The sequence below is a fragment of the Streptomyces sp. CBMA123 genome, from assembly GCF_014596465.1.
Lineage (GTDB): Bacteria > Actinomycetota > Actinomycetes > Streptomycetales > Streptomycetaceae > Kitasatospora.
In genome coordinates this window covers 57672-114930 of the sequence record NZ_MECK01000445.1, presented here as the reverse complement: position 1 = coordinate 114930, position 57259 = coordinate 57672, and the positions used below count along the sequence as shown (strand labels likewise).

49 protein-coding genes and 5 pseudogenes (1 of these 54 running past the window's edge) are annotated in these 57259 nt (G+C 70.8%); 25 read left to right on the top strand and 29 right to left on the bottom strand.

What is annotated here, in order from left to right:
• Positions 1-173: 173 nt before the first annotated feature.
• Both BG452_RS33520 and BG452_RS33515 read right to left on the bottom strand, forming a co-directional pair.
• Entirely contained in the window at positions 174-572 is a 399-nt protein-coding gene (locus tag BG452_RS33520; protein WP_188308109.1) for a hypothetical protein, read from the bottom strand.
• Positions 494-847 carry an NAD(P)H-dependent oxidoreductase gene (locus BG452_RS33515; protein WP_188308108.1) on the bottom strand — a complete coding sequence of 118 codons (354 nt, stop codon included), beginning with the start codon at positions 845-847 and terminating at the stop codon, positions 494-496. The genes BG452_RS33520 and BG452_RS33515 overlap by 79 nt, the downstream gene beginning before the upstream one ends.
• 175 nt (positions 848-1022) lie before the next feature.
• Between BG452_RS33515 and BG452_RS33510 the strand changes: the two genes are divergently transcribed.
• Positions 1023-1217: a hypothetical protein gene (locus BG452_RS33510; RefSeq protein ID WP_188308107.1), complete on the top strand. Its 195-nt coding sequence runs from the start codon at positions 1023-1025 to the stop codon at positions 1215-1217.
• A 236-nt stretch (positions 1218-1453) separates the two neighbouring features.
• On the opposite strand, the pseudogene BG452_RS33500 reads toward BG452_RS33510, so the two are convergent.
• Both BG452_RS33500 and BG452_RS33495 read right to left on the bottom strand, forming a co-directional pair.
• A pseudogene (locus tag BG452_RS33500) lies at positions 1454-1775 on the bottom strand (transposase); the annotation flags it as partial.
• A gap of 110 nt (positions 1776-1885) precedes the next feature.
• Complete coding sequence (locus BG452_RS33495; RefSeq protein ID WP_317621349.1) at positions 1886-2611, bottom strand: hypothetical protein; 726 nt, start codon at positions 2609-2611, stop codon at positions 1886-1888.
• A 162-nt stretch (positions 2612-2773) separates the two neighbouring features.
• On the opposite strand from BG452_RS33495, the gene BG452_RS46300 reads away from it, so the two are divergent.
• The 5 genes from BG452_RS46300 (at position 2774) to BG452_RS33470 (ending at position 8963) form a co-directional block, all read left to right on the top strand.
• The gene (locus BG452_RS46300) at positions 2774-4708 is read left to right on the top strand and encodes a DUF4157 domain-containing protein (RefSeq protein ID WP_411293061.1); all 1935 of its coding nucleotides are present in this window, start codon (positions 2774-2776) and stop codon (positions 4706-4708) included.
• 31 nt (positions 4709-4739) lie between these two features.
• The gene (locus BG452_RS33485) at positions 4740-5348 is read left to right on the top strand and encodes a hypothetical protein (RefSeq protein ID WP_188308105.1); all 609 of its coding nucleotides are present in this window, start codon (positions 4740-4742) and stop codon (positions 5346-5348) included.
• A gap of 555 nt (positions 5349-5903) precedes the next feature.
• Positions 5904-7019 (top strand): glycoside hydrolase family 15 protein, encoded by a 1116-nt coding sequence (locus BG452_RS46295; protein ID WP_317621354.1) that lies wholly within the window; start codon positions 5904-5906, stop codon positions 7017-7019.
• 72 nt (positions 7020-7091) lie between these two features.
• Complete coding sequence (locus tag BG452_RS33475; protein ID WP_188308104.1) at positions 7092-7793, top strand: hypothetical protein; 702 nt, start codon at positions 7092-7094, stop codon at positions 7791-7793.
• A 3-nt stretch (positions 7794-7796) separates the two neighbouring features.
• Entirely contained in the window at positions 7797-8963 is a 1167-nt protein-coding gene (locus BG452_RS33470; RefSeq protein WP_317621348.1) for a protein-L-isoaspartate O-methyltransferase, read from the top strand.
• Between the two features lie 55 nt (positions 8964-9018).
• On the opposite strand, the gene BG452_RS33465 is transcribed toward BG452_RS33470, so the two are convergent.
• Positions 9019-9165 carry a hypothetical protein gene (locus tag BG452_RS33465; RefSeq protein WP_188308103.1) on the bottom strand — a complete coding sequence of 49 codons (147 nt, stop codon included), beginning with the start codon at positions 9163-9165 and terminating at the stop codon, positions 9019-9021.
• A gap of 417 nt (positions 9166-9582) precedes the next feature.
• Here BG452_RS33465 and BG452_RS33460 point away from each other — a divergent pair, with 417 nt between their 5' ends.
• Together BG452_RS33460 and BG452_RS33455 are read left to right on the top strand one after the other, a co-directional pair.
• Entirely contained in the window at positions 9583-10314 is a 732-nt protein-coding gene (locus tag BG452_RS33460) for a hypothetical protein (RefSeq protein WP_188308102.1), read from the top strand.
• A gap of 326 nt (positions 10315-10640) precedes the next feature.
• A complete protein-coding gene (locus tag BG452_RS33455) occupies positions 10641-10892 on the top strand; it encodes a hypothetical protein (protein ID WP_188308101.1) in 252 nt (83 codons plus the stop codon).
• A gap of 161 nt (positions 10893-11053) precedes the next feature.
• On the opposite strand, the gene BG452_RS47345 is transcribed toward BG452_RS33455, so the two are convergent.
• Both BG452_RS47345 and BG452_RS33445 read right to left on the bottom strand, forming a co-directional pair.
• Positions 11054-14785 (bottom strand): NACHT and WD repeat domain-containing protein, encoded by a 3732-nt coding sequence (locus BG452_RS47345; protein ID WP_188308100.1) that lies wholly within the window; start codon positions 14783-14785, stop codon positions 11054-11056.
• Positions 14782-15207: a hypothetical protein gene (locus tag BG452_RS33445; protein WP_188308099.1), complete on the bottom strand. Its 426-nt coding sequence runs from the start codon at positions 15205-15207 to the stop codon at positions 14782-14784. Before BG452_RS33445 ends, BG452_RS47345 begins: the two co-directional genes overlap by 4 nt.
• Before the next feature lie 292 nt (positions 15208-15499).
• Between BG452_RS33445 and BG452_RS33440 the strand changes: the two genes are divergently transcribed.
• Positions 15500-16126, top strand: coding sequence for a restriction endonuclease (locus BG452_RS33440; RefSeq protein ID WP_223243115.1), 627 nt, complete (start codon positions 15500-15502; stop codon positions 16124-16126).
• A gap of 279 nt (positions 16127-16405) precedes the next feature.
• Here the strand turns inward: BG452_RS33440 and BG452_RS48235 are convergent.
• A pseudogene (locus BG452_RS48235) lies at positions 16406-16603 on the bottom strand (helicase associated domain-containing protein); the annotation flags it as partial.
• A gap of 654 nt (positions 16604-17257) precedes the next feature.
• On the opposite strand from BG452_RS48235, the gene BG452_RS33435 reads away from it, so the two are divergent.
• Together BG452_RS33435 and BG452_RS33430 are read left to right on the top strand one after the other, a co-directional pair.
• Entirely contained in the window at positions 17258-17452 is a 195-nt protein-coding gene (locus BG452_RS33435) for a hypothetical protein (protein ID WP_188308097.1), read from the top strand.
• Between the two features lie 29 nt (positions 17453-17481).
• Positions 17482-18354 (top strand): nucleoside hydrolase, encoded by an 873-nt coding sequence (locus BG452_RS33430; RefSeq protein WP_223243093.1) that lies wholly within the window; start codon positions 17482-17484, stop codon positions 18352-18354.
• Between the two features lie 268 nt (positions 18355-18622).
• Here the strand turns inward: BG452_RS33430 and BG452_RS33425 are convergent, their stop codons facing one another.
• Complete coding sequence (locus BG452_RS33425; RefSeq protein WP_188308096.1) at positions 18623-19393, bottom strand: hypothetical protein; 771 nt, start codon at positions 19391-19393, stop codon at positions 18623-18625.
• Between the two features lie 748 nt (positions 19394-20141).
• On the opposite strand from BG452_RS33425, the gene BG452_RS33420 reads away from it, so the two are divergent.
• Both BG452_RS33420 and BG452_RS47340 read left to right on the top strand, forming a co-directional pair.
• Positions 20142-20996, top strand: coding sequence for a ribosome-inactivating family protein (locus tag BG452_RS33420; protein WP_188308095.1), 855 nt, complete (start codon positions 20142-20144; stop codon positions 20994-20996).
• Positions 20997-21699: 703 nt separating this feature from the next.
• Entirely contained in the window at positions 21700-21828 is a 129-nt protein-coding gene (locus BG452_RS47340; RefSeq protein ID WP_262986083.1) for a hypothetical protein, read from the top strand.
• A 729-nt stretch (positions 21829-22557) separates the two neighbouring features.
• Here the strand turns inward: BG452_RS47340 and BG452_RS33415 are convergent.
• Positions 22558-22779 carry a hypothetical protein gene (locus BG452_RS33415; RefSeq protein ID WP_188308094.1) on the bottom strand — a complete coding sequence of 74 codons (222 nt, stop codon included), beginning with the start codon at positions 22777-22779 and terminating at the stop codon, positions 22558-22560.
• A 184-nt stretch (positions 22780-22963) separates the two neighbouring features.
• On the opposite strand from BG452_RS33415, the gene BG452_RS33410 reads away from it, so the two are divergent.
• Both BG452_RS33410 and BG452_RS33405 read left to right on the top strand, forming a co-directional pair.
• Positions 22964-23191 (top strand): hypothetical protein, encoded by a 228-nt coding sequence (locus BG452_RS33410; protein WP_188308093.1) that lies wholly within the window; start codon positions 22964-22966, stop codon positions 23189-23191.
• Positions 23192-23251: 60 nt separating this feature from the next.
• A complete protein-coding gene (locus BG452_RS33405; protein ID WP_223243092.1) occupies positions 23252-23590 on the top strand; it encodes a hypothetical protein in 339 nt (112 codons plus the stop codon).
• On the opposite strand, the gene BG452_RS33400 is transcribed toward BG452_RS33405, so the two are convergent.
• Complete coding sequence (locus BG452_RS33400; protein WP_188308092.1) at positions 23580-24587, bottom strand: zinc-dependent alcohol dehydrogenase family protein; 1008 nt, start codon at positions 24585-24587, stop codon at positions 23580-23582. The two genes, BG452_RS33405 and BG452_RS33400, sit on opposite strands and share 11 nt — an antisense overlap.
• A gap of 32 nt (positions 24588-24619) precedes the next feature.
• A complete protein-coding gene (locus BG452_RS33395; protein WP_188308091.1) occupies positions 24620-24979 on the bottom strand; it encodes a nuclear transport factor 2 family protein in 360 nt (119 codons plus the stop codon).
• 85 nt (positions 24980-25064) lie between these two features.
• On the opposite strand from BG452_RS33395, the gene BG452_RS33390 reads away from it, so the two are divergent.
• Complete coding sequence (locus BG452_RS33390; RefSeq protein ID WP_188308090.1) at positions 25065-25637, top strand: TetR/AcrR family transcriptional regulator; 573 nt, start codon at positions 25065-25067, stop codon at positions 25635-25637.
• A gap of 79 nt (positions 25638-25716) precedes the next feature.
• Positions 25717-26469 (top strand): hypothetical protein, encoded by a 753-nt coding sequence (locus tag BG452_RS33385; protein ID WP_188308089.1) that lies wholly within the window; start codon positions 25717-25719, stop codon positions 26467-26469.
• 1207 nt (positions 26470-27676) lie between these two features.
• On the opposite strand, the gene BG452_RS33380 is transcribed toward BG452_RS33385, so the two are convergent.
• The 5 genes from BG452_RS33380 to BG452_RS33360 form a co-directional block, all read right to left on the bottom strand.
• Positions 27677-28393 carry a hypothetical protein gene (locus BG452_RS33380; protein WP_188308088.1) on the bottom strand — a complete coding sequence of 239 codons (717 nt, stop codon included), beginning with the start codon at positions 28391-28393 and terminating at the stop codon, positions 27677-27679.
• 1293 nt (positions 28394-29686) lie between these two features.
• On the bottom strand, positions 29687-30472 hold the full coding sequence (locus BG452_RS33375; RefSeq protein WP_188308087.1) for a hypothetical protein: 786 nt from the start codon (positions 30470-30472) through the stop codon (positions 29687-29689).
• A gap of 528 nt (positions 30473-31000) precedes the next feature.
• A complete protein-coding gene (locus BG452_RS33370; RefSeq protein WP_188308086.1) occupies positions 31001-31471 on the bottom strand; it encodes a VOC family protein in 471 nt (156 codons plus the stop codon).
• Positions 31472-32800: 1329 nt separating this feature from the next.
• Positions 32801-34273, bottom strand: a complete 1473-nt coding sequence (locus tag BG452_RS33365) for a hypothetical protein (protein WP_188308085.1) — start codon at positions 34271-34273, stop codon at positions 32801-32803.
• Between the two features lie 167 nt (positions 34274-34440).
• Positions 34441-34719: an ATP-binding protein gene (locus tag BG452_RS33360; protein ID WP_188308084.1), complete on the bottom strand. Its 279-nt coding sequence runs from the start codon at positions 34717-34719 to the stop codon at positions 34441-34443.
• A 188-nt stretch (positions 34720-34907) separates the two neighbouring features.
• On the opposite strand from BG452_RS33360, the gene BG452_RS33355 reads away from it, so the two are divergent.
• Positions 34908-35342, top strand: a complete 435-nt coding sequence (locus tag BG452_RS33355; RefSeq protein ID WP_188308083.1) for a DUF6228 family protein — start codon at positions 34908-34910, stop codon at positions 35340-35342.
• 191 nt (positions 35343-35533) lie between these two features.
• On the opposite strand, the gene BG452_RS33350 is transcribed toward BG452_RS33355, so the two are convergent.
• Complete coding sequence (locus BG452_RS33350) at positions 35534-36298, bottom strand: replication-relaxation family protein (RefSeq protein ID WP_188308082.1); 765 nt, start codon at positions 36296-36298, stop codon at positions 35534-35536.
• A gap of 968 nt (positions 36299-37266) precedes the next feature.
• Between BG452_RS33350 and BG452_RS33345 the strand changes: the two genes are divergently transcribed.
• Positions 37267-37623 carry a beta/gamma crystallin domain-containing protein gene (locus tag BG452_RS33345; protein ID WP_188308081.1) on the top strand — a complete coding sequence of 119 codons (357 nt, stop codon included), beginning with the start codon at positions 37267-37269 and terminating at the stop codon, positions 37621-37623.
• Between the two features lie 1015 nt (positions 37624-38638).
• Here BG452_RS33345 and BG452_RS33340 read toward each other — a convergent pair.
• The 3 genes from BG452_RS33340 to BG452_RS33330 all read right to left on the bottom strand — a co-directional run bounded on the left by BG452_RS33340 (position 38639) and on the right by BG452_RS33330 (position 42794).
• Positions 38639-40366 carry a thiamine pyrophosphate-dependent enzyme gene (locus tag BG452_RS33340; protein ID WP_188308080.1) on the bottom strand — a complete coding sequence of 576 codons (1728 nt, stop codon included), beginning with the start codon at positions 40364-40366 and terminating at the stop codon, positions 38639-38641.
• Positions 40367-40386: 20 nt separating this feature from the next.
• Entirely contained in the window at positions 40387-42006 is a 1620-nt protein-coding gene (locus tag BG452_RS33335; RefSeq protein ID WP_188308079.1) for an FMN-binding glutamate synthase family protein, read from the bottom strand.
• A gap of 83 nt (positions 42007-42089) precedes the next feature.
• Positions 42090-42794: a metal-dependent hydrolase gene (locus tag BG452_RS33330; protein ID WP_188308078.1), complete on the bottom strand. Its 705-nt coding sequence runs from the start codon at positions 42792-42794 to the stop codon at positions 42090-42092.
• 90 nt (positions 42795-42884) lie between these two features.
• Between BG452_RS33330 and BG452_RS33325 the strand changes: the two are divergent.
• Positions 42885-43364, top strand: a pseudogene (locus BG452_RS33325) (IS5 family transposase); the annotation flags it as partial.
• A gap of 102 nt (positions 43365-43466) precedes the next feature.
• On the opposite strand, the gene BG452_RS33320 reads toward BG452_RS33325, so the two are convergent.
• The gene (locus tag BG452_RS33320; protein ID WP_188308077.1) at positions 43467-44723 is read right to left on the bottom strand and encodes an alpha/beta hydrolase; all 1257 of its coding nucleotides are present in this window, start codon (positions 44721-44723) and stop codon (positions 43467-43469) included.
• Positions 44724-44869: 146 nt separating this feature from the next.
• Here BG452_RS33320 and BG452_RS33315 point away from each other — a divergent pair, with 146 nt between their 5' ends.
• Both BG452_RS33315 and BG452_RS33310 read left to right on the top strand, forming a co-directional pair.
• On the top strand, positions 44870-45328 hold the full coding sequence (locus BG452_RS33315; RefSeq protein WP_188308076.1) for a MarR family winged helix-turn-helix transcriptional regulator: 459 nt from the start codon (positions 44870-44872) through the stop codon (positions 45326-45328).
• A 517-nt stretch (positions 45329-45845) separates the two neighbouring features.
• On the top strand, positions 45846-46454 hold the full coding sequence (locus BG452_RS33310) for a hypothetical protein (protein ID WP_188308075.1): 609 nt from the start codon (positions 45846-45848) through the stop codon (positions 46452-46454).
• A gap of 254 nt (positions 46455-46708) precedes the next feature.
• On the opposite strand, the gene BG452_RS33305 is transcribed toward BG452_RS33310, so the two are convergent.
• From BG452_RS33305 to BG452_RS47865, 3 genes and pseudogenes are all read right to left on the bottom strand, one after another.
• A complete protein-coding gene (locus BG452_RS33305) occupies positions 46709-47383 on the bottom strand; it encodes an aminoglycoside phosphotransferase family protein (RefSeq protein WP_317621347.1) in 675 nt (224 codons plus the stop codon).
• A gap of 1495 nt (positions 47384-48878) precedes the next feature.
• Positions 48879-49655, bottom strand: coding sequence for a hypothetical protein (locus tag BG452_RS47870; RefSeq protein ID WP_317621355.1), 777 nt, complete (start codon positions 49653-49655; stop codon positions 48879-48881).
• Positions 49656-49979: 324 nt separating this feature from the next.
• Positions 49980-50171 (bottom strand): annotated as a pseudogene (locus tag BG452_RS47865) (helix-turn-helix domain-containing protein); the annotation flags it as partial.
• A 338-nt stretch (positions 50172-50509) separates the two neighbouring features.
• On the opposite strand from BG452_RS47865, the gene BG452_RS33295 reads away from it, so the two are divergent.
• Both BG452_RS33295 and BG452_RS33290 read left to right on the top strand, forming a co-directional pair.
• A complete protein-coding gene (locus BG452_RS33295; protein ID WP_317621346.1) occupies positions 50510-51757 on the top strand; it encodes an Ig-like domain-containing protein in 1248 nt (415 codons plus the stop codon).
• Between the two features lie 728 nt (positions 51758-52485).
• The gene (locus tag BG452_RS33290) at positions 52486-53025 is read left to right on the top strand and encodes a hypothetical protein (protein ID WP_188308074.1); all 540 of its coding nucleotides are present in this window, start codon (positions 52486-52488) and stop codon (positions 53023-53025) included.
• A gap of 34 nt (positions 53026-53059) precedes the next feature.
• On the opposite strand, the gene BG452_RS33285 is transcribed toward BG452_RS33290, so the two are convergent.
• The 4 genes and pseudogenes from BG452_RS33285 to BG452_RS46270 form a co-directional block, all read right to left on the bottom strand.
• Positions 53060-53797 (bottom strand): alpha/beta fold hydrolase, encoded by a 738-nt coding sequence (locus BG452_RS33285; RefSeq protein WP_188308073.1) that lies wholly within the window; start codon positions 53795-53797, stop codon positions 53060-53062.
• 69 nt (positions 53798-53866) lie between these two features.
• On the bottom strand, positions 53867-55009 hold the full coding sequence (locus BG452_RS33280) for an FAD-dependent oxidoreductase (protein WP_188308072.1): 1143 nt from the start codon (positions 55007-55009) through the stop codon (positions 53867-53869).
• 237 nt (positions 55010-55246) lie between these two features.
• On the bottom strand, positions 55247-55942 hold the full coding sequence (locus tag BG452_RS33275; RefSeq protein WP_188308071.1) for a TetR/AcrR family transcriptional regulator: 696 nt from the start codon (positions 55940-55942) through the stop codon (positions 55247-55249).
• Between the two features lie 50 nt (positions 55943-55992).
• A pseudogene (locus tag BG452_RS46270) lies at positions 55993-56148 on the bottom strand (replicative DNA helicase); the annotation flags it as partial.
• Positions 56149-56632: 484 nt separating this feature from the next.
• On the opposite strand from BG452_RS46270, the gene BG452_RS33265 reads away from it, so the two are divergent.
• On the top strand, positions 56633-57259 hold the 5' portion of the coding sequence (locus tag BG452_RS33265; RefSeq protein ID WP_188308070.1) for a hypothetical protein. The gene runs 90 nt beyond the window's last position; only the first 627 of its 717 coding nucleotides appear in the window; it begins with the start codon at positions 56633-56635; its stop codon lies beyond the right edge, outside the window.

The window sequence follows — 57259 nt, the reverse complement described above, 5'->3', positions numbered from 1 at the left end:
CGATTGCCAGGGTCAGCAGTCCTTCGCTGGCGGCGATCGCGGCGAGGGCGCTGACCGAGGTGGTCTTCACTGAGCCTGGACTCGTTGACGGCCACGATGATGCGCGTCACCCGGCCGGTGTTTGGCGGGATCGGGAGGAAGGTGTCGGGGGTGGTCATCACGTCTCCAGATCTTTACGCCGTAAAGGCGGGGTCGTCTTCCAACAGGCGCAGCTCCGTAGCGGTCGCCTCGTAGGCGGCGTGCTCGATCAGCCATCCGAGGTAGGGCCGGTCCGCGGCGGCCGGGGTGCCGGTCATCCGCAGCTCGCACCCGGCGAGAGCGAGCGCAAGAACGGCCTGGCGGGGGTTGGCGGCGGCCGCCGAGGCGAACGAGGACTCGGCGTCGCCGTTCACGGCGGCGAGCCACTGCCCGGCGAGTTGCTCGGCCGCGTCGTTGCTGGCCGGGTTCCTGAGAGCGGAGAGGACGACGACGGTGTCGTCGGCGGGGGTTCCGGTCAGCGCGGCCTGGCACGCGGCGCGGCGTGCGTCGGCGGCCGGGCCCAGCCGGTGAGGACGGCTGGCGGCATGCCCCACCAGTTGGGGTGGATCAGGACGAGGGCGTCGAGGCCAGCCACTTCGGCCCGGTGCAGGGCGAGTTGCGGGTCGGCGGACTCGTCCGCGGCCGCGACCGTGCCGGTCTCCTCGGCGGTGAGCAACGGTGGGAAGCCCTCTGCGTACAGGTCGTGGGCCCGGACATCACAGCCGCGTCCGAGCAGTTCGGCCACCACGGCGTCGTACAGCGCGCGGTTGAGGCTCCCCGGCCGCGGGTGCGCCAGGTAGACCCCGATCCGGGTGGCGGTGTCGCCCATGTCCTCGTCCCCCTTCGTTCGATTACGTGGCGATGTTACTCACTCGACTTTCGATTTTCGTTGATCGCTGTTGGGGTCGCTCGGGCGGGTGATGTGGCGTCATCTGGCCGCACAGACAGGGGATAGCAGAGAAGCATCGGCGGTGCTTACGTCTCCTCCGGGGAGGGACCCGCCGATGCTTCCGGATCCGACCGTACCTGCTTCGCTGCTCGCCGTGTTGCAGTTGCTGCGGGGCTGCTTCACCACACCGACGTTCACGACCTTTGCCGCCCTGGTCACGGGGCTGATCGCGCAGACCAGGAAGTGCACGGTTACCGGGATGCTCGCCGGCGCCGGGTTGTCCTGCCAAGGCATGGGGGTCTACGGCTGAGCGGGGTCGATGGCGAAGCGTTCGGGGTGGGCGGCGCGGGTGTAGGCGACGGCGGTGCTGGCTGAGACGGCGAACAGGTGCATGAGGTGGACCGGATCGCCGGTGTGGCGGGCCTCGTCGAGGATGCGGTCGCGGCGCAGGTGCCGGCATGAGACGCCGGCGGCGACCAGGCGCTCGACCAGGTCCCGCAGCCGGGCGGCGCTGACGGCGGCGAGGTCGTCGCCGGGCCGCAGTCACGGCGAGACGTCCACCGCCAGCACCAGGCGGCCGTCGGCGGCGCGGGGCAGCGGCAGGCCGGCCAACTCGGCCCGCAGCCGCTCGACGTCCAGGCGGCCCCTGTTCAGCGCGCCGTAGAGGGCACCTTGCCCACGCCGGTGTTCGGGAGCCAGCGCCAGGCCGACCAGGGTCTTCACCGGGCCGTCGGTGCACGGCACTGCGTCGGTGAGCTCGAACAGCGCGTCACACGGACCGGTCAGGCAGTCGTAGAAGGCACCTCGGAAGCGTGACAGTTCCGCGAACGGCTCGCACTGCAACGCCCTGTTCCACCACGCTCACCAGCACGGCCTTCGCGTCGGGTCCTGAACCTCGTGGAGGTCCAGAATCATGCGGGGGTCGGTCCGCTGTCCTGGAAATCCTCATGTGGGTGACCTGCGCTCGCCGTCGGACCACTACTGCGGCAGGCAAGGGTCCTGGGCCGTCGGCTTTCTCCGATCGCCCTCGGGGGTGAAGATCAACGATGCGCGGAACGAGCCGCCACCGAAACGCACTGCGAGGAGCAGCGGTTGCTCATGCTTGGGCGGCCACGGTTCGGCTCCCGGTTCATTGCCGTTCCACAAGTGGAAGACCACCATCGGGTGCTGCGGATTCTCCGACAAGTAGCCGAGTGTCTTCCCGTACAGAGGGTTGTTCCCTCCGAACAGCACAGACGAAGGGCCGAACTCCACCGTCACGTCGGTCCAGGTGCGGTCAACTGCGGCCCACCCCCGGACTCGGCCTGTGAGGGCCTCGTACTCCTCAGCTGTGAGAACCCGATCGGGCTTGAGCCAGCCGCGTCGCTGCGCGAACTCCGCGTATACCGAGGCGACTTCGCAGCAGTCAGCCTGCGCGGGGAAGACATCCTGGAACGCCCCGCTGGGACCGATGGGAGTCCAGAGCCCCTGCTCTTCCCAAACCTGCTTCAGCTCGCTCCACGCCTCGGGCTGGCGCTCGATGAACAGCAGGTGGTCAAGCAGGATCCGGAGAGCCATCTCGCCCCCGTACATCCCGGGTCGGCGCAGGGCGAGGTTGAGCTGATCAATGAGGTGATCATGGATCTCCTCAGCAGTGGCAAGCGGAGCAGGAAGCGTCACCCACACAGTCTTCCGTAGGAAGATCACCTCGATCACCTGTTCCACCGACGAAGACGAGTGGATAAATCACAAGCTTGCGGGGTGCCCGTACGGGTGCCCGGCGGGGCACCTGGGTCTGCTCTGCGGGCTCTGGCGTGCCGGGCGTCGAACGCGTATGCAGGAAGGGTCGCTGTTCCACTGCGGGAAGAAGCCCCCTTGCATGCCCCCTTGCACGCCCGAGAAGACACCAGGGCCCAGGCCTCCGGACGCACCGGTACGCCGGTCCGCACGCCGCGCACCGGCGGCCGGGGCCTGGGGCCGGACCTGATGGCGCTGCAGGCGACCGTCGGGAACCGAGCCGTCGTCCAGATGCTCCGTCAGGCGGCGGGCCCGGCCGGGCGGGCCGGCGCGGCGGTGCAGCGCTCGGCCGTCCACGACGTCCTGAGCACGCCCGGCCGGCCGCTGGAGGCCGCCGTCCGGTCCGAGATGGAGGGCCGGATGGGCGCCGACTTCACGGCCGTGCGGGTCCACGACGACAGCGCCGCCCAGGCCTCCGCCGCCGAGGTCGGCGCCCGCGCTTACACATCCGGGAACCACGTCGTCATCGGGGCGGGCGGCGGCGACCGGCACACCCTGGCCCACGAGCTCACCCACGTCCTCCAGCAGCGCCGGGGCCCTGTCGCGGGTGCCGACAACGGGGCCGGGCTGCGGGTCTCCGACCCGTCCGACCGCTTCGAGCATGAGGCCGAGGCCAACGCCGTTCGGGTGATGCGCGAGCCCGTGCAGCGCCGCCCGCTGGACACGGAGCCGAGCACCGGGACCCCGTCCGGCTCCGCCGCCGTGCCGGTGGTGCAGCGATGGGCGCAGACGGACAAACAGGGGGCGACCATGTACGGCGACGATCCCCAGTTCGTCGCGGACGGCAACCGTGCCGGCACGGTCACAGTCACCGGCCTGCACGGTACGCCGCTGGAGGACGGCCACAACCAGCCCACGACAGCCGGCAACCCGATCGGCTGGATGGCACTGGTCAAGGACGGTCTGCAGTTGGGCGGGAAGATGCCAGCGAACGCGCACTACAACGCCGTGCGCATGCACTTGTGGAACGGTCGGCTCGGCGGACCGGGAACCAACCCGCTCAACCTCGCGCCGGGACCCGCCCAGGTCAACTCGGCGATGTCCGCGCAGGCGGAAACCCCGGTCAAGGACCTGGTGGAGTACGGCTACACGGTCGACCTGACCACTCAGGTCAGCTACGAGCGCGGGCCCGGCAACCCGCTCGACCTCGCGACCGTCGTCCCCAGCAAGATCGCCATGCAGTGGGTCGGTCGGCACGCCGGCCAACCCGACCAACACGGCAGTTGGGCGGCCCAGATCCCGCTGCCGGTCGCCGCACTCACCCCGCAGGAGCAGCAGGGCTACCAGCAGATGCCGGACACGCCCCAACAGGCCCAGCACCTGGTGACGAGCCTGGCGGGGCGGACCGACCAGTACCGCGGCGAGGTGCTGGCGGTCGTCCGCCCCGGGCTCGAACGGGCGATCATGATTGCCTATCCACACCTCTACGCCATTCGGACGCCGCAGGACAAGGCGGCGTTCCTGGCCATGCTGCCGCACGCCGACCGGATCGCCTTCCTGGACCACGTGCTGGGAGCCGACGCCCGCCTGTGGCTCGAGCACTGCCTGGTGCCGCTGATCGGCGCGGGACACACGCAAGCAGCCCAGGACGCCTTCGTCGACAAGCCGCTCCTGCAATGGGACATGATCCTGGCCTGTCCGCCGGGGGACCGGCACCAGCTCCTGGCCGGGCTCGGCACTCCCGCGATGGAGCTGGTGCCCAGTCGGCCGCTGCTGTTCTCCTACTACCCGGCGAACGATCAGGTCGCACTGTGCGGCCAGATGCACCAGGCGGGAATCCTCGACGCGTTCCTCGCCCAGCTCAGCGCGACGGATTCGCTGCACCAGATCCCCGGCCGGTTCCAGGTACTTGGTAACTGGGCGACGGTCATGGGCCCCCAGGGCAACCCCGTGGACTTCGTCAACAACCTGCAGAACCTCCACCCGGGCTACAAGACGGAGTTCGCCAACCAGTACGCAGCACACGCGCAGTCAGCCAGCTACAAGGCGAACCGGCCCACCCGACAAGCAAGCAAACTGAACTGACCCCATCCCACCGAGGCAATCGACGGACGACATGTACAAAGACCTGATCGAGGCGCGCATCCGCGAACTGGACAGCACCGCGGGATTCGCCCTGACCCGCACCGAGATCCGCGACCCCGTGCCACGAGGCGTCCTCGACACGGCGCTGCGCAGCGCCGGCGGGCACCTGCCGGCGGGTGCCGCGGAGTTTTACGAGGAGCTCAACGGCTTCACGCTGCAGTGGACCTACACCGCACCAGGCGCCTGCGACGCCACCGGTGACGAGGGGTCTATCCGCCTACTCCCCCTTGACGAGGTCTTCTCCGACTGGCAGGGAGCGATCTGGTTCGACGACTTCGAGGGCGGGGACCGGTTCAGGGCCGTGAAGCCCTTCGACCTGTACATCCCGGAGGCATGCGCGGCCTTCCTCCAGGAACCCGGGGAACCGGCCCAGGACACGGTCCACTACCACTACATCGGCGAATCGCTATCGCCGCTACCGCTCTCGTTCCCCGAGTACCTCGCCCAGGCGCTGAACACCGCCGGCTATCTCGGCTGGCAGAGCGCGCTGACTCCCCGACAGGGCGCGCCGATCCCCGTCGTGGACCGCATGCGAGAGATCGTCCCGGGGTTCGTCGACCGGCTCTACACCGCGCAGTGAGGAGCACGGAGCAACCGTCAGCACTCCAGCAGGACTCCGACGTTTCGCCTGATCAGATGCTGCGCGTGGTGTGTATGGCGGCCTGATGTCCTGTCGGGACGGCCTCCAACGAGGCGAGCAGCGAGGTGGACTGCAGCCTTCGCCTCGGCCGGGACCTCCTCTCGAGTGGGCCCTGCTTGCTGTGGCGGCTGGCCTGGCATCTGTGAGGCGAGCAGACCGCTGGCGGGTGAGGGTGCCCGTCGAACCGCTCGGTGGGCCGGTCGGCCAGCGCTTGGCGCGGGGTCCGGGCACAGGGCGGGGTCCGCGGGATGCTCGGCCCACACCACCAGTACGGCCTGGTCAGCGGTCGGGTGGCGCGGGGTCGCCTCCAACAGGTCAGCCGGCTGGCGGCGACCGGTCCATGCTCAACGAGCATGGCCGGGACTGAAAGCCCGCGCCAAAGCCGCTGATGCTTCCCTGTAGAGGTCGACCGGGGCTCCCTGTGACGCGTTGCTGCTCGCGCTGGCCGAGCAGCTGGAGCAGCGCTGGCGCGAGGCCGGCGAGAGGATCTGGGAGGTGCGCGGCCCGCGCCGCCACTTCACTCATTCCCGCGTCCTGGCCTGGGTGTTCTTCGATCGCACCGCCACCCTCCTTTCTCGCCGGCGCACCGTCGCCAAGTCCGTGGTGCAGCACCTGCGGCAAGTGCGCGACGAAATCCACGCCGACGTCTGCGCCAACGGACTCGACTCCCAGCGCGGGGTGTTCACCCAGTACTACGGCGGCCGGGACCTGGACGCGGCGCTCCTGCTCATCCCCGCTCTCGGGTTCCTGCCGGGCGACGACAAGCGGGTGATCGCCACCGTCGAGGCCGTCCAGCGCGAACTGTTCACCCCCGAGGGGCTGGTCCACCGCTACCCCACCCACGACCGGGACGACATGAACGTCGACGGCCTGCGCGGACACGAGGGCGCCTTCCTGCCCTGCTCGTTCTGGCTCGCCGACGCCCTCACCGCGATCGGCCGTACCGATGAGGCCGCGAACTCCTCGACCGGCTCCTCCTGTTGCCCAACGACCTGGGACTGCTCGCCGAGGAGTACGCACCGACAAAAGACCGCCAACTCGGCAACTTCCCATAGGGCTTCAGCGAGCTGGCCCTCGCGGACTCCTGCCTGGCCCAGGCCGCGCCCACCGCGCTGCCCACCCAGCGCACCGGCCCCACTGGCGACGACGTCACCGATCGGATGCCACCAGCACTCGCAGGTGCGGAGGCGTAGTGGCGGACAGCACGGTGACCAACACCATCGGCGGCGGGCGCGCCTGGGCCGCCGACCATGGTCGTCCTCCAGCTCGCCCTCGGGCACCTGGGGCTTCCCTTCAGCTGATACCACTCCGCGGCGCCGGCGTACTGGATGCGGACGTCGACCGCCGGATCGCCGCTCGCAGCGGATCGTCAGGTCCCCGGTGACGACGCCGACCTCAACCGTCATCGCGCCGCCCGGGCCGGCAGTCGGCTCGTCCTCGCACATCACGGGCTCGATCGTGGGCATCTCAGTTCGCTTAACGGCGGCGGAGACTGCCTGCAGCTGCGGGCGTTGCGGGGGTGGGCGGCACGGCCTGCCCGCCGCCGCCGGAGGTCGAAGTGGCGCAGGCACCGAGCAGCGAGATCATCGCCATGCTCCCGCTTCCTCGTGAGCGCGTTGGCGCGCCTTCCGACACGCCCGCTGCAGCCCCTCCGCCGGGCACGGGATCCTGACCGCCCACACCATGCACTTGGCCGGCGAGGTCCGCGACCCCCGCAGCGAGGTCGGGAACCTCCCCGACGATGACGTCCCCCTGCCGGAGCGGGAACTCTCCACGGCCGAACAGCTGATCGAGATACTCGCCGTCGACTGGGACCCGGACCAGTGGCACGGCACCTACAGCGAGGAGGTCCGCGACCTCGTCCAGGCCAAGGCCGAGGGCCGGCAGATCGTGGTCAGCCAGGGCCCGCCCGCCGAGGCCACCAACGTCGTCGACCTCATGGCGATCCTCGAACGCAGCCTGGACCAGGCCCGCCGCCCCGCCACGAGCGAATCCGCCGACGCAAAGCCGGAGAGCAAGCAGCGCAAGAGGACCGTGGGCACCCAAGGGCGGGCCGCCACCTCAACAACCGGCGTGCGTGTCCAGCCGATCGCAGGTACCCCAGCCGCCACACCATGGACACGAACTCCGAGAAGATTCCGGGCCGGGAGGGGAGCGCGGAATCGTGCCAGCGTGGTGCGCACCCCCGCACGCCCTCTACCGTCCGGCCTGGGCGCGCGGGAGGATGGGCGGCCGACCACGTTCAGTACACGCGGGAAGGGGACGCACATGGGCGACCACTCCAAGCAAGCACCGGATCCTGCGAAGGGAAGCCCGCCCCCGAACAACGCCGACGGCAAGGTGGAGAAGCCCTCCGCCGGCACGGGCAAGCACAAGAAGGACTGACGGGTGAGCGACGACGGCGGCGACCTGGCCGCCCACCGCAGGGCGCTGGACGCGGGGATGGAGCAGTACGGGCAGTGGCCGGCCGATTCGCCGTGGCTGCGCGAGGCCTTCGCCGCGCTGCCCCGTGACCAGTTCGCACCGGATCGGCTGTGGCGCTGGGATGGCTGGGCGTACGCGCCGCTCGACCGCGCCGTGGACCCGGCCGGCTGGGCCGCCGAGGTGTACAGCGGCGTCAGCTCCCCGGCCATCACTCAGCTCGCCGGTGGTGTCCCGTCGTCATCGCTGTCCGCTCCCGGGGTGGTGGCGGACATGCTGGACAGCCTGCGGCTGGAACCCGGGCATCGGGTCTGGGACGTCGGCACCGGGCAGGGGTGGACGGCGGCCCTGTCCGCCTGGCGGGCCGGTCCGGGCAGGGTGGTCTCCACCGAGGTGGACGAAGGCCTCGCCGGGTTCGCCCGCGGCCGCCTCGCCGCGGCCGGGCTGGATGCCGAGGTGGTGACCGGCAACGCGAGCGGCGGCGGGGCGCCAGGCGGCGGGCAGGTCGACCGCCTGCACGTCACCTACGCTGTCGAGACGGTGCCGTGGGCGTGGGTGGAGTCGGTGCGGCCGGGTGGACGGATCGTCTACCCATGGGGCCTGCTCGGGTACGTCGCGCTCACCGTCACCGAGGACGGCAGGAGTGCGACAGGCTGGGTGCACGGGCTCGCCCAGTTCATGGGCGACCGGCACGCCCCCGCCCAGCCGAGCAGTGGGCCCGCCGCCCACGCGGCGGTGCGTGCGGACGCCGACCCCGAGGTTCAGCGGGTGCTGGACCGGAATCCGGCGGCGCTGGAGGACTGGGGCCTGCGGTTCGCGGTGCGGGTCGCGGTGCCCGGCGCCGCCGTGTTCACCGAGAATGGCCCGGACGGGCCTGTCGTCCTGGTCCACGACGGCGCGCACTCCTGGGCGGAGGTCCGCACCGGGGCGGACGGCCGGCCGGTGCTGCTGCAGGGCGGGCCGCGCCGGATCGGCGACGAGGTGATGATCGCCTGGGCGCAGTGGGAGGGCCTGGGACGGCCCGACCTGTTCGACTACGGCATCACCGTCACCTCCGATGCTCAGTGGGCGTGGCAGGGCAGCCCAGACGGTCCGCGCTGGCCAATCGCGCAACCGGCACCTGCCCGGTCGTGACCGACCCGGGCTGGCGCGGCACAAACCCGCCGTCCCAGCCCTGCAGTACCCGCGGTCAGCCCACTCGCTCGCTGACGGAGCCAGTGATCCGGTCGGGTTCGTGACGCATGGCCTCGGCGGAGTTCTGGCCCGCCCACGGAGCGAGGGTCAGGTTCAGCTCCCGGGCGTCCCCGACGTGGTGCTCGGGCCTCAGGTAGTGCACGTAGGGCAGTGCGAGCTGAACGGTGCGCCCGGCAGTGTCCGTGCTGTCCGGGCCTGCAGCGACGGCGGACAGATCGCCATCGCGGCCATCCCGGCCGGGTGTTCGTGCAGCTGCGCACGGGCGACACCGTCGCCCGTGTCGATCAGCCAGGAACGCGCAGAGGGCCCGGTCACGCTCCGGGCCGCACGGAGGGGGCACGGGGTGGATCAGGACGAGGACGAGGCCCAGGCACTTCTCCTTCGGGTACGGGGAGCACTTCGCCGGGCTCCTTGGTGGAGTGTCCTGCTGGTGGCTGCGACGGGGTGCGCGGTGCTGCGGGTAACCGGCCCGTGGCGCGGCTGGGAGCCGGGCCTATGGGCCACCGTCATGTCAACGGTGGTGGTGGCGGGCCGACAGTCGAGCGCCGGGCGTGCATCCATGACCACCGCGGTCCTCATGGATGCCCCGCGGTGGAGGGCCTTCGCCGAGTCGGATTCCGCCCTTGCGGGCTTCTCCGCCGCTCAACGCCACAGCACGATGCGCGCGGCCGCCGCCCGGGTGCGCGAGTTCACCGATCTGCACGGGTTCGACCACGAGAGCATCGGTATCCCGTACTCGTCGGCGTCCGGGTACGGGGAGGCCTGTGTGCTCCAGCACGTTCGCGACCGACACGTCTCGATCGGCCTCACCTGGCTGCACCGGGATGCCGAGCACCTGGCGACCGTGCTGGAACACGAGCTGGCTCACCTGCGGCGCGGGCATGGCCCGCGCAGGCGGCTGCGCCGTGCCGTGGGCGCGGCAGTGTTGGTCGCCGGCTCCTGGTTCCTGCCGATGCTGGCCGCCACAGTGGTTGGCGTAGCGCTGGTGGCTTGCGGCATCGCGTGGAGCTGGGCGGAGGAGCTCGGCTGCGACCTCGAGGCGCGGCGGCAATGCGGCGCGGCTTCCCAGGCCGCGCTGTGGCGAGCGCAAATCGTCCGCGATCGCGCCACACCCCGCCTGTGGCGCTGGTGGGATGCCGTGTCCGGCGCTCGTTCCCACCCGCCTGCCCGTCTGCGGCTGCTGCTCGCTGGCGGGGCGGTCCTCCGCCCGTCGCCAGTATGTGCGGAGGACTCGCCTGCGGCCCGGGTGACACCGTGCCACGCTCCACAGGACAGCACTTTGTCGCCGTAGCGAGTCCATCCGCGGCGTGGCGGGCCTTGTGATGTGTGTCCAGGCAGCGAAGGCAGAATGCGCCCCGAACGCCGGGCAACGTGCGACGGTCCAGGCCACAGGGCCGTTCCCCTCCCCGCCGGGGCCCGCCCACCAGGTGTCCACCGCAGGTGAGCAGCCGGTCGCCGCCTTGCCAGGTCCCGGGCCCCCGGCCCGTGCCGGGGCGCCACCGACGCCCGGCCAGTGGCCAGACTTCAGAGCGGTATACGCACGCACCGACCGGTACCTGTCCGAGTTCTGGCCCCACGGCCTGTGGCGCCCCGGCCACCACCCGCGAACGCGGCCCGGTGAGCGTCCCCACCCCGGTGACCACGCCACCGCACGGTCTGCAGCGGCGGTCGCGGCAGCGAGTTGCAGCAGCCGAGTGCTTCACCTGGTACGCCCCGGTCCCGGTCGCCGCGCCGTGCGTGTCTGCCGATGGTCTGGCCGTCGTTCTGCCGTTCGACGCGTCCGGCCCGCTCACGCATGCGGCACCTGGCGCCGAGGACGACGTCGCGGTGGCGATCCCCGACGTCGCCGTCGCACGTGTCCATCGCTGATCACCGAACGAGTGCCCTGCGGGCCCGTGCCCCCGGGTTGCGGCGGTTACGGGTGGATAGACCGGTCAGGCACCCCAGGCACGCGGCCGTCTAGTACTCCAGCCGGACTTCTCCATTCCCGCTGGTCAACGGCCTGGGAGTGGGGAAGGGCGGCTGGAGTACTAGCCACAGGGGGCGCTGTACGTGAGGTGGCTGGTGTACTTCGACCAGTCGGGCGGGGGCGGGAGTTGGCCGAGCTCGGCGCAGAGGTCCTGGTACATCCGATTGGGGTCGGCATACCAGAGGCGCACACCGTAGCCGAATGCGGAGGCGGACACGTCGGTGGCGATCAGGCCGTTGTCCGGGCCGAACGCGAGGTCGGACTGATTGGGCAGCGTGACAGCGTCGTCGGCGGTCACCCTGCCCGGGGCGGCCACGTTCCAGACCTGGACGTTGTCGGTGAGAGTCCCGGCGATCCCGAGCAGCCGGCCATCGTCGCTGACGGGGATGTCGAGCGGCTTGCCCTGGATGGCGATCCGACCGACCTGCCTGCCGGGACGGCTGAGATCCCAGAAGGTGAGGGAGTTGTCGTCGCCGGCCGCTATCGCCAAATAGCGGCCGTCGTCGACGGCGGCCGCAGAGTCCGCCGCCGCCGTCACGGTGAACTTCCGCACCGGGTTCCTGGCATCGGGCACGTCGTACACCAGTACGTTCCGCCCCTGTTCCTGGACGAACATCTGGTGCCGCGAAGTGCTCGCCACGCCCCACGCGCCCCTGCTGTCGGGCAGTGCATGCGGCCCGTCCGGGTGGCGCGAGTCGGTGAGGCTCCAGAGCTGAACGGGCGTGGATTCGTCGAAGGCGACCAGTACACGGCCGTGTTGCTGCAGGCCGAGACCGTCGAACCGGCCGGGCCTCGGCACCGTCGAGATGCGCTGCGGCCGGTGTCGGTCGGAGATGTCCCAGAGTTCGATCGTGTCCAGGCCGTTCGAGAGCGCGAGCAGGTTGCTCTCGGTGCTCGCGACTGCCAGCGGCATGGAGGTGGGATCGGCTGGGCCGGGTGAGGGGACTGTGGCATCGAGGACCGGTTTTGTCGGGTCGCTCGCGTCCCACAGCGCGACCGGTTGCTTGTCGCCGAGGGTCAGCAAGGTGTGATCGTCGTCGAGGAAGGAGACGCTCGTCCAGGCTTTGGGGAGGGACGCCGCGAGGTGCGGGCGGCGCTGATCGCCGATGTCCCAGAGCTGATACCCGTTGTCCGGGTCATGGGTGACGAGGATTCGCCCGGCGAGGCCGAACACCGATCCGGGTCCGAAGGTATCCAGGCTCTGCGGAATTCGCGCCGCCGGGGTGGTCCAGATCCGTAGCTGCCCCTGGTCGTCCCCGGTGGCCACGGTCTGGTTGTCCGACTGGAACGCGACGGCCCGGGTGGCGACCGAACCGGGGCGTACATACGGGCCCGGGGTGAGCATCGAGGACGGCTGCGGGTGCTGATCGAACTTGAACAGCTTCACCGAGCCGCCTGTGCCCACCGTCGCGAAGGTCCGGCCATTGGCACTCACCGCCGAGGAGAAGTAGTCATCGCTGCCGTCCGACGGATCGAGGGGCTGCGCCGACCCCGGGTGGCTCGGGTCCGTGAGGTCGAAGTAGTTGATCTCCCCGTATGTGCCGGTGGTCAGCAACAGGTTTCCGGCCGGGTGGAAGGCCACCGTCCAAGCGCTCTTGACCGGGAGCGTCGACAGCACGCTCGGGTGGGCGCCTGTCAGGTCCCAGAGTCGGACCGTGCCGCCGTTGCTCGCGGCGGCCAGCAGTCGGCCGCCGGGGTGGAAGGCCACTCCGGTGACGTCCTGAAAATCGGCCTGGAGGGTGGCGAGTGGGGCGGGGCGCGCCGGATCGGTGATGTTCCACAGCTGCGCGGCTCCGCCGTCGGCGCCGGTGGCGAGGGTGTGCCCGTCCGGGCTGAAGGCCAGGTCGTACGCGACCCCGGTCTGATCGGGCGTGCTGCTGAGCAGCGTCGGGTGGTGGGTGTCGGCGACGTCGTACAGTTGGAGCGAGTCCTTGCCATGCACCGCGAGCAGGCGGCCGCTCGGGGCGAAGGCGAGGGTGGCGGTGCCGTCGGTGGAGAAGGCGCCCGCGTAGGTCGGGTGGTGCTGGTCGAGGACGTCCCACAGCCGCACCTGGTGGCTATTGTCGGAGCCGGCGAGCGTCTTCCCGTCCGGACTGAAGGCGAGGCTCACCACGGCCCCCGGCTTGTGCTCCGTTGCGGCGGGGTCGTCCAGCGCGACCGGGTAAGGGGCCTCGGCCGAGGCGTACAGCTGATCGCGAGCGCCCTTGGTGGGGGCGGTGTGGAAGGCGGCCAGGCTGAGTCGAAGCGCCATCCCGGGGTCGACGTCGCGCACCTTGCCGGCCTCGTCGGCGAGTTGGGCGGAGGCGATCTGGGCCGCGCGATGCGCGGCGGCCCGGCTCTGCTGGACGGCGATCAGTCCGGCGACCAGGCCCAGGATCGCGGTGAGCGCGGCGGCGCCGAGACCGAATCGGCGCAGCCGGGCTAACCGGATGCCGGCGGCCAGGAACTCCTGCTCCTCCTCCGTGAGTTCGGGCCGATGGTCGGGTTGTTCGGCCCACTTGCGGGTGCTCGCCAGACGTTGGCCACGCAACAAGCCGGCCCGGCTGCGGTCGTCCCATAGCCATGCCTCGGTCGCCTCGGCGAGCCGTTGGTGGGCCAGCAGGCCCGGGCGGTCCTCGGTGATCCAGTCGCGCAGGCGGGGCCAGGCGCGCAGCAGCGCCTCGTGGGTGATCTCGACGGTCTCGTCCCGCTGGGCGAGCAGTCGGCCCCGGATCAGGGCGTCAAGGATGTCGGGGTGCGGGGTATCACGGAGCAGGTACTCCCGGGCGAGCCGGCGGCGGGTGTCATCGGTGTCGTCGCCGAGTCTCACCAGGCGCAGCAGCATCGACCGGGCCGCTCGCCGCCCGGGCTCGTCGAGGCCCAGGTACACGCCGTCCGCCGTGGTGGCCACCGAGTTCTCGATGCCGCCAGCGTCCCGGTACGCCTGGACGGTCAGCGTGTGGCCGTGGCGTAACTGCCAAGTAGCGCGCAGCGCGTGCGCGAGCAGCGGGAGTCGGCCCGCCTCGTACTCGCCGTCGGCGGTGCCGCCGAGATCCTGCAACAGCAGCTCGACCAGGCCGGGTTCGACCTCCAGCCCGACCGACCTGGCGGGGAAGAGGACCGCCTCGCGCAGGCCCTGCTTGGTCAGCGGCCGGACGATGATCGGCCGGTCCTCCAGGGCGGCACGCAGCTGGGGGTATTCGGCGGCCCGGGCGTAGAAGTCGCCGCGCAGGCCGTAGCCCACCAGCGCGCCCGCCTCGGCCAACCCGGCTAGCAGGTCCAGGAATTCGCGCCGCTCCCGGTCGTCCTGAGCGAGCGTGAAGAGTTCCTCCAGCTGGTCGACCAGAACGATCATGCGGCCTCCGTCCGACGGCTCCGCCAGCCGGCGGCGCGCCTCGGCCATCGGATGGGCGGTGGGGGTGAACACCACCCGCGGCCATTCGGCCGACCCCGGCGCGGGTAGCCGGCCCTCGGCGAGCGCGGGCAGCAGGCCTGCCCGCAGCAGCGAGGACTTGCCCGCGCCGGAGGCGCCCAGCACCAGCAACGGCCTGCCGGTGGTGCGGCGTTCGTCCAGTCGGACCAGGAGGTCGGCGATCTCCCGCTCCCGGCCGAAGAACCACCGGGCCTGCTCGGTGTCGAAAGCAGTCATGCCCGGGTACGGGCACTCGGTCACCGGCTCGCCGCCCGGCTCAACCTTCCGGGTGCCGTGCACACCGTCGCTCAGGTGCATGTGCAGGTCGCGCCCGGCCACGTACGCCCGGGCGTCGTCGGAGGCGTTCACCTCCAGGTGAACCTGCGGCTCGTCCTCGCTCATCGCTCGGTGATGTGCAGGTCGCGCCCGGCCACGTACGCCCGGGCGTTGTCGGAGGCGTTCACGTTCACCGTAGTGCCACCGGACCCGGTGCCGGTCTCGGGCAGGTGCGGGGCCAGCTCGTCCAGCAGGCGCCGCAGCTCGTCGGCGAGCTGCGGATCGCCCTCACGCAGCAGTCTGGCCAGCCGGCGGCGCCAGTCACCGATCAGCTCCTGCTCCGCCTGCTCGTCGCCGCTCTCCCGAGCCGTCAGCACCTCGCCGCGGGTCTCCTCCAGTTCGGCCACCACGGCCGCGGCCCGCTCCGGGTGCACCTTGCCCCACAACCATCCGACGGCGCTCTTGGCCTTCTCCCAGCTCTCGGTGGCCAGCAACTGCACCACGGTGGTCGCCGCGGTGGCCGCCAGCGCGGTCAGCTCCGGATCCATATCCGTCCCCCTGCGCGAGTCAACTCCCTGACGACCGTTCACCTTAGCCCGAACGGCCGACTACCGGTGGCATGTCATGGCAGGCCCTTGAACAGCGAAACGTCATACGCCGCAAGCGGATTGCGGATGCCTTCTCAGTCGGGGGCCTCTACAGCGTTCGTCCCGGCTGCCGGTGGGGGAGGCAAGCCGAGGTGGATTCGATGGACGTGAGGGGGCGATGGTGGGAAGGAAGCGCAGGTCGGCGACGGCCAGGCGGCGGACGGCCAGACTGAAGATGTTCGGGATCGGTGGGTTGGTCGCTGCCGTGCTGCTGGTGATGTTCTGGCACCTGGTGTGGGTGTACGTGGTGGTCGCGCTGGCGGTCTCGGGCGCGATGGCGGGCGGCTGGACGCTGTGGCGCAAGGACCGTGCTGCCCGGGCCGAGGACCGGCGGTGGCGGGCGCTGGACGCCGTCGCGGCTGGGCACCGCACGCTGGCCGAGGTCGACCGGATGACCGGCACCGAGTTCGAGGGCTTCGTGGCTGGCCTGTGCCGACGGGACGGCTGCACCCAGGTGGAACGGGTCGGCGGGGCCGGCGACAATGGCGCCGACATCAAGGGCGTCCTGCCCGACGGCCGGACCATGATCGTGCAGTGCAAGAGATACGCGCCGGGCAACGCGATCCCCGCCCGGGAGATCCGCGACATGATGGGCGCGCTACAGCATCATCGAGCCCAGGTCGCCGTGTTCGTCACCACCTCCCGGTTCACCCGCCCCGCCCAGAACCTGTGCATCGAGCACGGCATCTGGGCCCTGCACCGCGACCTGCTCGGCCTGTGGAACAACGGCGCCAGCCTGCTCTCCTTCCCCCAGATCAACGGAGCCGGACAAGGCGACCGCCAGCACCAAACACGGTGGAGACGCACCTACGAGAAATAGACGACTCAGCCGGGCGCGACCTTGTCCCAGGCCGCGCCCGGGCGCACGGGGCAGCTGCCGCAGACCGGGCGGAGCCAGGGCGATCTGACGACGCCACCGGAGAACGCGCACACCAAGCTGCCGAGAAGCTGGAGCGGCTCGGCAGGCCCAGGCTTGGCGGGCGCTGACCCCGGCGGGGCCGCCTGGCGGCCTTCCGAGGCCGCCCGCGCGCGCCGGCCCCCGCCCCACCGCGAGCGGCCGGCACCAGTTCGCGTGCTTGGACCAGATCATGCCGCGCGCGTCCAGCTCCGAGACGCGCGCGGCGTCGAGCAGGCCTTGGCCGTTCAGGTAGCGCTGGCGGTCGAGCCAGGAGATCAGCTCGCCGTGCTTCTCGCGGTCGGTGGGGTCGAGGTGGCCGTGCCCGATGTGGAACGCGGCCGCGACCGCGTGCATGCGCTGCCACTCGGTCGCCCGCGGATTGAACGCCCGCAGCTTCACCGTCTGGAGGATCCGCGCCGCATGGCGCCGGGCACGGAAACAGCCATTAGCGCACGCTGAAACCTTCAACACCGAAGATCAAACCCACCCAACCCCCAACGCCCCAGCCCACACCACCCGACCCCAACCACCCACCACCCCGACCCCGTTCTCACCCCACCAACACCCCAGCCCACACACCACCCCACACCTCAACTACACCCCCTCAAACCTCACCGCAGCGGGACGGCCTGGCGGCCGTCCAGGACGGCGACCAGGGCGCAGCGGCGGGGCGGGGCCCGGCACACCGGGCCGGGCGGCGCGGGCAATGTCCTCTGCCACTGAACCCTGACCGATTGCCACTGAGCCTTGACCAACGTCGGTTCGTGACATCGAAGTTTGATCGCCGCAGCTCGGCGGCCCCGGCAGGGTGATGTACGGCGCCAGGCCTCGACGCAGCTGCAGCGCGGTGAGCAGGCGCCCCCTGCTGTCGGCATGGCCATGGTCTTGGGGTCCGCCGGACAAGCTTCGGGGCGTGTGCTGACTTCCGCGTGCCCCTGTCATGTCGCTGTCCGCCGGTCCGGTTTCGTATCTGGCGGCAGTGGGTTCGACGGTCAGTGCACGCTGCTGGTCGCGGAAACCCTCGCCTTCTGCTCAGCCTCTGATGCCCGTCTCTTGAACGACCTCCTCGGCTCCGCCGACCTCGCCGCCGACGGCGTCGAACGCCTCCGTGAGGTCATCACCCGCAGCGGCGCTCCGCGCCGGATCGAGGCGGCCTTCGGGCGGAGTGAGGCGGATGGAGAGGTGACGTCGGCGCCGCCGAACAGGAGGCGGCCGAACGCGCTCGTCCCGCCGATATTCCGTTGGTGACGCTCCGTCGGATCGGTACGGTCGCGGGCATGGCAATCCCGATCGTTTTCGACATGGAGACCGGCGACCCCGACGACGTCTTCACCCTGTGTGCCCTCGCGACCCATCCGTGGGCACGCCTGGTGGCCGTGACGGTCATGCCCGGATCGGATGAGCAGGTCGGCATCGTCAAGCACCTCCTCGGGCGCCTCGGGGTGCCCGTGCCGGTCGGCGCGTACCGGCCCGGCACCGACGTGAAGCCGGTGTCGGGCTTCCACCGCCGATGGCTTGGGAAGGTTCCGGCTCGCGAACCCGACGCCGAGGCCTGGCAGCTGCTGCGGGACGCCTTCGCCAGCGGGAACGCGACGCTGCTCACGGGGGCGCCGCTGAAGAATCCCGGCCTGCTCCTGGAGCGGGAACCGGACGTGCGCATCGCCCGCTGGGTCGCGCAGGGCGGCTTCGCCGGCGACTCCGTCGTCCCGCCCGAACACCGTCTCCCCAAGTTCGAGGGACGCGAGACCTGCCCGACGTTCAACTTCAACGGCGCCCCGGACGCCGCGTTGAAGCTGCTGCAATCGCCCCACGTCGGTGAGCGGGTGCTCGTCTCGAAGAACGTCTGCCACGGCGTCGTCTACGACGGCGCGATGCACGCCGCCCTGTCGGCGCGGCGGCTCACACCCGGGATGGTGCTCGTGCGGGAGGGCATGGGGGTCTACCTGGCCAAGCGCCGCGCAGGCAAGGCCTTCCACGACCCGCTCGCGGCGGCCGTGGCGCTCGACGAATCCGTCTGCGCGTTCCGCGAGGTCGAGGTGTACCGCGAGCGCGGCGCCTGGGGTGCGCGTCCGGCGGCTGGCACCCGGACGCGGATCTCGGTCTCGGTCGACCACGCTCAATTCCTGGACGTCCTCACGGCTACCGGGTGACGGCCCTCGCTCCGAGCGAGCTTGAAGGAGCCCCTCCAGTGCACGCGCGCCAGGGTGAGCCTTGGGCGACGTCCGGGGGCGGCGGTAGGCTGCCGAGGCCCCGAGAAGGCACCGGAAGGCCGCCACCCGCAGGTGGCGCCCTTCCAGCGTCTCAGACAGAAACGGTGACGACCCGGTAGTCCGGGTGCCGCACCCGGCGATGTGACGCGACCGGCCGGCAGTGAGGCGGGCAGAATCGCGAACCGGCCGCAGGCTGGCCCCCGGCGGGTCAGCCGTCCAGTTGCGCGTACAGGCCACGACCCGGGCGCTGCGCCCGGCCGGCCTTGGCCAGGCGCTCCAGCATGGTGCGCACCGCGTTCACGTTGCCCGCCGACTCCTCGATCCCCAGCCGGACCATCACCTCCCGGGCACGCAGCGGCCCCTGAGCGCCGGCCAGCACGCCCAGCACGCTCTCGGAGGTAGCCCCGGTCGTTCGCCGCCCGGGCGCGGGCGCAGCCGTTTCGCTCTTCTCGGGGGCCGGCTCGGCGCCGGTGCGCACCGGCCCGGTGTTCCGGGTCGCGGCCGTCTTCTTCGCCGCAGTACGCGGCCGCGCGCTGCCGGAGGTCTTCTTCGCCGCGGCCTTCTTCGCGGGAGCAGCCTCCTTCGCGGGGGCAGCCTTCTTCGCTGCGGCCTTCTTCGCGGGGGCAGCCTTCTTGGCGGTGGTCTTCTTCGCCGTCTTCGTGACCGTGCCCGTGCGTGTGGTGGCCTTCTCGGCCGGCTCCCCGCCCCGGTCCGGCGCCGCCCCGGCTTCGGCCGCGAGCTGCTGCGGCCGGACCCCGGCGATGGCGTCCGCCTCTGCCCGAATGGTGCCCACCGCGGTGGTGCCCTGCGAGGCCGGCAGCCCGGCCAGGGCCTGCAGGCTCTGGATGGCGCCGCGTACGGCGTTCTCGCGCGCCACGGCGCCGGTCAGCTCGTCCTCCAGGCGCCGGCGCCGGGCCTCGATGCCGGGAAGTTCCGCCTCCAACTGGGCGATGGTGTCACTGAAACGGCTTTCTGCCATAGTTCCTCGTCTCCTCCGCCCACGCGCATGTCGCAGGACCTGTGCGATCTTTACCCCGCTACCGCGCCCGCCAACAAGAAACCGCGCCGATCCGCGCGGCCCGCATCGACACCCGCGACCGAGTACGCAGGGCCTGGTGGGCGGCCTCCCAGGCGCGGTCGGCGACTCGGCGACGTCGCGGCGGTGGCGCTGAGTGCCGCGCCCGGCCGCATCGCCGCAGGAGCAGGTCCACTGCGCGCGAACCGGATGCGGCGAACGAAGCCGTCCAGACGTGTTGAGGCGCAGGCGGCCGGGCCCGGGAACGAGGGGGTGCGTTCCACGCGGGCCCGGCCGGTGGAGGCGGTCGGCGGTTCCGGGCGGGGTGGGACGGCGTGCGCGGGTCGAGGTCGGCGCGCCAAGGCTCCGCCCGCTGACCGCTGTCACGGGCCCGCGCCAGAAGGGCAGGATGTGGGTGCTGCGGACCGTCTCGGACGGTGACGTTGCGCAGGTGAAGGAACGCCGGTCGGGTGGAAGACGCCGACCTTTGTCGCCGTTCTCCTCGATCTGGTCGCGGGGCCCCGAGGGCTCTACGTGGTCGAGCAGTCCCGGGACAGCGGCACCCGGGGAACGCGGGTCCCGGTGTGCACGGGCGGGCAACAGTGTGTACACGGCAGGGACGAGCGCGGCCCGCGCGGATTCCTAGGCTGAGCCGACCTCACCGAACGGGCCGTCACCGAGCCCCGATCCCCGACGGGAAGCCCTGAATCCAGTGAACACCCTCACGAAGAAGCTGTACTCCGCGCTGGTCTGCGTCGCCCTGGCCCTGGGGCTGGTGACCTGCCTCAGCGGCACCGCGTCGGCCACCAACTACCGGATCGTCGACTGGGACATTTCCCGGATCACCGACGGCGGCCAGGAGCACGCCGCGCGGTACTACCACGCCGTCGACGGACTGCACCAGAACACCTACGGGAACGCCACCCACGAGAACGCGGTCATGCAGACGACCACCGACAGCTCCCGGGTCGTCCAGGTCCGGATCCGCGACACCGGCGGCAACGAGCTCGTCTCCCTCTACTTCTGGGCCGACAACCTCTACCTGGCCGGCTTCTACGCCCCCTATGGCGCCGACCCGATCAGCGGCGTGCACCACTTCTCCTTCGCCGACGGCCGGAACCTGGGCGCCTCGCTCGGCGTCAGCGTCCGCAGCCTGACCCGCACCGGCAACTACACCAGCCTGCCCGGCGGCAACAACCGGGAGAACCTCCGGATCACCCCGCAGACGCTCTACAACGCGGCCTACGTGCTCGGCCGGGCCACCGGCTACAACGACAACGTCGGCGCATCCTTGCTGCTCATGATCCAGGCGTTCTCCGAGGCGGCCCGCTTCGGCCCGATCTTCAACCAGGTCTACAACAACATCTACAACCACAACGACACCCCGCTCGGCCGCGACCTCGCCGGCCTGGAGAACCAGTGGGACGAGATCTCCCGGTTCGCCCACGACGTCCACCGCAACGGTTCGTCCTACATCAACATCTTCGGCAACACCGTCCGCAACTTCAACGACCTGCGGACCCGGCTCTCCTTCGTCGAGGTGATGGGCTCCGTCGCCCAACTCTGATCCCCGCAAGGCCGTTCGAAGCCGCACCACCGGGTCGCCCGGCACCAGCACGGCTGGTCGACGTAACGACGTCCACGCCCGGCACCCGCTGTGGCCGGGCAGGCCGGGGTAGCGGCGGCTGCACAGACCGGGGTGGCGCGGGTCGACGGCCAGGCGCTCCAGGGCGCGGCGCACCCGGCGCAGCCGGGCGGGGTCGGCCCGGCGGCCGCTGCTCCAGGCGGGCGAGGGTGCGGGTGGCGGCGGTGGTGTAGCGCAGGGTCGGCATCGTGGTCCCCTTTCAGCAGGAGGGCCCGCTTCCCCCGGTGCGGGGGAAGCGGGCCTTGGTGGTTGGGTCGCTGCGACGCTGTGCGTGGTGGTCTGGCTGCGGCCTGGGCTGGGTCCAGTTGGAACAAAATCGTTCGAGCGTGTTCGACCGTGCGGTCAGGTGGTGGAGGCCGCTTCGGCGGCCTGCGCGGGTTTCGGGTGGTGCTAGATTGCCCCGCCGATGGAGTCGGCGGGGCGTTTGTGAATTCGTTTTGGCGACACGAGGGGTGTCGGGAGGGGTCAGAGCTCGATGTCCATCCACAAGACCGAGTTGACCTCGTCGTCGAGGGAGTGGGCGCGGGAGCCGCGCTGGCGCAAGTAGTGCTCGCTGAGGGCGTCGGCGAGGATCTACTCCTGTTTGGCCTGGCTGGCTCCGGCGTCGCGGGCGTCGTAGCGCAGCGTGGATGACGGCGGTCAGGCCCTCAGCGGCTTCCAGGAGCGGCGGGTCGGCGTGGGGGAGTTCGAGGAGCGCCTGGGCGAGGTGGAGCGCGCTCTCCAGGACGGCGGTCGGGGCACGGACGTGGCGTAGCGCGGCGATGGCCTCGGCGGCTTGCTCGGCGGGCCGCTGAGCGGGCTGTGGTGGGGCGGGCCCAGGGCGGCTGCTGGTGGCTGTGCGGGCGTGGCTGGGGGCTGAGGGCGCGCCGGGCGGGGAGTGGTTCATGGGCGGCCGCCGGACCGGGTCGCGGCCGCGTGGCTCGGGCCCGGGCGGCCAGCCTTCGCCGGACGCGCCGGGATCAACAGCCCCGCAGGGTGGAACCCGCGCCGCCCGAACCGTCACCCAGAACCGCACCCACCGCACCCAGCAATCCGGGGCAGAGGGACAGACGGAGGGAGTTGCCTCCGACGCTCGGGAAACCGGCTCTGACCTGCGAGAACGATCGACGGCGAGCCTAGGCGGTGGGGTGCGTGCGGTGGTACCTACGCCCGCGCCTGCGGTGGTGGCCTCGGTGCTACGTGCGGTGGTGTCTACGTGGAACCCGGCGCGGCTGATCGGCGGCCGGCCCCGTGGGCCGCGGACGGCTCTGCCGGACGCCAAAAAACCAAAGGCACGAACCCCGAACCGACCAACCGACCACACTCACCAAGACCAGGAAGGAGAAGGGGTTGTCGGCATTTCCGGGCGCCCCGAATGGGCTCTGAAATGGGGCGATACCGCGCCGAGGCGAATCGTCAGGTGCCCGCAAGACACCCGGGCAGGTGCTCCACAGGGAGCCTGACAAGGTGTCCGAGAAGACGCCTCACAAGATGCACCGGCCGGTCAGCGGAGGACCGGGGCGGCGTCGGCGTCGATCAGGCCCTCCTCCAGGGCCTGGCGCACCCGCAGGACGGCCAGCTCGGCGGTGCTGGTGACCAGCGGGCGGCTCCGGTCGGCGGGGCCGGCGACGAAGCGGCCGTCGACCACCAGGGCCCAGCCGTCCAGGCGGGCCGCGCCGGACGGCCTCTCACCAGGAGCCACCGAGGGCAAGCTCGCATCAGCCACATCCGGCCCTCCCGGGCCGTCTAACACCTTACGGAGCTCGCATGTTCAGGTGTCGCGTATTCCAGCTCCGAGCGCCCCGATCGGTCACGTTGGGTCATGAGGGCGGTGTCCAGGGTCCGGCCCGGAGTGAGTATGTTCGTCCGATGTGCGCGCGTTCGAAACGCTTCGGGAGGGGAGAGCGCCGGTGGACGTCGTCGCGATTATGGAAGCACTGGCCGAACAGGGCGCAACGGTGCTGTTCAAGGCCGACGCTGAGCGGATGGCAGAGAGGGGCAAGCCTTGGACCTTCGTCGCCAGTGGAGCGCCGTTGCGCGAGGGCGTCCTCGTGCGAACCGATGCCGCGACTGTGGAGCAATGCCTCGCAGTGTGCTTGCCCCGCCTGCGTGAGCTGGGCTTTTCGTTCCCTGAGTGAGAGAGCGGGTGTGACCGAACCGCCGCCCTGGATGTCAGGGCCGGCTGCTTACATGAGCCCATGGGCACCGTGCACACGACCGCCGCCCTCCTCCCGGCCCCCGCCGAGCTCCGCGCGCACCTGCGCGCGCTGGCCGTACTGGACCAGGCGATCTGCCGCGACCCGCGGTTCTCCCGCTACTCCTTCTCCACCACCTGGGGGACGGAGGCGGCCCTGATGGACAGCGGCTCAGGTGACGACTTCTCCGTCCTCTTCACCCCGGCCGGTGTCCTCGTCCGCGGCTTCGACCACGAGTCGGAGATGAGCCCGTACGCCACGGATGACGAACAGGTCCGGCCCGGGGTCATCGACGAGGTGCCCGCCGCGCTGCGCGGGCTGCCCTGGTGGCTCAGACCGTGATGACGACTTTGCCGAACGTCTGGCCTGAGGCGAGGTGGCGGTAGGCGTCGGGAGCGTCGTCGAAGGCGAACTCCCGGTCGATCACCGGGCGCAGGCGGTTGACCTCGATGGCGCGGCTCATCTCGAGGAACTGGGCGCGGCTGCCGACGGCGAGGGGGCGCACGGTGGCCCCGGAGGCGAACAGCACCATGGGGTCGAGGGGCGTGGCGGTGTCGGAGACGAAACCCACGAAGGCGACATGGCCGTAGACCTTCACCGCCTTCAGCGACTCCTCCAGCAGGCCCGCGACTTCGATGACCCGGTCGGCTCCGCGGCCGCCGGTCAGCTCCCGTACTCGGCCGGGCCAGTCGGGCGTGGTGCGGTAGTCGATGACCTCGTCGGCGCCGAGCTTCAGCAGCCGCTTCGCCTTCTCCTGGCTGCTCGTCGTCGCGATCACGTGGGCCCCGAGCATCTTGGCGAACTGCAGCGCGAACAGCGACACCCCGCCGGAGCCCTGGACCACCACGGTCTGCCCGGCTCGCACCCCGCCACCGGTGTCACCGGTCAGAGCGTTCCACGCGGCCACCGCCACGCAAGGGAGTGTCGCAGCCTCCTGGAAGGTCAGATGTGTGGGGACCGGCACGAGTGCGCTTTCGGGAAGGACAGCGTATTCGGTGAGCATGCCGTCCAGCGAGCCGCCGAGTTGCGGCAAGTGCTCCGGCCCGAAGGGGCCGTCCTGCCAGCTCGGGAAGAGCGTCGCCATGACCCGGTCGCCGATTCGCGCCGGATCCACCCCGGGCCCGACGGCGACGATCTCACCCGCGCCGTCGGACACCGGGATCACGTCGGGCTTCACCGGCAGCACGTAGTCGCCGCGCAGCACCATCAGCTCGCGGAAACTCAGGGAGGCGGCGCGTAGCGCGACCAGGACCTCCCCGGGGCCGGGGACCGGGACCTCGTGCTCTCTCACGGACAGGCCGTCGATGCCAGCACCGCTGTTCACGTGGTAAGTGCGCATGGGCACGGTTCCTTTCAAGGTTTCCGGTCTCATCAGGCGGTCTTGCTGTAGCCGAAGGCCTCGACGACCACGCCATCGCGGACGCGCATGAGGTTCACGCCGCGCACCGAGTCGGCCGGGCCGTCGCCGAAGCGGTACCGCCAACGGATCGTGGCCCGCTCGCCCGCAACCGCCACCTCCTCGGGGCGGAACTGAGTGGTGCGGTCCGCGGCCAGCGCCTGCCAGAACTCCAGGCAGGCCGCACGGCCCTCGCGGCGGGCGCCGTCGGGCGCAGGTTGGATCGCCTCCATCACGCAGTCCTCGCCGATGAGATCGGTCAGCGTTTCGGGGGCGTGCTCGACGAAAGCGTGGTTGAACAGCTCGACGACCTCGGCGGTCGTGCGGAATGACACATCCACTCCCGAGATAGAACGTTCGGTCTATCGTGAATATATAGACCGGTTGATCTAACTGTCAACGGGTGGCAAGCTGAGACCCATGACCACACGCAACGACCGCGGGCCGCGCGAACGGTTGCTGGACGCCGCCCAGCAACTGACCTACGACCAGGGCGTGGGGGTCGGCGTCGACACGCTGCTGAAGGCCGCCAACGTGGCCCGGCGCTCCCTATACGACCACTTCGGCGGCAAGGACGGCCTGATCGTCGAGGCACTGCGGCGCAGCACCGACGAGGACGAGGCCGCCTACCGGCAGACCATGCAAGCCGCCGGCGACGAACCGCGGGAACGCCTCCTGGCGATCTTCGATGAGCTCGGCAGGATTATCCAGGGGCCCGGCTTTCACGGCTGCCGCTACCTGGCCGCCGACCTCGCCCTGGCCGACCCCGACCACCCGGGGCACACCGTCACGAACCAGTACCGCGAACGGGTCCACCGGCTACTGGAGGATGAGTTCGTCAAGCTCGACCACCCGCGACCCACGCACGCCGCCGACCAGTTCCTCCTGCTCATCGACGGCACCCTGGCCGCCGGAGCCACCCGCCCTGGCATCAACCCCGCAGCCACCGCCCGCGAACTCGCCGAATACGTCATCGCTCCCCCGAAGCGATGACGCTCCCGGTGCGCGCTTCCCAGCGGCCATTGGGCAGCCGGTGCCACCCGCCCTGTGGGGCCGTCGATAGGCTGCCGGCATGACAGGAGTACTGCAGTTCGGCGCGCTGCTGGCGCAGCTGATGGGCCGCCGGGCGCTCGACTGCGCTGCGCTCGCGGCAGCGGCGGGCACCGCCCCAGCAGAGCTGCAGGCCGTGCTCGACGGGCAGTCACCGACCGGACGGCTGCTCAGGGATCTCGGGCCCGTACTCGGGCTGCACCCTGCGGACCTGTTCGTTCTGGCCGGACAGCCGGTGCCCGACGACCTGACACCGGTCACCCGCAATCCGAACTGGTCGATCAGCCCCGTCGTCTACGACGCGACGATCATGCCCGCCGGGGGCCGGAGACTGCTGCAGGAGGCAATCCGGGCGCAGCCCCTATTGCGGCGTGAGGGGCGGGGCGGCGTCGACCGGCCGTACCACCGGTACAAGCCGGGCTTCGGCGCGACGCTACTGGAACTCACGCACAGTCGGAACCTCACCTGGCTATGCACGGCCAAGGTTCTGCATGCAGTCACCGGCGGGCGGATCTACCTGTCAGCCTCCACGATCGGCGGCGTGGGCCGCGGCACCGTCGAAGCCACCCCCGAACTGGTGGCCGGCTTCGCGGGCCTGCTCGGTATCCCCGCCCCCGACCTCGCGGCCGCCGGCGGCATCCTCCTGCCCGACGACCTGCCACCACTGCACCCCCGGGCAACGGACGTGGCCGCCATCGTCTGGGAAGCCCGACGCCTGACCACCGGCCAGCTCGATGGAATCCGTCTCACCTCCCGCCACCTGACCGGCCGCTAACCCACTCCCAGGCGCAGCACTGGGCGCCCGCACAGGGCGGCGGCCTGACGGCCGCGACAGGCCTCCACCTGGCGGCCCAGTACGCAGCCGGACCGCCCCGGGTCACGGCGCGGTAGGGCAAAGCACGTCGCCAGCAGCAGTCACTCCCGGGCCCTGGACTGCGGCAGCCCACGGGTCCGGGGCCGTCTTGGTGGCGCTCCGGGGACTTTGATGCAATAGATCGATGTGACGACTCCCTGGACAGTCCACCGTACTGAGTTGCTGCGACTGACGGGTCTGCTTGACCCGGCCGTACCGGTAGCCAGCACGCTGTCGCCCTGGGACGCGGGCCGCCATGGCCCTGCACCACCGTCTTCGACCAGGCGCTCGACGCGCTTGACCGGCTCGAGACCTGCTGCCGAAACACCCCAGTCGAGCAGTAGACCCACCACCCCCTGACCCAGCACCCCGGCAACGGCGGGCCCGGGCACACCACCCGGCTACCCACAACAAGCGACAGCAGCGGCTCCCAGCCAGCGGGCAGCGCCAAGACGGCGAACGAGCCAGGGGCGCAGCGGGACCGCAGAGGGCCGGCGCCCGGACAACGGCCCGGTCGCCCACGGCAGAGCCTCAGCAGGCGGCCGGCTACTGGCTGGGCACTGCCCGGGAGCGCGGCAGACGGCGCGGGCCACCAGGACGGCCCGGCCCGATACCGAACACCAACCCCGCCAAGGAGGCCCCACCCGGCTGTTCCGACCCGAACCCAGAAAACCAACGCTCAGTAATTCAGAAAAACGCGCCACACGAAATTTCAAGCGGACCACACACCACAAAAGACCGCCCACCCGGCCACCCCGGCCGACACCACCCCCAACCTCGCCAGTAACCATGCACAGTCACCAAATCCGCCTGGCATCGCCACGGGCCGAGCATCCCCGGCAGGTCAACCAGAGGTCCAGACAATATGGCATCCAAGCCCCAATACGCTCATGATCACCAGCAGGTCACAGCCGCCCTTCGCCGGGTAGAGCCTGGCGTGCAGCACGCGGTCCTCCCACACGGGTCATCCGGGGCGCAGACCAGCGCGGCGACCTGCTCGCGGCGGGTCGGGGCGGGCAGCACCAGCAGCCCAGCGCCTTCGGCTTCCCGGATCTTTGGCGCACCCGGGCACTCAGCGGCCTCGCAGCGGGCCTCGGTACGCAGCTTGCGCTCGGAGCGGGGCCGGGGATCAGAAGGGCGGCTGGCCGGGGTTCCAGCCATCGCTGGGCCAGGTGAGAGGGCTACGGTCGTCGTCGTCGGGTCGGGTGAGACCGGTGGTGTCGTACCCCCAGGAGGTCAGGGCATCGATGGCCTGCCAGCGGCGCCACCGGGTGTCGCTGACGAGCAGGAGGTTGCGGGCATGCTCGGCGAGGCCTTCGCGGTGCGGGGCCAGGTCGGGGTGTTCGGCGAAGGCCAGGGCGGCGGCCAGCGCGGTGTCGCGGCCGGCGGTGTCGGGGTCGCCGAGGAACGGCGCGACGGCGAGGTACAGCGCCGGGCGCAGCGCACGGATGGCGACCATGGCGGGTGAGGCGTCCAGGTAGCGCCCCTCGAAGTAGCGGTCCGCGGCCGCGACGCAGGCGTCGTCGCTGTCGTAGGCGACGCCGGCGAGCCAGCCCAGCAGCAGAACGCACACCCCGTCCGCTCCCCCGGGGTGTTCCTCTGCGCGGCGGGCCAGAACAGCCGCGACGCACAGCGCGGCCGGCGCGGTCGCCTCGTAGATGGTGTCCTGGTGGCGCACCGGCTCAAGGGCGTCGAGAGCCTGCCCGGTCTCCTCGGCCGTCAGGTCCGGGCCGAGCAGCCTGGCGAGCACCCCGGGTAGTTCCTTGCCCGTCCCACGCGCGGTCTTCAGCGACGGCCAGTCGGTCCCCCGCACCACCGCCCACGGATCCGGCAGGGTGTCGGGCACGGGCAGATCGGCACACGAATCAGAAGACCTCACTCACCGGACCCTACGCGCCGCCACCGATACGGCGACCACCGCCCGACGCGACGAGGGTAAGCGAGCCACGGGGCGCTGATGGGGACAAGCGGGATCACCGCGGTACGCGCGGTTGTCGATCGCGACCGTGGTGACGACCAGGACGGACCACACCTGGCACCACCCACGCCGGCCCACCCGCATACAGGGCTCTCGACCGAACCGCGGAAAGTCCCACTACTCTCACGCCATCGGGAACTTCTCTTCCAACCCCACAAACACGCAGGCCACACGGCCAGAACCGTCAGCCGGCGACACAGAACCGGCACCCACCCCCCCGAAATCAGGCCGAGGGCGGGCCGTGAAAACATCCCACCGGCCGTCACACCACACTCGGTCAAAAGCCCCGGGCAGGGCGCAGCACGGGGCGGCACTCGTGCCCTCGATGCGCATGGGATTGTCACCTGCCCTCGGCCTTCGAATGTTACCGGGCAGACACGCGGGAATCAGTCGGTAAGCCCGGCCCGGTATCCGGCAGGAAACGCGCCTAACCAGCCGCATGGAATCCCGCCTTGATGTCGCAGCATGAATTCACTCGGTGCCCGCGCCTATCGGCCGATAAAGAGGCCCTCCAGCGCCCTCCAGGACACCCGGTGCCCTACAGCGAACGGACGGCCCGGAAAGGGGATCAGAAAGAGGGCTGGTCTTTGGCGGTGGGCCGGGGCCTGGCGGCCCCTCGAAAGGGGTTGTGGGTGTGGCCTGCGGCGCCACCGAGAAGATGGGGTGGGTTTTCGATGTGGGGCCTGGCGGCCCCGGCGCCGAGGTCGTCCTGGTGGCGCCTGCGGCACCCCCGGACAAATGCCGGCCAAGTCCGCGACGGGGCGCCGCATCCGGCGGTACGGGTGCGCCGAGGTGGAGCAGCACCGGCGGAGCAGGGCCGGGTGCGGCCTCCCGCCGAGGCCCCCGGGAGCCGCTCACCAGCTCCTGGACGGCGGCCTGACGGCCGTCCAGGGCGGGCGCCGGGCCAGCCTGCGAGGCGGCCGCCGGGGAACGGGCGCCCACCCGGCTCCACGCGACGCGCGAGGCATCGCGCGAGGGCGTCGGCCAGGCGCAGCGACCCAAGCGACCCGGACCACCGACCCCCGCACCGAACGACGGCCAGGACGGCGGCGCGGACGGCGGCTGTCCTCTGACAGCCGACCTTGACCGATTGCCAAGTGACTCTGACCGCTCGACTTCGGTGTTCTTCCTGAACTTCTGTCGAGTCTCTGGCTCAGGACGCTAGCGGAGCGCGTTCGCCAGCGACTGGGTCAGGACGCAGGTGAACCCGACGCCCCAGTCGGCGCGGTCGTCGCAGCGCAACTCCCGGTCACCGAAGGCATCCAGCAGCTCCTCCAGCGGGACGACAGTGCCCTCGGCGGCGGGCTCCGCGACGTGCAGCACCTCGATCGCTCCCTCGCGGACGAACCGGACCAGCGGGGCGAGGTCCGCCGTCACGTACGCCCGCAGCTCCTCGCCCTCCAGCTCGGACGGCAGATCGGCGAGGATCCCGAACGGTCCGGTCAGCCAGCCACTCGCTTCCATGGCACACACCCGGACCCGGTCCTCGACCTCCGTCAGGTCCAGCTGATGGACGGTGGGCGGGGCGTCCGGAGCATACGCCCGGGCCTCCCAGCGGCGGCGTCCCTCCTCGGTCGCCCGCAGGGAGAGAACAGGCACGCCGGACCGGTCGTCCCACGGCCACACCCACGTCGCCGTGTCGACAACCAGCTGCGCCAGCTCCGCGCCCGTCACCTCCGGGCCATCCTCCTGGACGAACGCGGTACTGAGCGCCCGACGCAACGTCAACCACCCGCCCGCGACCAACCGGAGCGTCGCCGCCGCCAACTCCGGCACCCGCGCCGACTGCTCCTCGGGCGACGCGTTGCGACGCCTCGGCACCTCGGGCGAGCCCGCCCAGCGCAGCACGGCCGTGACGTGCTGCGCGCTGCCGCGCGGGGTAGTGCCGGCGACAGCGCGGCGGACCAGCACCTGCTCGGTGACGGTCAGTTCATCCCAAGTCTTCACGGCAGGCGATCCTGGCACACTTACCAGCTCCGACCTGCAGGGCTTTCGCCCGCAGACCCGGACCCGGCGGGACCGCCCGTCAGCACGGCATCGCCGTATGCTCGCGCAGCGACCCCCACCGCTTCCCCCGCCACCGGTCAAGATCAGGTGGCAGAAACCTGCTGGTGGTCAAGATCGAATGGCAAACGGTCAAGGTCTCCTGTCAGAGGTCAGCGGCTGCCCTACAGCCCCCACAGCCCCACAGGCATACCGGACAAGAGGTCGACAGCCAGGCGGCCTGGGGCCTACCCCCGCATTCCAGATTTCTGGAACGGACCGGCCCCACGCGGCCAGGCCGGACGCCGAGGACCGGGCAGCGGGCCGCCGAGGCGGGCGAGGCCCGCGAGAACGACGAGACGGCGACGCGGGCCACCACCCAGGGCTCGCCGGGACGGCGGTTCCGATCCTTTTCTCGGCCCGGATCGGGCTTCCATCTCCCTCGATTCCCGGGCAGGCGGGACTCGCCGAGTGTGGCCGGGACCCCGGCATTCACTCCGAATCGCCGGCGCGCGTACTTGACGGCCAGTGAGCGGGCGACCAGTCTCCCTCGGGGTCGGTAGTCTGCCCTACTTCGATCAGGTGGCCGTCGGGATCGCGGATGTAGCAGCGGATCTCGTACTCGTGCTGTTTCGGCGGTGTCAGGAACTGGGCGCCCCGGGCGCTCCACTCCGCGTACAAGGCATGGACGTCCTTGACCCGGATATTGAGGAAACTGCTGACCTGGTCGGGATCGCGTGGCGTGGCCAGGGTGACCGTCGGCTTGTCGTCGGTCGGGCCGCCGCCGACATTGATGATGATCCAGCTGTTGGCCAGGGCGACATAGGTCAGCCCTCCGGGGCCGGAGTAGGCCACCCGGCCGCCGAGTACTTCGGTGTAGAAGCGTCGAGAGCGCTCTACATCGTCCGAGACGATGAAGTGGGCCAGCACAATTCCTTCTGGCGGTGGGGGGAGCTCGGCCATCTGGTACCTCCGTACGTCGGTCTCATGGCCCGTTGACGACGAGGCCTGCAGGCGGCGGCGCCATGAGCGGGATTCAGCGGTGCTCCAGCATTCCCTCGAAGAAGCCAATAATTCACGGCATCACCCTCCTGACAGATTCGCGGGCTGTCGCCGCAAGTCACCGAACGCCGGCACTGGCCTGGGCCGCTCGGCCAGGATCGCGTTGTGCGGCGCCGTCAGAAGGCGTGTAACGGCTGGTGGGACCTCGCACACCCGTCGTGGCTGCGGGCGGACGAGGCCTCGCCCAGGCCGGCCGGGGCCGGCGGCGAGCAGAACGCCGAACAGCCGCCCCCGGACAAGCCGCCGACACGCGGCCTGACAAGATCACCACCCGGTGCGCGTCACACCCCATTGCCCGTGACGCGCACCGACCCCACCCCCCGGAAAAACCCGCCGATAAGCCGGGAAGACCACACCCCTAAAAGAGCCCGGAAAACCAGTCGGAAAACGACCACGGAAACACGCCGGAGAACCCCTGGGAAACATCCGGTAATTCACCACCCCCGACACCCCTAACCCCCGTTCATGACATACCCACGGCAAGCACGTACAGCAACCGAAACGGCCCCCGCCACACACCACCGGAACACCCCGGCGCCACCCCGACACCCCGCGACAATTGGTCCAACCAACAGCACCCAAACCTCCCAAAACACCCAAAATACCCACCCACCCGCCACCAGGTCACACCCGTGAAAGAGCGCGGGGTCAGCAGCCCAGGGGGTAGGACATCAGGTGTCCGCCGGAGCGCCATGGCGGCGGCCGTGTTCAGGAGCGCGAGGGGAATGGGATGGTCAATCCGTTGCAGGCTCAGTGCCCTCGATACCAGGCCAAGCCTGCCGTGATGTGTGGTGGCCGATCCACGGTTCACCCGGTCCGGGCGGGTGCGGCCCGTCTCGGCCCCGCTAGCGGCCGTCCCGGCTTGCGCAGCCCCGCCGGGTTGTCCCGGTCCGGCCCGGCGGCCTGGGAAAAGGGTGATGTTGTCGGGTCATAGGGGAGCCACTGCTCCGATGTGAACGGGAGCCACGCGTAGGCCACACGTGACGGTGATGTACTCGACCTCGGTGGGCGTTCTTCGGCGAGTTCGGGAGCCGTTCCGGCGAGATCGGGAGCCACTGATCGGGTGTGACCTGCCGAGGCATGGGCGGAGTGTCCGTGGGGGCCGGAGTGGTGGCGTCGATAGCGTGTGATTCGGGGCCCGGGTCGCCTCCCTGACAAGTCGCGGCCGGGGCCTCACCCTGGATGCCAATAGGGCTGGACCCGTGGGGCCCAGCCCTTCCTGAGTAGCGGCTACAGACCCGCCCGGTTCAGCAGCCACTCCATGTGCTCGCCCGGAAGGAACGGTGAGGCGCCGGCGGCTTCTGCGACGCGCTCCGAGGGGTCAGCGAGGAGACGCAGCAGGGATTGGAGCGGGAGGTTGCGGTGGGGCGCGACCGCGCGGCGGACTCGGTCTTCGGGGTCGGCGGCCAGCTTCTCGGCGAGTTCCGAGGGCAGATCCGGATCGCGGGGTGCGAAGGAGCGGAGCCGGGGCTCAGGGTCGGTGGCGAAGCAGCGCAAGGCTGCCGGCGGGAACGTCAGGACCTCCTCCTTGTCCCACCAGAACGTGAACTTGTCCCGCCGGCGGTAGCGGCGCTCGATATTCTCGGCGGTCGCGGGATCGACCAGGTGCGGGGCGGTGTAGGCCATGGTGAGGCGGACCATCTCCTCCTCGTCGTCGAGCAGTCGGGCCACCGCGTTGGCGGGAAGAGCCTTGCTGGCGGCCGCGGAGACTCGGAAGCTGACGTAGGGCGAGTCGATGTGCGGCAGCGGATCGGCCGTCACCCAGGGCAGCCGCAGGATCCGCAGTTCCGTGGGCGCGAACTCGTTCTGGAACCACTGCAGGACCGTTTCGTCGTCCGCGTCAGGGTCCGGATCAGCCGTCGAGCGCGACAGCTCGTGGACCGAGGCGTGAATCTGCGCCCGCACGTGCTCGGGCGTGTCCGGCCGGGCGAAGACCTTCACACGGACGCTCAAGGCCGGATCGACCGCAAGGGCCTCGCGGGCCGGCGGCGGCAGGTCAGGATGCCGAGCGAGCTCGGCGCGAACCTCGCTGTCCGGATCCGCGGCGAGCCGCTGGAGGGTGTCCGCGTCGAGAACGGCGTGAATGACCGCGCCCGCCCGAGTCACCGGGTCCGCCAACAGCGCCGGCAGTAGGTCCGAGGGCGGTATCGGATGCGGCAGACGCGCGTAGTAGGTCGAACAGGCCGCGGCGCGGACCTTGGCCTCGGGATCGGTCAGCAGAATCCGGCGGACCGCTTCCGGGGCCTGCGGCCAGTGCTTCGCCAGCGCGGCGCGGATCTCCGGGTCGGAGTCGGCGGCGAGGCGGGCCCGGAGATCGGGCGGCGTGTGGGGGCCCTGAGCCAGGTACTCACGGACCCGTGGATCGGGATCCTCGATGAGCTGTTCCAGCATCTCCCGTGGTGCGGTCGCGGCGTGGACAACGAGCGCGGCCCGCACCGCCCCGTCCCGATGTGTGGCCAGTCGGATACGGAACTGGTCCGGCAGCCGGTTGTTGAGCGCCAGGCTGTGCAGGAGCCAGTGGTCGTCGATCGCGATGATCTCGGCGATCATGTCCTCGGTAAGGTCCGGACGCTTCGCCACCTTCCCCGTGCCCCGCCGCCACGCGAATAGTCGCCGAACCATAGAAGCTGGCAGGGCGGAATTCATCGCCAACCCGTCCATCACCTTGTCGAGGTGAACCGGAGTCAGGGCGTCAGCATCCATGCGGCCAGCATGCCAGGCGGGCTGCTGTGCGACGCCGCCGGGCGGACAACCACGGCGGCCGCTTCGAGCGGTGCGCCGGCCACCGCCCCTGTGGTCAGCTGGAAATCCGAGTGGCCCCTCAGTGGCCCTCCAAGCCTTCACGGAGGTCACCGGGACTTCGCCGTCCATCAGTTCGAGGCTGGGAAGAAGGATTCCTGGGTGGCCTGGTAGCGGTAGGACTCGGTGCCGGTCTGGATCAGGGTGCAGCGGAACGTGATCCGGTCGGCGACGGCCGCGCGGAGGCGGGCGTCGCCGAAGGCTTTGTCCCACTCGGCGAAGGGTGAGTTCGTCGCGACGGCCGTGGCCTTGCGCTCCTCGCGTTCGGTGAAGATCCGGAACAGCAGCTTGGCGCCCTTGCGGTCCAGGTTGAGGTAGCCGAACTCGTCCAGCGATGCCGGTATCCGCATAGATCGACCTATGCCGAGACCGCGACTATGCCGACTGGCTGCGTAGGTGAAGACGAAGAGCGATTGTCGCTGGGCGCTGGCAGCACCGGATCGTGGTGGCAGCCTGGACTTTCGTTGAGAAGTAGCAGCGGCTCGGGCGTCCAGAATGGTGATGCCATCGACTTGGCGGTGTCCGTATCCTTCGGCGGGTGAGTCTGATCGAGGTGGGTCCGGGGCAGGTCGAGCTTGTCGTCGGTGGGCGGGGGACACTCGCGCCCTGCGTCCGGTTGTTCGACTGGTCGCGGGCTGGTGAGTATGAGGCCTCCTTCGCCGTGGAGGCTGTTGCCGACGGTGTCCGCGCACGGCTCGAATCCGTGGCTGTGACCGTCTGGGACAGACTGGACGAGTTCTTCGATAACCTTGCGCGCGACTTCCGCGGTTGGGAGGGCGAGCGGGTCTGGGTCAACAACCATCTGGTTGTGACAGCGACCTTCGGCTCGGGTGGTCACGTGTATCTGAGCTGGACCTTGAGGTCAGGCTTCTTCCCCGAGGACTGGAAGTGCACTGTCACGAACGTGGTCGAATCCGGTGAAGGAATGACCACCCTGGCCGCTGACGTGCGCGAATTCCTGGGCCAGGAGTAGGTCGTCAGCGCGCTGAGCCGGGAACGTCACCTCTCGGCAGGTTCAACGGCAAGTCCTCTGTGAGGGCCTCGGCATAGTCACAGGCGGTCGAGGAAGGGCGGAACCAACGTCACCGGTCCGGCACCGGTGACGACCAAGGCGACCGGCGGGTACCCGGGCCGGGTGTGGGGTCCGGGCCAGGCCCTGCGCCATCAGTGGACCATCCGGTCGGCCGGCTCCTCGCCAGCCAGCGCCGGATCGGTGCTCTTCACCTTGGTGCGGAACAGCTCGCGGTAGCGGGGGAACTTCGCGGCGACGTCGGCCAGTGTCACGGTGGAACGGTCGACTTCGACCATGAGGACCGGCACTCCGATCTCCGGGGCCTGCCACACGCCGTCCGGGCGCACCTTGCGCCGCCCGCCCGGGGCCTCCGGCGCGGTGCCGCCGCGCACGAACGCCACCACAGTCTCGTTGACCGCCATCGCGTGCTGGGCTCCGGAGCGCCCGGTGCCCCGGGCCGTGGAGCCCATGTCGGAGCGGGGCAGGCTGAGCACCTGCCCGGCCGCCTCCAGCCCGGCCGTGCCCTCCAGCCGCCAGGTCTTGTGCCGGTCCCAGGTGTTGCCGTCGGAGGCGACCAGGCCGTCCAGCGCGAGGTCGCCGAGCGCCTGCCGGACCGCCTTGTTCGACGCCGCCCCGGGGCGCAGCAGGCGCTGGAGCTGGTCGGCGGTGGCGACCTTGAGGACGCCGAGCGCGCCGAGGACGTCGGCGCGCAGCGCAGTGGTCGAGCCGTTGGGGTTGGCGGCGCCGCGCCGGTAGGCGGTCCGCCCCGGCCGGGCCGGACCGGCCGGTTCGACAGCGGCGGCCTGTCGCCGTTGTCGTCGGGCTCGGCGAGGCTCTGACGGGTGCTCACGGGCGTCTCCTGGTGGTCGTGGGGCTGCTGCCTCTCCGGGATATCCGGCCGCCAGGACAGCGGCCAAGCCCGTTCCAGGCCCGCGCGCCGCACCCTCTCCAACCACCTCTCTCCGGCCCCCACCGCCACCCCCGACCAGCAAGCGGCCGGCACCAGCCAGAGGCGAGAAAGGGAAAAGCCCCTTCCAGGGCGGCGACGGCGACGACACCCTCACCGTCACGCGCGGCCAAGGAACTGACAGCTCGAACGGGACCGCGCCCCCACCCGAGGCAACGAAGGAAGCCTCGACGGAGGCGGCGGCATCAACCTCTGCACCGTCCGCGGCGGCAACAGCGGAACCATCACCCACTGCACCCTCACGCTCCAACCGTGACCACCGGTCGGTGGAAGGCTGCACGCACCGGCTCACGGAGGGTCGGAGCCCTCCCGGCAACGTAAGACCGGGTACAGGGCGCCCACTACACAGGAAAGCCAACGGCGAGGCCGTCACCGAGGTACCCGCAGGACTTCCCGTCCCGGGGGGCGGAGCGAGGCAGGGCCGGCGGCGGCGTGGCGTCACGATGCCAGTCCGGGCCGGTGCGGGTATCCCGGGTACCCGCGCGGCGGGGGCGGTGCCCCGCCTGGACAAGGCCCTGGGTCCAGGGGAAACCCCCATAAGCGACACCGCGACGGCGGCGGGGCCAGTCCGGGCGGCGCACCCGGCCTCGCGCCGCTGGGAAGACTGGGCTGCCCGCTGCCTGGTGGCCGAGATGGCCTTCGTGTAGTCCCTGTTCTGGCCGCGTGCCCCCGAGCGCTGGTCTGGCGCGTTCGGCGGTCCCCTGATCTCCCCATGTCAGAACGGCCGACAGGTGACCTTCGGTCGGGCACCCCGCGCCTTGCGGAAGTCCCGAATGAAAATGACCTAGAGCAGGTTGGGTCAAGGCGTGTTCGATTGACCCTCATAAAAATGCTCTGGATACTGATCGGGCACGACGCAACGGAAAATTGTTGCACAGCTGAATTCGATTCATAATTTCATCCGACTAGGGAGGATCCATGTTCTCGAACGCGAAGAAGGTCGTGGGTTCGATGGCCGTGGCCTTCGCCGCGGCGGCCACGCTCACCGTGGCCGTGCCGTCCGGCAGCGCCTTCGCCATCGACCACATCCCGTGTGACGGAAGCCGCAATGACTTCCTCAAGATCTGGTCGCACCTCGACGGCCGTGACAGCGTCGACTGTTACGCGAACGGCGGGTCGATCGGCTTCGGCGGGTGGTGGGTCGACCGGATCTCCACGGGAAACAACGACCTGGTCTACTCCGACGACAACGGCGACTCGGTGAGGGTCAACCGCTGGACCGACATCTCGTACCCGAACCACCCGCCGAAGGTTAACTCCATCCGGATCCTCTGAAGAACCGGCAGAGCGGGCCCCGCGCGGAATTCTCCCGGCCGCATCGCCACACGCCCCATCACTTGGGTCGCCGTCGAATTTTTCCGTGACGTGAATTCGCTCCAGCCCGGCTCATCGGTGCCGGCCACGCCCCCGGGCATGGCCGGCACCTGCCTGGGGTGCCGCGGCCTGCCACGACCTGGTGCCGGCCGCCTCCGGAGCGATGCCCGGCCCTCCAGGCCGGCGCGCAGCACGGCACGGGGCCAGGACGCAGCAACCGCCCCCGACTGTCGATGAGCAGGCCCTCGACGAGGACGGCGGGCGCGCCCCGGCCCGGGTCCGAGGCCGGGGCCTTGACGGCCGCGCGGGAGCGGATCCGGCTGTAGGCCGTCGTTCGCTTCACGGACGAGGAGAAGGACAGAGAGATCGCTGCCGCGTTGCGAGTGAGCGATCAGTCTGTTGAACGTTGGTGCCGGCATTGGCGGGTGCTGGGACCGGATGGGGTTCAGTCGAAGGGATCGCCTGTCGCCTGTCAGGCGAACAGCACCGACATCACCCGATCAAGTTCAGAAGCAGCAGACGACCTTCGAGTACCCAGTGAACTCAGGAACGCGCAGCAGGAGCTGGTGACCATGCGGGCCGAACGCCGCGCCTTGCTGGCCACCCTGCCGACCTGGGGCGGCGATCCGAAGGCAGCCCGGCAGGGGCTGAGCGAGGAGCAGCCGGCCGAGGCCGGCCGCCTGGAGGAGGCCGAGCGTCAGGCCGCCCATGCGGTGTGGGCCGACGGGTACTGGGCAAGCCTGCCCGTCGGGGACCGGGTGTGTGCGCGACGGCTTTGCGGGGCCTGCGGGATTGGTCCGCAGGCGCGGGTCAGGGGGTGTCCCCCTGCCGGTCCCAGCGGCGCGGATCCGCGGGTGTCCGCTGCTGGATCGGGATCGACATGGCCCGGGGCCTTGGGCATGTCTTTCGGATCACGCCCAAGGCCCTCGTACTGATCCTTCCGGGTACGGGGCGCTCCCCGGTCCTGCCCCTCCGGTCAGCCGTCGTGGCTGCGGAGCGTCTCCTTGACCTTGGCGATCGCGAAGCCCCAGCCCTGCTCGACGGTCGGCTTGCCCGGAACGGCGAGTTCCTGCGGGTTGGTCAGGACGTCCAGGAGCACCGGTCCGGGTGTGTCGAAGGCCTGGCGGACCGCGTCGAGCAGCTCCGAGGGGCGGGTGACCCGGATACCGGTCAGGCCGAGGGCGGTGGCGACGGCGGCGAAGTCCGGGTTGTCCAGCTCGGTGCCGAACTCCGGTAGTCCGGCCTGTTCCTGTTCGAGCTTCACCATGCCGAGGCGTCGGTTGTCGAACACCACGAGCTTGACCGGCAGCCGGTGGGTCCTGATCGTCATCAGGTCGCCGAGGAGCATGCTCAGCCCCCCGTCGCCGCAGAAGGCCACGACCTGCCGGTCGGGGGCCCAGAACTGGGCGCCGATGGCCTGGGGCATGGCGTTGGCCATCGAACCCAGGTTGTAGGACCCGAGCAAGCGCCGGCGGCCGTGCATGGTCACGAACCGGGACAGCCAGACCGTCGCCATGCCGGTGTCGGAGGTGAAGATCGCGTCGTCGCTCGCGCAGGCGTCGACCGCGGCGGCCAGGGCCTCCGGGCGGACGTCGTGGTCGCGGTTGTCCAGCGCGCTGCGAAGCCGCCCGAGCAGTCGGTGGTCGTGCCGGGGGTCCGCGAGCTGCCGCTGCCCTTCGGTCCACTGCTCGAAGCGTTCGCGGGCCTCCTTGAGGTGGGCGTCGCCGCCGGCGGGCCGCAGGAGGGGCAGGAGTGCGCGGAGGGTGGCGCCGGTGTCGCCGGCCAGTCCCACGTCGACCGGGGTGCGGCGGCCGAGGTTGCGTTCCAGGAGGTCGATCTGGACGACCTTGCAGTCGGCGGGGTACCAGTCGCGGTAGGGGAAGTCGGTACCGAGCATGATCAGGGTGTCGCAGGCGTCGAGCGCCTGGGCAGCGGCGGGATTGCCGATGAGGCCGGTCTGGCCGACCTGGTACGGGTTCTCCCCCTCGAAGCCCTCCTTGGCCTTCAGGGTGAGGACCATCGGGGCGGACAGTCGCCCGGCGAGTTCCAGCACCTCCTCGCGGGCGTCCCGGGCGCCCCGGCCGACCAGGAGGGTGACCCGCTCCGCGGCGTTGACGAGGTCGGCGGCCTCGCGGATGCCCGCGTCATCGGCTCGGGTGACGGGTCGCGGGCGCGGGAAGCGGGCGGGGCGGTCGTCCGTCAGCTCGCGGTCGCCGAGGTCCCCGGGGACGGTGAGGACGGCGACACCGCGCTCGCTGACCGCGCTCCGGACGGCGGTCTCCAGCATCCTGGGCAGCTGGTCCGGCGAGGTCACGGTGGCCCGGAAGACCGCGACGTCCCGGAACAGCAGGTCGTTGTCGACCTCCTGGAAGTAGTCGCTGCCCAGCTCCGAGCGCGGGACCTGGCCCGCGATGGCGAGCACCGGGGTCCGGCTCTTGGCCGCGTCGTACAGTCCGTTGAGCAGGTGGACGGAGCCGGGGCCGACGGTCCCCATGCACACGCCCAGGGTGCCGGACAGCTGGGACTGGGCGCCGGCCGCGAACGCCGCGGCCTCCTCGTGCCGGCAGCCGACCCAGTCCAGGCCTTCGGTGGTGCGGATGGCGTCGGTGAGCGGGTTCAGGGCGTCGCCGACGACGCCGAACACATGGCGCACACCCAGCTCCTGCAGGGCGTCGACGATCACGCGGGCGACGGTACGTGCCACGGGAGTTCCTTTCGGGGGTGTCAGACGGTGAACCGGTCGGGGCGCGCGGCGTCCCAGTCGCGCGCCCAGCCGGCGGGCGGTTCCTGGAGCAACTGCCCCGGTTCCAGCCAGTGATGGGTGTCCGCGTAGGAACGGATGGTCTCCGGGTCGAGGCGCCGCTGGAGCATGTGCGGGCGCAGCTGGGACGGGTGGGCGACGCCCATGGCGGCCATGATCTGCAGGGCGCTCCGGACGGTGGCCTCCTGGTAGCGCCGCACCCGCTGGGACTTGTCGCCCACGTGCAGGGCACGGGCGCGGCGCGGGTCCTGGGTGGCCACGCCGACCGGGCAGGTGTTGGTGTGGCAGCGCTGGGCCTGGATGCAGCCGACGGCGAACATCATGGCCCGGGCCGCGTTGGTGTAGTCCGCTCCCTGGATCAGCCGCTTCACCAGGTCGCTCCCGGTGGCCACCTTGCCGCTGGCGCCGATCCGGATCCGGTCCCGCAGCCCGGTGCCGACCAGTGCGTTGTGGACCGTCATCAGTCCTTCGGTGAGCGGCATGCCGACGTGGTCGGCGAATTCGAGCGGGGCGGCTCCGGTCCCGCCCTCCGCGCCGTCCACGACGATGAAGTCCGGTGTCACGCCCTCCTCCAGCATCGCCTTGCAGACGGCGAGGAACTGGTGGCGCGAACCGACGCAGAGCTTGAAGCCGGTCGGCTTGCCGTCCGCCAGTTCGCGCATCCGGCCGATGAAGCGGACCAGTTCGCGTGGGGTGGAGAACACCCGGTGGTAGGGCGGGGAGACCACCGTCCTCCCCTCCGGGACCCCGCGCACCCGCGCGATCCGGGCGTCGACCTTGGACCCGGGCAGCACGCCGCCGATGCCCGGCTTGGCACCCTGGCTGAGCTTCAGCGACACGCACTTGACGTGCGGGTGCGCCGCCTTCTCGGCGAACGCGCCGGGGTCGAAGTCCCCGTCCTCGGTGCGGCAGCCGAAGTAGCCGGTGCCGATCTCCCAGATCAGGTCTCCGCCGGGCCGCAGGTGGTACTCGGACAGCCCTCCCTCGCCGGTGTCGTGGGCGAAACCTCCGAGCGCCGCACCGGTGTTGAGGGCCAGCAGCGCGTTGGCGGACAGCGAGCCGTAGCTCATCGCGGACACGTTGAGCAGCGCCATCGGGTACGGCCGGGTGCAGTCGGGACCGCCGACCGGCACCCGGGGCGTCCGGTCCGGCACGGCGACCGGGGCCATCGACGGCACCAGGAACTCGCGTCCGGTGCCGTACAGGTCCAGCTCCGTGCCGAAGGGCTCGTCCGCGTCCGTCCCCTTGGCCCGCTGGTAGACGATGCTGCGGGTGTCACGGTCGAACGGGCTGCCGTCCACGTTGCGTTCGACGAAGTACTGCTGCACCTCCGGCCGGATGCCCTCCAGCACGAACCGCAGATGGCCGATGAGCGGGAAGTTCCGCAGCACGGAGTGCCGGGTCTGCAGCAGGTCCGCCAGGGCCAGTGCCGACAACGGGAGGAGGACGGCCGCCGCACACCACCACCACGGCGAGACGACCAGGGCGGCCACCGTGGCGCCGACCGCTGCACAGACTGTCAGGACAACCGGGAGGAATCTCGTCACAGCAGCCGTCTGTCCCCGAAACGCCCGGTCAATCATCCGGGTCGGGTGGGTCGGGCACGTGGTCGGACCACGTGGGCCGGCTCACCTGGTCGACTCACCCGCGGACCGCACGGCGGTGCTCAACTCGCGGCCAGGAGCGGGGAGAAGACCGAGAACCACAGCACCGCGAAGGTGGCGACCGTCATCACCGGGACGACGAACCTGGTCTCCAGCTTCCCCCCGGTGCGCCGGATCAGCACCAGCTCGAAGCGCCCGGGGTAGGGCCAGAGCAGGGGGGCGCCCCTACGGGTGAGGCAGTCGCCGATCAGGTGGCTCAAGGTCCCCAGGCAGACCGTGTAGGGCAGCCAGTCGGCGAAGCCGGTGAACCAGACGGCCACCGTCGCGGCCCCGACCCCGGCCAGGCCGACGGAGGTCACCCAGGCCGTCAGCCCGCGGCCCGGCGGATGCAGGTGCAGGGCGCGCGCCGCGAGCGCGAACAGCACGAAGGCGAGACCGACGGTGAAGCCGCTGCCGACGCGGGTGACGCCCATCCAGGTGCCCCACCCGGTGAGCGCCACGAACAGCAGCGAGTGCGTCGCGTGCCGGTGGCCCCCGGACAGCCTGCCGATCAGCCGGCACAGCCCCCTCGACAGCGGACCCAGCAGGTGCGCGGGCGTCGCGTCGTGGTGGTCGAGGTCCGGCAGCAGCGCAGCTCCGGCGCACAGCAGGGTGCCGATCAGCACCTCGCTCGGCCGCATCCCGGTGCCGAACAGCGCCTCCGGAAGGACCGGCGCGGTCGCCGTGAAGAGCAGCGCCCCGCCGATCGCATGTGACTGACCCAGCAAGCCGACACCCGCCCCCTCGCCATCGAGCCGACCCCCGGCCTCCCCTGGGCCGTGCCAGCCGATCGCCTGCCCGCGACGGCGCGGAACATTCCCCCGGACACCTGCGCCGGTCCGGGGCGGTCCTCGACCACGAAGGTCCACCTCGCCACCGACGGCCGTTGCCGCCCGCTGTGCTTCCACCTGGCCCCCGGCCAGGCAGGCGACGCGCCCGCGTTCGAGGACGTCATGGCCGCCTTGCGCGTGCCTGGGACGATCGGCCGTCCGCGCAGGCGCCCCCTCGTGGTTCCGACGGACCGGGCCCATTCGTCGAAGGCCATTCGACAGCACCTGCGCAGACGCGGGATCCGTGCGGTGATCCCACAGCCGGCCGACCAGATCGTCAACCGCAAACGCAAACGCCGTACCGGCGGTCGACCACCTGCCTTCGACCGCGACGCCCACAAGCTGCGCAACACCGTTGAACGCTGCATCAACCGCTTGAAGAGCTGGCGTGGGCTGGCTACCCGCTACAAGAGGACCGCCAGCGTCTACCGGGCCGGACTCCACATCGCAGGCATCTTCATCTGGTCGGCCCGTTGCGCCTTGGGCGTCCTGGGCAGCGCGCTGCCCGGGGGTGGCGTCGAGTGCGGCGCCACCCCCGAGCGGGGTGCGGGTCGGCGTTCGGACGGTGCGTCAGGCGCGGCGGGCTTCGGTGATCTGGGCGGGGGTGGTGCCGAGCCACCAGGTCGGGTTGGCGGTGCCGTCGGTGGTGCGGCCGTCGGCGTGGACGTAGTGGCGCACGTCGCGGCCGGGCTCGGCGAACTCGCCGTTCAGGGCTCGCTCGACCCACTCGGCGCCGAACCGGAAGACCTCGGCGGCGGCGCCGCCCAGGGGGTGGAACTCGTTCTCGTAGACGCGCATCTCCTTGGGGGCGCGGACCAGCTCGTAGTTGGCCAGGGCCTGCTCCAGGACGGTGAGTTCGTCGAACTCGCCGATGCCGTAGAGGACCGGACAGGTGATCTGCCCGACCAGGTCGCCGAGCGGCATCTGGGCGACGAGCTCGGTGTCGAAGGCCTCCTCGTCGGTGTAGCCGGCCATGAACATGTAGTTGTTCTTGAAGGTGGGCTGGGCCCGCTCGAAGATGGTGGTGAAGTCGCCGGTGACGGCCTCGAAGGCGGCCAGAGCGCGCAGACGGGGGTCGGTGGCGGCGGCGCGGGAGCCCCAGTAGCCGCTCATCGAGATGCCGAACATGCCGATCCGGTTCGGGTCGACCTCGGGCAGCGAGGCCAGGTGGTCGATGTAACGGCCGATCGCGCGCTCGTAGTTGGTCAGGTCGACGGTCAGCCCGCCGGCCCGGCTCTCACCCTGGCCCGGGCCCTCGATGGACAGCGCCACGATGCCGCGCGAGGTGTAGTAGCGCTCGGCCGCGTAGATGTAGTCCTCCTTGATCATGTCCATCCCCGGGCCCAGGATCACCGCGGGAGCGCCCTCCACCTCGCCGGCGGGCAGGTGGAGCAGGCCGAAGATCTGCTTGCCCTCGAAGTCCAGGACGACCCGGCGCACCCGGCCCTCGCGCAGCGCGCCGAGGCGCTCGACGCAGTGGTTGGCGTGCTCGCGGAAGGCCAGCTTGCGCGGGTCGGCCGCGTCGAAGATCGAGTACTGGGCGCGACCCCACATCACGGCGGCCCGCACGTAGAGGTCGGCGGCGGTCTGGCCGTAGCCGTTCGCCTCGTGGTGGGCGGCGCGCTCCTCGGCCTGGCCGGCGACGGTGGCCCACGCCTTGGGCAGCATCACGCCGCTCTGCACCAGGTCGAAGACCTTGTCGAAGTCCGTGTGGTCGTGGCCGAGCTGCTCGAGGGTGCCCTTCGCCTGCGGGTGCAGGGCGTCGAAGCCGCCCTGGGCGAGGGCGATGTCCAGGGCCCAGTTCTGGCCGGTGGAACGAACAGTCATGACAGGTGTCCTCTCTGGAAGGGCTGGAAGGGGTACTGCTGGTACGGCCGCTGCGCCGTCCGCAGTGCCTAAGTACTTAACTATTAAGTACTTAGGCTAGAATTCTTGTCAACCCGGCACCATCCAGCGCCCCGAGGAGACCGCCCATGACGAAGCAGCAGCCCACCCCCGCCCGCGACCAGGCCCTCGACCAGCTCGCCCGCGCCGCCTACAGCCTCAGCGCCGCCGACTCCCGCCTGCGCGGGCGCGCCACCCGCACCCCCGGCGCGCTCTCCCTCACCCACGCCCGCGCCCTGCGCGTACTCGCCGAGACCGGCCCGCTCCCGATCGGCCAACTCGCGGCCGCCACGGAGACCACCGGCGCCGCCACCACCCAGCTGGTCAACGGCCTCGCCACCGCCGGCTACGTCACCCGCGAACGCCCCGAGGGCGACAAGCGATCGGTGCTCGTCGCCCTCACCGATACCGGCCGCCAGCGCAACACCGAGCGCCAGGCCAACCTCACGCAGGCGCTGGACACCGCCCTCGCACACCACGACACCCAAGCCCTGGAAGCAACGACCGACGTCCTGCGCCACCTCGCCACCATCTACGACCAGCTCTGAAAGCTGCGCGGCATGATCCGAAAGACACGCCCTGGCACTCCAGCCGGACTTCTCCATTTCCGCTGGTCAACGGCCTGGGAGTGGGTGCGTAGCCGGATGGGGGCGGGTGTGGGGCGGTCTTGGCCGTCCCGTCCCGCCAACGGGTGGCCCCTGCGCGTGTACTGGCGACGCTGCGGGCAGTCATCCCTCGTGGACGATGCACCAACCAGCCTGCGGGAAAAAGAACTTGGTGATCTACTCCTGCGTATCGGCGGCCGCTCCTCCCACGTGGAGCCGCGGCGCCGGATGCGGGACTACGTCCGCGGACTCATCGGCCCGGTAGGCCGCAAGAACGGCTGGCAGCCGGCCGAATACGCCGGTCACGCCGCACCCGACGGCCTGCAGCATCTGCCGTCCCGCAGCCGCCGGGACGCGGACGAGGTTCGCGACGACCTGCAGGCCTACGTCGCCGAAGATCGACGACTGTCACGACGGGCCCCGCTCTTCTGCCTGACGCCCCCGTTCGTCACACTGAACCGTGCCTCGAATAGCCGCCGTCACCTCGTCCCGGCAGGTCCGCCGCCTCACCACAATCGCGTTCTTCGGTCCACCGGTGATCGTCGGGCTGTCGTTGCTGGCTGCCAATCCGGACTGGAGCGGGCTCGGGCTGGTGCTCGGGACCTTCGCGCTGATCGCGACTCTCCTGCTCATGATCACCGCCGCGCCGAACGGGTGGTTGATCGTCGGCGGGGTGTTCCTGGGAATCGCCGCGCTGTCCGTGCCGGGGCCGTTGCTGCAGGCAGAGGTGATGGCGCACCAAGGGCAGCGGGTGGAGGTGCGGGTCACCTCGGTCAAGAGGTACCAGGGCAAGCACGGGCCGGAGTACACCTGCCTGCTGGAGCGGGTGGACGGCAAGCCGCTCAAACACGCCGAGCTGGGCAACGACTCCTGCGACGGGCCGGTGGAAGTCGGGCGGACGGAGGACGTGCTCATCGACCCGCACGGCTGGACGGCGCCGGAACTGACCGAGACGGACTACAGCGGGATCGACATCGCCGCGTGGGCCCTACCGGTGGTTCTGGGGCTCTTCGAGCTACTGGTCTGGCTGTCCCGGCGGGTCGGGCTGCGCCGGTTCGAGGGCCGCTGATGGCGCCCGGGTCCCGGAAGAACGTGACCTGCCCACCTCCTGGCACCCCGCCGAAACCGCGGTCGGGTCTGACGGGCTACTGCCGGTCGTCCTCCGCCGCCGGGTGAAGGAGGTGGCTGTCGAGGCGGTTGGCCAGGACCGCGGTTCGCTGCGCCTCGAGGACCTGTTCCTGGCCGCAGGGGGCGCGGCGGGCGGCTGGATCTGACTGGCGGCTGTGTCCGCGGCGTCCCAGAGCGGACGGAAGTACTCGCGGGTCACCGCCGAGGAGGGCGTCGACGCCCGACAGCGGGCTGGTGCCGGACCGCGGTTTCGCGAGCGGGCCTCCTGCCCCTGAGGCGCTCGCTCTCCTGGCCCTGTTCGGCCAGGCGGCGGTCGGCATCGATGCCCTGCTCCTGAACGGTCAGCACGGCATCGACAGGGCCGGCCGTGTCGGTGAGGCCGTAGGCAGCGGCGAACACCTCAAGTCGGTGGCGGCGGTCGGGTGGCGGCGGGTAGCGCAGCCACCGCAGGCACATGGCATCGTCGCGGAACGGCACCGCGTGTTGGAGTGCGTACGCGACATCGTGCAACCGTGGCGCCGGACGCGCGTGATCCCAGTCGATGATTCCCACTGCCAGGGCGCCACGCCACACGGTGTTCCAGGGGCCGAAGTCGCCGTGACAGATCACTTCGTCGCCGACGGGCCCGGCGGTGGTGGTGGACCAGAGCGTGGCGTCCGGAGGACGGTACCCGGCCACGGCGTCGTGGTGGTCGCGCAGGAGGCGGGCGAATGTGATCAGACCCTGGTCGTCGACGACCTTGGCCCAACCGTCTGGACCGGATTCGCCGCCGATCCAGGTCAGTACCTCACGGCCCTGATCGTCGAAGCCGAGCACGCGGGGCGCGTATTCGTAGCCCACGGCCTCCAGATGACGGAGCAGGCCGTGCACCGCCGGAGTCCACGGTGCGGCCGGCCGGTGCACCGCGTTGCCGATGCGCTCGACCCGACCGAACTCGTCGGACCGTGCTCTCGGCGGGCAGGACCCGCATGGGCAGGAGCGCGGAACCGACCGGCCCGCGGGCGAATCGAGCCCGAGGTCATCGACGGCCGTAAACAGTCATTACCTGGCGCAATTCATACTGTTTCTCGGCGTAAGAAAATCTTAAGGTTCTTAATCGCCAACATAATCAACACCTCGCTGGAGTGTTCATGTTTGTGCGGCGTACTTTAGCTACGGCGACGGCAGCATCCGCGTTGGCTGCCCTGATGACCTTTGCCGGAGCAGGTAGCGCCTCGGCGGCTCAGGACACCTTCTACTTGGGTGGATCTGAAGGTGCAATCGACAACACTCCCGGCGACGGGGCCGCCAGCTGGGTCTGGGCATACGCCCACGACGCAGGTGGGCAGGGCTTTTCCTACGCGCAAATGGAATTCCGGTACACGAATGGCTTGGAAGGCGCACACACCGTCCGACTGGAAGAGTCCCGGTCGACCGACCTCCCCTGGAAGGTAGCCTCCGCCAGGCTCTGCGTTACCTGGACGGACAACGGTAAGTCCTGCACGGACTGGCACTACTACGCGTAACCCGCAGGTCCAGCCAGTACACCTGAAACGAGCCGCAGAGAGTCAACCTCGGATATTCAGCCGAGCAGGCTGATCTGATGCCGAGTTGAGAAAAGGTGCCTCTGGCCTGCAAGTATGCGAGCGTCGAGTTCGTATCCCCTGCAGGAACAGGGGCACCTTTTCGGCGAGTGAGCGTACCGGGTGGGACCGGCCGTTGTCTGTGGCCGCCGACGGGAAGGGGTTGGTCGGGCACGCGGGGGCGGTGCTGCTGCACCGAGTCGCGGACCGGAGGGAACAGCCCCGCGCAGCGCCCCCGGACCCCGGGGCCGCCGCCCGCCCGCCGCCCTCTCCTCCTTCGTCGGTCGGTCGGGGGCTCCCAGGAGTAAGTCGGAGTCGGTCGGGCCGACCTTGCCGGGCCTGACCTGCGGTGATGTGCGGGAGCGGCGAGGTGGGGGTACTTGGAAACGAAACCAGAGACGAAACCGACCCCGGGCCCGTCGACGGCCGGGCCGCCCGGCCCGAACCGATCGCGGCGGCCGCCGCCAGGCGGACGCGAAGGGGAAGGCCGAGCGCCGGTGAGCGGCCCCGCCTTGGACCGACCGCGCCCAACCCGCCCACCACCCATCACCACCAAGACCAGGCGCTCAGAAGGTAAGTCGGCCCGCTGAGTTCTGCCGAATCCTGGGCCTGGCCTGCGGAAATGCCAAGGCGGCGGGCGCGGGTGGGGGACCCTGAACGAGACGTCGGGCGAGACGTCGAACGAGACCCCGTACGAGAGCCCCCGCTCGCGGGGGGAACAGCCGAGCGCGTAGAACGTCCACATCGAGCTGAACGCCTCCTCCCCGCACGCCGACGATCAAGCCGGACCAAAAGGAACAAGCTCACTCCTGGAAGGGGCTCGGCTCCCAGGCATTCCCACCGTTCGGGAACCTGTACAGCGGCCGGCCCTTGACCGCGCTGGTGCGGAACGGCACGCCGGCACCGGGGCCGACAGTCAGGGTGCCCTTGCGGTCGCCGCTGGACCACTCCAGTTCCAGGTACCAGCTGACGTCGTGGAAGGTGGTCTCGGCGCTGACCTCGATGACCTCCGGGTCCCGCTCGCTCACCTTGACCGGCAGGCCGGTACTGCCCTCGCTCACGACCAGTCGGGGGCGGGCCGCGTCCAGGTCGAGGTCGTAGGAGTGGAGGTCGACTCCGCCGCCGCAGCCCTCGCCCATGGAGTAGGCGTTCCAGGCCAGCGGGGCCGCGCTCCGCACGACGCGGACGTTGAGGGCGGTCAGCACCACGGTCTCGCTGCCGGTGCCCTGCACGGCGAACTCGATCGACTGGTAGTGGCCGGCGACCGCGCCGACCTGGGAGACCCAGGCGGGGACGTCCACCAGCGCGGGCGGCCGGGGTACCTGCGATGGCGGGCGGTCGACCAGGTATTGCTCACACCCGTCCTCCCGGCCGGGCCGACGGACCGCGACGGCGATCGGGGCACTCGCGCCCCGGTCGGCAGCGTCGGCGGGCCCCGACTGGCTCGCGCCGGCGGCGACCGGCGTGGCGCCGGGGGCCGGGAGCGGGCCCGGGGAGCCGGCCGACGGCCCGGCGTCCGCCGCCGTGGCGGGAACGGACTCGGGGTCACCGCCCTGATAAGTCTTGACACCTGTGGCCACAGCCCCGATGGCGGCGAGCACCGCGGCAGTCGCGACAGCGGCGAGTACACCCTGGCGCACGCGCCGCCGCGTTGGCACGGCGGAGGTACGCGCGGGGGCGGCCGTCCCGTCCGCCGCGACGCCTCCCCCAGTCGGCCGCGCTTCCGGTTCGGCTACCGCTTCAACTTCCGGTTCCGGTTCAGGTTCCGGTTCCGTGAGGAGCTCCAGTGCCGCAGAGGGCTCCGGTGCCACAGAGGGCTCCGGTGCCGCGGGGGCAGGGGCGGACGCTTGCCGGTTCCCCCGCGCCGCGTGGGCGGTGACCCACAACCGGTAGAGCTCGGTGCGTTCCTCCGATGTCGCCCGGCACAGCCGCGCGAGGCGCTCCAGTGGGGCGAACTCAACCGGCATCACTTCGCCGTTGCAGTAGCGGTGCAGGGCCGACGTGCTCACGTGCAGCCGCTTCGCCAGCGCACCGTAACTGAGCCCCGACCGGCTCTTCAGCTCCTGGAGCAACCGCGCAACCTCGTCCGCTCCCATCGACTCCCCGATCCCCTTTGGCACTGATCCTCTCCCCCGCTCGTGCCCCCGTCATCGCACCCCCGGCTCCGGCCGTCACCGACAGCCGGATCACCGGGACGCGGGCCGACGTGACCTCCGGCAGACAAGCACGCGGCAGACCGCCCCACGGTTCCCCTCAAGGGGACCGGCTGCACCGGCCGCGCCCTCCCAGCGCCCTGTTGGCGCGTCCCAGGAAGGTTACGTCTTCCCAGCTCAAACAGGGTAAAGGCGTCCCAGCATCCCTGATCGCCGGCCCACCGTTGCCGCTGGGACGAACCGGCACACAAGCTGACGGCGAACACCGAGAGGGAGCAACTGTGAGCACTGTTCGGACGGCCCTGGCCGCGATACGCACCAACGAGCGTTTCCACCGCGGCGCGGCGGCACTGGCGATGGGCGGGGTCCTGCTGATGTCCGCGGCTTGCGGCGACAGCCAGGACAAGGTCGCTGATGCCACCACCACCGCCACCACCACCGGCGCGCCCGGCGGGGCGGCCGCCGCAGCGACGCCGAGGACGTCGACCGCGGTGCTGGACGTGCAGCCGAAGGACGGGGCCCAGGCAGTCGCACCGACCGCGCTCCAGGTGTCCGTCTCCCACGGCAAACTCACCGCCGTCGACGTGACCGACAAGGACGGCAAGCCCGTCCAGGGCTCGATCACCCCGGACGGCACCGGCTGGAAGCCCGCCACCGCGCTCGCCCCCGGCACGGCGTACACGGTGAACGCCCAGGCGAAGGACACCGACGGTCTGGTCTCCGCGGTCACCAGCGCCTTCACCACCGTCTCACCCGGCAAGCAGGTGTCGACCAACGACAACATCGCCGACGGCCAGACCTACGGCGTGGGCATGATCGTCAAGGTGGACTTCAGCAGCAAGATCGTGAACAAGGACGCCGTCGCCAAGGCCATCACCTTCGAGACGGACAACGGCACCGAGGTGAAGGGCCACTGGTTCGGCGACGACCGGATCGACTTCCGCCCGGCGGACTACTGGAAGCCGGACACCAAGGTCACCATCCACTACCGGCTGAAGAACGTCGAAGTCGCCCCCGGCGTCTGGGGCGACGTCGACAAGGACGAACCGTTCACCATCGGCCGCTCCCAGGTCACCACCGCGGACGCCGCCACACACCAGATCACGATCGTGCGGGACGGCAAGTCCACCACCGTGCCGGCCACCCTCGGCGACGACCAGCACCCCTCCTGGGGCGGAACCATGGTCATCATGTCCAAGGAGAACGTCACCCACATGAACTCCCAGACCGTCGGCCTGGGCAATGAGTACAACATCCCTGACGTCCCCCACGCGATGCGGCTGACGAGGAGCGGCACCTACCTCCACGGGAACTACTGGTACAAGGGAGACCCGTTCGGCAAGGCCAACACCAGCCACGGCTGCGTCGCGCTCAAGGACGTGGAGGGCGGCCGCGACACCTCCCCCGCGGGGTCGTTCTTCAACAGCTCGCTGATCGGCGACGTCGTCACGGTCGTGAACACCAAGGAGAAGACCGTCGCCCCCGACAACGGCCTCGGCGGCTGGAACCTTCCCTGGGCCAAGTGGTAGCACCCGCCCTTGCCGAGGAGCTGTCCTGCGCCTGGTGACCCGTCGGAAGGCCGAGGTCCGGCAGGCCCCGCACGCGGAGACGACCCGATCGGGCTGCGTGCGCCCGTGAGTGGCTCGGCGTCTGCTCCGCACGCGCGGGATCTGCGCCGCTGGGTCAACGGGCGGGCCGCGGGCCGGGAACTGGAGCGGCGTCAGAGGTGCGGGCCGATGAGCAGCACGGTGTCGAACGGCGCTGGGTGGCGTCACCGGTGACGCCACCCAGCGCGTCGGCGACGAGCAGCCGCATGTCGTGCTGAACGACCTCTGCGCGAAGACTCTCTGACGGCCCGCTGCCGGTGGCCGGCCTGCGATGCGGTCGGCGCCGACGGGCCACCGTGAGCTGCACACCGCCTTGGCCACAGGCAAGCCGCCGGACCGGCTGCCGGCGCGGACGACGGTCAGCCGTGCCGGCGAAGGTGGAAGCCTACGGGCCGTGGCGATGCGCGAGACTGCTCTGGGACTGCCCTGGGACTGCCGGGCCGGGGTGGGTCGGCTCAGCGGCGATGCTCTTGTATTGATTGTCATGACGTGTGCGGGGTTGCGCCACGGGCCTGTAACAGGCGCTGACGTGTGCGGACGGCCCGTGTGAGGATCACCGTGTCAGCGGGGAGGCCGCCTCGGGAAGGGGCGGGGCCGCCCGCACCGCCACCACTGCGGTGGGACAGCGTCGAAAGTGAAAGAGGGACAACATGCTTATCAAGACTGCTCGTTGGGGACTGTCGGCTGCGGTGCTCGTCGTCGCGGGGTTAGCGCTGACAGCGTGCGGCCCCGAAGACGCGACCTCCTCGGACACCCCCTCCGCCACCAGCGTGCCGGTCGCCACGAGTTCCGCGCACTCCAGCGGCAAGCCCACCGCCACCGCGCCCGTGGCGAGCGGTCAGGGTTCCTCCTCGACCTCCGGTGGGAGCAGCGGGTCCGATGCGGGCCACCAGCGGACGCTCGTAGGCAAGCTGAGCTACCTCGCGCCCGGCAAGCTGGCGGTCAAGCCCGACAACGGCGGCGCCGATCAGGCGTTCATGATCAACAACGCCACCAAGGTCCTCGGCGCGGCCGCGATCTGCTCCCGCGACGGCAGCACCGTGACCATGGACAGCCAGGGTTACGGCACCACGAACTGCACCGCCGACCAGGCGGAGACGGCCGCGAAGACCGGCGCCGTCACCGTCCGCGTCACCTTGGACTCCTCGTTGGGCGTCGCCCAGACCATCGCCGAGAAGTACCACCCGTAAACAGGGCGAGTTCGTGGTGGCCGCCGGCAGGGGTTCAGTGGCCGGTGGCCCGGGCTCGGTGGGTGAGGAAGGAGTCGAGATGGGTGAAGACCGTCTCAGGCTTCTCGCGGATGGGCAGGTGTCCTGCGCCGGGGATGAGTTCGAATCGCGCGTGGGGGAACGCCGCGGCGTAGGCACGGCCGAAGTCGGGGGTGACGACTGCGTCGTCGGCGCCCCAGATCACCAGGACCGGGCAGGTGACGGTGGAAAGGCGGGGCAGTATGCCGGTGTCTGCCATGGCCGGCCCGGCGTAGGCGCGCATGGCGGTCATCGCCTGTGCGGGCGGTCCGCCCTGTGGCGCCGGAGCGGGTGGACCGGCGGGCACGGTGATCTGCTGGCCGGGTATGACGGGGCCGATGGCGTCCATGAGGACGAGCTGGGAGATCCGGCCCTCGCGGTCGTCCAGGACGGTCTGGGTGGCGACCCAGCCGCCGAAGGACGTGCCGATCACCGTCACGTCGTTCAGCCCGAGGTGGCCGAGCAGGTCCAGGTAGGCAGCGGCGAGTGCGGGCACGGAGTCCAGGTCGTCGGGCCGCAGGGTGGCGCCCCAGCCCGGGTGGGTGGGCGCCACCACCCTGTGGTCCGATGCGAGGTGGTCGATCAGGGGCGCGATGCTGGACGGGCCGGGGCCGCCGTGCAGGACGAGGACCGGGCTGCTGCCCGTGCCGGCCTCGCGCACTTCGAGGTCCAGTCCGGGCCGTAGCGGGATGGTGCGCCGGTGGGGCGTCGTCATGGTTCCTCCGGATCGGCTGAGCAGGGTGGGTTCGGTGACTTGAGGGAGAGGCGGCCGTCGGGGCGGGCCTTACCGGGCCGGCGGGCCGGAGGTGAAGAACGCGACCATCTGCTCCAGGCCCCGTTCGCCGAACATCGTGTCCAGGCTGGCGGCGGACTCGGCGGCGGTCGCCTCGCTGCGCGGGAAGAGGGCCTCCTCGTACGCGGCCAGGGCGGCCTCGGTGTCGCCGGGGTGGGCGGCGATGGCCAGGGCGAGTTCGGCGCCGTCGAACATGGCGAGGTTGGCGCCCTCCCCGGCGAAGGGGGACATCACGTGGGCGGCGTCGCCGAGCAGCGTCACGCCCGCAACACGGTCCCAGCGGTGCCCCATGGGCAGGGCGTGAATACGGCGCGGGGTGATCGTCTCCGCGTCGGCGACCAGGCCGCGCAGGCCCTCGTCCCAGTCCTCGAAGTGGGCGAGGACCGCGGCCTTGGCGGCTGGGTGGTCGGTGAAGTCGACCGTGTCCAACCAGCCCTCGTCGGCCTTGAGCGCCGTGTAGACGTGGAGACTGCCGTCGCTCTCCCGGTGCGCGAGGACACCGCGTTCGTCCCCCAGGGCGATGAAGAACCCGCCGCCGATGACCTCGGCGCTGCGCGGGTGGCGGGTGTCGGCGTCGAACAGGTCGGTCTCGACGAAGGAGATGCCGGTGTAGAGGGGCCAGGCGTCTGAGACCAGCGGCCGGATCCGGGACCAGGCGCCGTCCGCGCCGATCAGGAGATCGGTGGTGATGGCCGAGCCGTCGGCGAACGTCACCTCATGGCGCCCGTCGCCCAGCGCCCGGGCACCGGTGACCTTCCGTCCCCAGTGGATCGTGCCGTCGGGCAGGGAGCCCAGCAGCAGGTCCCGCAGGTCGCCGCGGTCCACCTCCGGCCGGCCGCCGGTGCCGTCGTCCTCCTCGGCCACGTGCACCGTGCCGTCGGAGCCGAGCAGGCGCATCGCCTGACCGCCCTCGTGGACGATCTCGAGGAAGGCGTCGTGGAGGCCGGCGGCGTGCAGGGCCTTCTGCCCGTTGTTCTCGTGGATGTCGAGCATCCCGCCCTGCGTACGGGCCGCCGCCGACGCCTCCAGTTCGAAGACCGCCGACTCGATGCCGTTGACGTGCAGGACACGGGCGGCGGTCAGGCCGCCGAGACCTGCACCGATGATCGCGATCGGGAAATGGCTGGTGGTCATGGGGCCTCCGAAAGCAGCAGGGGAACACCTCGGTATGCCGAGTCATCACCGCCGACGCCGCAAGGCTCCCTGCCGGGGCGGCTGCGCGGCGAGAAGGCAGGGGATGCCTCGTTCACTCCATCCACGATAACGAACGCGTTCGTTGCGAACAAGTTCGCCTCGCCCCTCGGCAGGCCGCGAGGAGAACCGCCGTCCCCCTGCCGCGTCGGTCCCCAGGCGGGCCACCCCGCCCTGGGATCAGGCCACTACGCCCGGGACAGGCGTGCGCGTGATGCCGTTGACGAGGACGTCGAAGCTCCAGCGGATCCTGTCCGGCACCGAGCCGCCGATCAGGGAGGGCATGTGCGCGGTGATCGCCGGGTGCGTGGCGGCGTCCACGGCGTGCAGCGCACGCACCGTGGCGTTCCAGTCGCCCTCGGAGGCGGGATCGTGCTCACGCGTCGAGTGCTCGGCGGCGGTGGCTGTCGCGTCCTGGAGCAGTTTGTCCGCCCCCCAGGCGACCTGCTCGCGACCGGCCCCGCTCTGTGAGAGGAGATCGAGGATGCGCTCCACCAGGCGCAGGTAGTTCTCGCCGCTCGGGCGGGCGACGAGCGCGGCCCGCGCGAGCTGCGGGTGCTCGAACAGCACCCGGGTGTACGACGCCATGACGGCACGAAGCTGCTCGCGCCAGTCCTCACCGCCGTCCCGCCCGGTCAGGTCGACCTCGCCGAGCAGGGAGTCCAGAACGGCCGCGTGCAGCTCGGCCGTGTTGGCGATGTAGACGTACAGTGACGCCGGGCCGGTATCCAGCTCCTGCGCCAGGCGGCGCATCGTGACCTTTCCCAGCCCCTCCGCCCGCATGATCCGCACGGCGGTGTCCACGATCCAGCGCCGGGACAGGGCGGGTTTCGCCGGACGCTCCCGGCGGCTGATCGGCTCTCTTCTCGTAGTCATAGCCCGATCGTAACGAACACGTTCGCACTGCGGACCGCCCGGTCCACTTTCAGGCCGTTGGTCAGCGCGTCGAGGTCCTCAAAACCGGTGGGCACTCCGGTAAAGGCCTGGGACGTGCCGATGGCTTCGATCTCGTCGAGCGCGCCTTCCAGGACGTCGGCGAGGCTGTCCACGGTCGGCTGCCGGCCGGTGACGGCGAGGATCTCCATGCAGTCCGCGAGGCCGAGCGCCCCACCGTGTCCTCGCCGCACACCCGGCACCCGGACGGCTTGCGGTTCCATGGGGGTGCCATCGGGATGCAGCCCGACGGCGGCCGCAAGAACGGCGGGGAGATCGGCCTCGGGGACAGCGGCGCTCAGCTCCGCGAGGACGTCGGGAAAGTCGGCGTCATCGATGGCGCCCAGATGCTCCTGGCGCAGGCGGTGGATGACCTCCAGCAGCTCGGGCCTCATCAGCGCAGCGGAAGACGTCGGCCTGGAAAGTCCTCGGCGAAGCCCTGCTCGACTCCAGTGTTCCGGCAGCGCGTGCACCTCGGATCCTCGGTCACGGAGGGAGTGCAAGCCAGGACCGGGGCCGTCCGGCAGGAGGTCCGGGGCTGCTTGCGACAAGGCGCGGTCAACCTCCTCGGCCGCTCGCCAAATCAGGCCTGTTGGCCGATAGTTGGCTCCATCAGACGGCAGGGGGGCCGTGATGCAGTTCATTGAGGTGACCGCTCTGGCGGGGGTGCGCTCGGCGGTGACGGTGCTCCGCCGTCGCGGCGGCAGGCTGACCTTCGTGCTCTACCCGATGGTCCACATCGGGGAGCCCCAGTTCTACGCCGGGGTGCAGGAGCGGCTGCGCACGGCAGGCCTGGTCGTGGTCGAAGGGGTCGATGCTGCGCCCTCCGGCGCACGGGCGCTTTCCCTCAGCTACGAGCTGGCCGCCTCTCGCAGACTCGGCCTGGTCGAACAGCGGCTGGACTATCGCGCCCTCGGCGTTCCGGTCCTCCGCCCCGATCTGGACGCCGCCCGGGTCGCCAAGGGCTGGCGGCGGGTGCCTCGCGCGCTCCGGGTGTCCCTGATCGTCTTCAGTCCGCTCTACGGACTCTGGCTGCGCTTCCTCGGCAGCCGCCGCGCGCTGGCGCGCGGGCTTGCCGTTGACGACCTCTCGCTCGACGAGAAGCGCCTGCTCACTGCCGGAACCGGCGTTGAACGCCTCGAGGAACTGGTGCTGGACCAGCGGGACCAGCTGCTCCTCGAAGCTCTGTGGGAGCTTCACCGCCGCCCGCTCGACGGTCCGTTGGAGGTGGCAGTCGTCTACGGGGCGAGCCATATGCCC

What these genes read in the sequence shown, in the direction of transcription:
- BG452_RS33515 (WP_188308108.1), bottom strand. Translation starts at nt 847, where the DNA reads ATGGGCGACACCGCCACCCGGATCGGGGTCTACCTGGCGCACCCGCGG.
- BG452_RS33510 (WP_188308107.1), top strand. Translation starts at nt 1,023, where the DNA reads ATGCTTCCGGATCCGACCGTACCTGCTTCGCTGCTCGCCGTGTTGCAG.
- BG452_RS33485 (WP_188308105.1), top strand. Translation starts at nt 4,740, where the DNA reads ATGTACAAAGACCTGATCGAGGCGCGCATCCGCGAACTGGACAGCACC.
- BG452_RS33475 (WP_188308104.1), top strand. Translation starts at nt 7,092, where the DNA reads ATGCACTTGGCCGGCGAGGTCCGCGACCCCCGCAGCGAGGTCGGGAAC.
- BG452_RS33460 (WP_188308102.1), top strand. Translation starts at nt 9,583, where the DNA reads ATGACCACCGCGGTCCTCATGGATGCCCCGCGGTGGAGGGCCTTCGCC.
- BG452_RS47345 (WP_188308100.1), bottom strand. Translation starts at nt 14,785, where the DNA reads ATGAGCGAGGACGAGCCGCAGGTTCACCTGGAGGTGAACGCCTCCGAC.
- BG452_RS33445 (WP_188308099.1), bottom strand. Translation starts at nt 15,207, where the DNA reads ATGGATCCGGAGCTGACCGCGCTGGCGGCCACCGCGGCGACCACCGTG.
- BG452_RS33430 (WP_223243093.1), top strand. Translation starts at nt 17,482, where the DNA reads ATGGCAATCCCGATCGTTTTCGACATGGAGACCGGCGACCCCGACGAC.
- BG452_RS33425 (WP_188308096.1), bottom strand. Translation starts at nt 19,393, where the DNA reads ATGGCAGAAAGCCGTTTCAGTGACACCATCGCCCAGTTGGAGGCGGAA.
- BG452_RS33405 (WP_223243092.1), top strand. Translation starts at nt 23,252, where the DNA reads ATGGGCACCGTGCACACGACCGCCGCCCTCCTCCCGGCCCCCGCCGAG.
- BG452_RS33400 (WP_188308092.1), bottom strand. Translation starts at nt 24,587, where the DNA reads ATGCGCACTTACCACGTGAACAGCGGTGCTGGCATCGACGGCCTGTCC.
- BG452_RS33390 (WP_188308090.1), top strand. Translation starts at nt 25,065, where the DNA reads ATGACCACACGCAACGACCGCGGGCCGCGCGAACGGTTGCTGGACGCC.
- BG452_RS33385 (WP_188308089.1), top strand. Translation starts at nt 25,717, where the DNA reads ATGACAGGAGTACTGCAGTTCGGCGCGCTGCTGGCGCAGCTGATGGGC.
- BG452_RS33370 (WP_188308086.1), bottom strand. Translation starts at nt 31,471, where the DNA reads ATGGCCGAGCTCCCCCCACCGCCAGAAGGAATTGTGCTGGCCCACTTC.
- BG452_RS33365 (WP_188308085.1), bottom strand. Translation starts at nt 34,273, where the DNA reads ATGGATGCTGACGCCCTGACTCCGGTTCACCTCGACAAGGTGATGGAC.
- BG452_RS33360 (WP_188308084.1), bottom strand. Translation starts at nt 34,719, where the DNA reads ATGCGGATACCGGCATCGCTGGACGAGTTCGGCTACCTCAACCTGGAC.
- BG452_RS33345 (WP_188308081.1), top strand. Translation starts at nt 37,267, where the DNA reads ATGTTCTCGAACGCGAAGAAGGTCGTGGGTTCGATGGCCGTGGCCTTC.
- BG452_RS33335 (WP_188308079.1), bottom strand. Translation starts at nt 42,006, where the DNA reads ATGATTGACCGGGCGTTTCGGGGACAGACGGCTGCTGTGACGAGATTC.
- BG452_RS33320 (WP_188308077.1), bottom strand. Translation starts at nt 44,723, where the DNA reads ATGACTGTTCGTTCCACCGGCCAGAACTGGGCCCTGGACATCGCCCTC.
- BG452_RS33315 (WP_188308076.1), top strand. Translation starts at nt 44,870, where the DNA reads ATGACGAAGCAGCAGCCCACCCCCGCCCGCGACCAGGCCCTCGACCAG.
- BG452_RS33290 (WP_188308074.1), top strand. Translation starts at nt 52,486, where the DNA reads ATGCTTATCAAGACTGCTCGTTGGGGACTGTCGGCTGCGGTGCTCGTC.
- BG452_RS33285 (WP_188308073.1), bottom strand. Translation starts at nt 53,797, where the DNA reads ATGACGACGCCCCACCGGCGCACCATCCCGCTACGGCCCGGACTGGAC.
- BG452_RS33280 (WP_188308072.1), bottom strand. Translation starts at nt 55,009, where the DNA reads ATGACCACCAGCCATTTCCCGATCGCGATCATCGGTGCAGGTCTCGGC.
- BG452_RS33275 (WP_188308071.1), bottom strand. Translation starts at nt 55,942, where the DNA reads ATGACTACGAGAAGAGAGCCGATCAGCCGCCGGGAGCGTCCGGCGAAA.